Consider the following 56,553-nt stretch of genomic DNA (forward strand, 5'->3'; position numbering starts at 1 on the left):
TTGACCGATGACCCCGGTTCTGGTTTCACGACAGTGTGGAATGCGGTCGTCTCTGAGCTCAACGGCGAGGCCGACTCGGATGGCGCCGCCGGTAATCACACGACGCTTGTCACCCCGCTCACTCCCCAGCAGCGCGCATGGCTGAATCTTGTTCAACCGCTGACCATCGTTGAGGGCTTCGCCCTGTTGTCGGTGCCGAGCAGTTTCGTCCAAAACGAAATCGAACGCCATCTGCGTACCCCGATCACCGATGCGCTCAGCCGCCGGCTCGGTCAGCAGATTCAACTCGGCGTGCGCATCGCGCCGCCTTCCGACGACGCCGACGACCCGCCCTTCCCGCAGGGCGACACCTTCACCGAGGACATCGGCCTAGAAACGTCAAGTGACGCCGACGAGGCCGACGAAAACGGTGACGCGATCGGCGTCGAACAAAACTGGCCCAACTACTTCGCTGAACGTCCACACGGCAACGACGCGGCCGCGGCCGCCGGCGGCACCAGTCTCAACCGGCGCTACACCTTCGAGACTTTCGTCATCGGTGCCTCCAATCGCTTCGCGCATGCCGCGGCCCTGGCCATCGCCGAAGCGCCGGCGCGCGCCTACAACCCGTTGTTCATCTGGGGCGAATCCGGCCTCGGCAAGACTCACTTGTTGCATGCCGCAGGCAATTACGCGCAGCGACTGTTCCCCGGTATGCGCGTCAAGTACGTCTCGACCGAGGAATTCACCAACGACTTCATCAACTCGCTTCGCGACGATCGCAAGGTCGCGTTCAAGCGCAGCTACCGCGACGTCGACGTACTGCTGGTGGACGACATTCAGTTCATCGAGGGCAAAGAAGGTATCCAGGAAGAGTTCTTCCACACCTTCAACACCTTGCACAATGCCAACAAGCAAATCGTCATCTCCTCGGACCGGCCGCCCAAACAACTCGCCACTCTCGAAGACCGCCTGCGAACAAGGTTCGAGTGGGGCCTGATCACCGACGTCCAGCCGCCGGAACTGGAAACCCGCATCGCGATTCTGCGCAAGAAAGCACAGATGGAGCGACTTGCGGTCCCCGACGATGTCCTCGAACTCATCGCCAGCAGCATCGAGCGCAACATTCGCGAACTCGAGGGAGCCCTGATCCGGGTCACCGCGTTCGCCTCGCTGAACAAGACGCCGATCGACAAGTCATTGGCCGAGATCGTGCTGCGCGACCTGATCGCCGATGCGAGCACGATGCAAATCAGTGCGGCGACCATCATGGCCGCCACCGCCGAATACTTCGACACCACCGTCGAGGAGTTACGCGGTCCGGGGAAGACCCGAGCCCTGGCTCAGTCGCGCCAGATCGCAATGTATCTGTGCCGCGAGCTCACCGATCTGTCATTGCCCAAGATCGGCCAAGCGTTCGGCCGCGACCACACCACGGTCATGTACGCACAGCGAAAGATCTTGTCCGAGATGGCCGAGCGGCGTGAAGTGTTCGACCACGTCAAAGAACTCACCACTCGCATCCGTCAGCGTTCCAAGCGCTGATTTCTGCGGTTTCGCCGCCACGTGCCAAACTTTTTTCAAAAAACTTCCCGCACGTCTGTAACTCCAGTCACAGCTGAGCGATGTGCGCAGCATTGTGTACAAACGTCCCATACCACCGTGCAGCAATCGGCGGTGACGTGCACACCGCCGACCCATCCCCAGTGGCCCAACATCGACTGCACAGTTACCAACGCCGTCATCCACAAGCCGATCGACCCGCTAGCTGCGCCGGACCGGACCTGTCCCCATCTTGCACAGGCCTTAATACTGGTACTGAGATCTATCCGTTGTTTCTTCTTTGAAGAACAGCCTTGGGGACGCGTCGCTGCACAGCGCTCACCGACCTCTCGTCGACTCGGCTTGTCGGCCTTAACGATTAGCTTTCAAGATGGGCGCAGAAGCTCTACGGTTGTGATTCGACTCCCGTTGTCGGACGTCTTGGCAGGTAACTTGCCTCGGCGTTCGTTGCGGGCCCCACGCTAGCGGGGAGCAAAGCTAGCCGCCGGATTTCGAACTTTGGGTAGGTGAAGGGACGCTATGGACGTGGCGACGACAAGTGCTGGTCTCACCGATCTGAAGTTTCGCCTGGTCCGAGAATCTTTCGCCGACGCGGTGTCGTGGGTCGCGAAGAATCTACCGAGCCGGCCGGCGGTCCCCGTTCTTTCCGGCGTGCTGCTGACCGGTTCGGATGAGGGCTTGACGATCTCGGGGTTCGATTACGAAGTTTCCGCGGAAGCACAGATCCCTGCTGAAATCGCTTCTCCGGGAAGTGTTTTGGTGTCGGGACGGCTGTTATCCGATATCACCAGGGCGTTGCCGGACAAGCCGATCGACTTCTACGCCGACGGCAATCGTGTCGCGCTGACGTGCGGCAGTGCGAAGTTTTCGTTGCCGACGATGGCGGTCGAGGATTACCCGACGCTGCCGACGCTGCCCGAAGAGACCGGGAGTTTGCCGTCGGATTTGTTCGCCGAGGCGATCAGCCAGGTCGCGATCGCCGCCGGCCGGGATGACACGTTGCCGATGTTGACCGGCATCCGGGTCGAGATCTCGGGTGAGACGGTCGTTTTGGCCGCGACCGACAGGTTCCGTCTGGCGGTTCGTGAGCTGACCTGGTCGGCCTTGTCGTCCGATATCGAGGCGGCCGTCCTGGTACCGGCGAAGACGCTGGCCGAAGCCGCCAAGACCGGAACGGACGGTTCCGACGTCCGGTTGTCATTGGGTGCCGGCAGCGGAGTCGGCAAAGAGGGGCTGCTCGGGATCAGCGGCAACGGCAAGCGCAGCACCACGCGACTGCTGGATGCGGAGTTCCCGAAGTTTCGTCAGCTGCTGCCGGCCGAGCACACCGCGGTCGCGACGATCAACGTCGCCGAGCTGACCGAGGCCATCAAGCTCGTTGCGCTGGTGGCCGACCGGGGCGCACAGGTGCGCATGGAATTCGCCGAAGGCCAGTTGCGGCTTTCGGCCGGCGCCGACGATGTCGGGCGCGCCGAGGAAGAGCTCGCGGTCGATTTCTCCGGCGACCCGCTGACCATCGCATTCAACCCGACCTACCTGACCGATGGACTCAGCTCGGTGAAGGCCGACCGGGTGTCGTTCGGCTTCACCACCCCGGGCAAGCCGGCGTTGCTGCGTCCGGCATTCGACGACGACAGCCATCCGACGGGTACCGGTCCGTTCGCCGCGTTGCCGACGGATTACGTCTACCTGCTGATGCCAGTTCGGTTGCCCGGATAGGTGTACGTCCGGCATTTGGGGCTGCGTAATTTTCGGTCCTGGGCACAAGCCGACCTCGAGCTCGAAGCGGGCCGGACGGTGTTCGTCGGTCCCAACGGTTTTGGGAAGACGAATTTGGTTGAGGCACTGTGGTATTCGACCACTTTGGGATCACACCGAGTCGGAACCGATGCGCCGTTGATCCGGTCGGGCGCCGATCGGGCGGTGGTTTCGACGATTGTGGTCAACGAGGGTCGGGAATGCGCGATCGATTTGGAGATTGCCGCGGGACGCGCGAACAAGGCTCGGTTGAACCGCTCGCCGGTGCGCAGTACCCGCGAGGTGGTCGGGGTGTTGCGCGCCGTGCTCTTTGCTCCTGAGGATTTATCGCTGGTCCGGGGTGATCCCGCGGACCGGCGTCGCTATCTCGATGATCTGGCGACCGTGCGCCGTCCGGCCGTCGCCGCGCTGCGCGCGGATTACGACAAGGTGCTGCGACAGCGCACCGCACTGTTGAAGTCGCTGGCCGGATCCCGCCATCGCGGCGACACCAGCGCGTTGGACACCCTCGACGTGTGGGACAGCCGATTGGCCGGGCACGGAGCCGAATTGATGGCCGCGCGAATCGATCTGGTGAACGAGCTGGCCCCTGAAGTGGAGAAGGCGTACCAACTGCTGGCGCCGGCATCGCGGTCGGCGGGCATCAATTACCGAACGAGTATCGACGGTTTGGGTAACGCCGGCGCGCTAGACAGCGGCGGCACCGATCGCGAATTTCTAGAAGCCGCGCTACTGGCCGCATTGGCGGCGCGCCGCACCGCCGAGCTGGAACGCGGCGTGTGCCTGGTGGGCCCGCATCGTGACGACTTGGAACTTCGTCTCGGCGATCAACCGGCCAAAGGCTTTGCCAGCCACGGTGAATCGTGGTCTTTTGCGATCGCGCTGCGGCTGGCGGCGTATGAGTTACTTCGCGCCGACGGCAGCGAACCGGTGCTCTTACTAGACGATGTCTTCGCCGAACTCGACGCGGCTCGTCGCCGCGCGCTGGCCGCCGTAGCGGAATCGGCCGAGCAAGTACTGGTAACCGCGGCGGTACTGGAAGATATCCCGGCAGGCTGGGACGCTAGGCGGGTGCACATCGACTTGCAAGACGATGACAGCGGCCGGGTTTCGGTGATGCAGCCATGACCGACGACGAATCGGACGCGGCACCGGCACAACCGCCGGGACCGTCAAACGGGCTCAACGGTATCGATTTGGTAAGGCGCACTCTCGAAGAAGCCCGCGCCGCGGCGCGGGCCCAGGGCAAGGACGCCGGGCGCGGGCGCGGAAGCAATCCGGTTCCGCGCCGGGTTGCCGGGCAGCGGCGGAGCTGGTCGGGTCCGGGACCCGATGTTCGAGACCCGCAACCAATGGGAAGGGTTGTCCGCGATATCGCGAAAAAGCGCGGCTGGTCGGGTCGCGTCGCCGAAGGCACGGTGCTCGGTCACTGGACGGCGGTCGTGGGCCATCAAATCGCGGATCACGCGACACCCACCGCGCTCAGCGATGGCGTACTCAGCGTGGCGGCCGAATCCACCGCCTGGGCCACCCAATTGCGGATGATCCAGTCGCAGTTGTTGGCCAAGATCGCCGCGGCGGTGGGCAACGGTGTGGTGACATCGCTGAAAATCACCGGACCCGCCGCTCCGTCCTGGCGTAAGGGACCCCGACACATCTCCGGGCGGGGCCCACGCGACACCTACGGCTGACACAATTGCGGGGGTTCGCCGGTGTTGGCGGCATGCTTCGACAAGGCGTCAACGTTCGCCCCCTCAGATCCGCGAGAACGAAACGGACCCCCATGACGCACGTCCGGACGCGCCGTCAATAAAGAAATTGAGCACACGGCGCGTCCAGATAGGTAGAAACGCGCCCAGAGAATCGGTCCCGACCCCCGATCACGGTAGAGTGGACGCATGCGACTGCTGCGGTGAACCGAACCGCCCGCATGAAACCCCAAGGAGAGCATTCCGACCGTGGCTGCCCAGAAGAAGAAGGCGCAAGACGAATACGGCGCTTCAGCGATCACCGTGCTCGAAGGCCTGGAGGCCGTCCGTAAACGCCCGGGCATGTATATCGGGTCCACCGGTGAGCGCGGTCTGCACCACCTGGTCTGGGAGGTCGTCGACAACTCGGTCGACGAAGCGATGGCCGGCTACGCGACCCAGGTTGACGTGCGGCTCCTCGATGACGGCAGCGTCGAGGTCGCCGACGACGGGCGTGGCATTCCGGTCGCCATGCACTCGACCGGGGCGCCGACCGTCGACGTGGTGATGACGCAGCTGCACGCCGGCGGCAAGTTCGGTGGCGAGAACAGCGGTTACAACGTCAGTGGTGGTTTGCACGGCGTCGGTGTGTCGGTCGTCAACGCACTTTCGACGCGGCTCGAGGTCGAGATCTCCCGCGACGGCTACGAGTGGTCGCAGCACTACGACCGCGCGGTACCCGGAACCCTCAAACAGGGCGAGGCCACCAAGAAGACCGGAACCACGATCAGGTTCTGGGCCGACCCCGACATCTTCGAAACCACTGACTACGACTTCGAGACCGTGGCCCGCCGGCTGCAGGAAATGGCATTCCTCAACAAGGGATTGACGATCAACCTCACCGACGAGCGCGTGACCCGCGACGAGGTCGTCGACGACGTGGTCAGCGACACCGCGGACGCACCCAAATCCGCCGAGGAAAAAGCCGCCGAGTCCAGTGCCCCGCACAAGGTCAAGCACCGGACGTTCCACTATCCGGGCGGCCTCGTCGATTTCGTCAAGCACATCAACCGCACGAAGAGCCCGATCCAGCAGAGCGTCATCGATTTCGACGGCAAGGGTCCCGGCCACGAGGTCGAGATCGCCATGCAATGGAACGGCGGCTACTCCGAGTCGGTGCACACCTTCGCCAACACGATCAACACCCACGAGGGCGGCACCCACGAGGAGGGCTTCCGCAGTGCGCTGACCTCGGTGGTCAACAAGTACGCCAAAGACAAGAAGCTGCTGAAAGAGAAAGACGCCAACCTCACCGGCGACGACATCCGCGAAGGCCTGGCCGCGGTGATCTCGGTGAAAGTCAGCGAGCCGCAGTTCGAGGGTCAGACAAAAACCAAACTCGGCAACACCGAGGTGAAGTCGTTCGTGCAGCGGGTCTGCAACGAACAGCTCACGCATTGGTTCGAAGCGAACCCCTCCGAAGCGAAAACCGTTGTGAATAAGGCGGTGTCATCGGCACAGGCCCGCATCGCGGCGCGCAAGGCGCGGGAGTTGGTGCGCCGCAAGAGCGCCACCGATCTGGGTGGGTTGCCCGGTAAACTGGCCGATTGCCGCTCCACGGATCCGAAGAAATCGGAACTGTATGTGGTGGAGGGCGATTCGGCCGGCGGCTCGGCCAAGAGCGGCCGCGACTCGATGTTCCAGGCCATCCTCCCGTTGCGCGGCAAGATCATCAACGTCGAAAAGGCCCGCATCGACCGGGTGCTGAAGAACACCGAAGTCCAGGCGATCATCACCGCGCTGGGCACCGGTATCCACGACGAGTTTGACATCACCAAGCTGCGCTACCACAAGATCGTGCTGATGGCCGATGCCGACGTTGACGGCCAACACATTTCGACGTTGTTGCTGACGCTGTTGTTCCGCTTCATGCGCCCGCTGATCGAACACGGCCACGTGTTCTTGGCGCAGCCGCCGCTGTACAAGCTGAAGTGGCAGCGCAGCGAACCGGAGTTTGCCTACTCGGACCGCGAGCGCGACGGCCTGCTGGAGGCGGGCCGGGCGGCGGGCCGAAAGATCAACGCCGAGGACGGTATTCAGCGTTACAAAGGTCTCGGCGAAATGGATGCCAAGGAGCTGTGGGAGACCACGATGGACCCCTCGGTCCGGGTTTTGCGTCAGATCACGCTCGACGATGCGGCCGCGGCCGACGAGCTGTTCTCCATCTTGATGGGCGAAGACGTCGAGGCTAGGCGAAGCTTTATTACCCGCAATGCCAAGGACGTTCGCTTCCTGGATGTCTGAGTGATCAGACCCGCCTCAGACCAGCCACCGCTGACCGACCGACGAGGAACAGATGACTGACACCACTTTGCCGCCGAGCGACGCAACCGGCGACCGCATCGAACCGGTGGACATCCAGCACGAGATGCAGCGCAGCTACATCGACTACGCCATGAGCGTGATCGTGGGTCGTGCGCTTCCGGAAGTGCGCGACGGCCTCAAGCCGGTGCATCGCCGGGTGCTCTATGCGATGTTCGACTCCGGCTTCCGGCCGGACCGCGGGCACGCGAAATCCGCACGCTCGGTTGCCGAGACGATGGGCAACTACCATCCGCACGGCGACTCGTCGATCTACGACACCCTGGTGCGGATGGCCCAGCCGTGGTCGCTGCGGTACCCGTTGGTCGACGGTCAGGGCAACTTCGGTTCCCCGGGCAACGACCCGCCAGCGGCGATGCGGTACACCGAGGCCCGGCTGACTCCGCTCGCGATGGAGATGTTGCGCGAAATCGACGAGGAGACAGTCGATTTCATTCCCAACTATGACGGCCGGGTGCAAGAGCCGACGGTTCTGCCCAGCCGCTTCCCCAACCTGCTGGCCAACGGTTCGGGTGGTATCGCGGTCGGCATGGCGACCAACATCCCGCCGCACAACTTGCGTGAACTCGCCGAAGCCGTTTACTGGTGCCTGGATAATCATGAGGCCGACGAAGAAGCCACCCTCGCGGCGGTCTGCGAGCGGGTAAAGGGCCCGGACTTCCCCACCCACGGTCTGATCGTCGGATCACAGGGGATCAACGACGCCTACACGACGGGCCGCGGCTCGATCCGGATGCGTGGAGTCGTTGAGGTAGAGGAAGATTCGCGCGGACGCACCTCGATCGTCATCACCGAGTTGCCCTACCAGGTCAACCACGACAACTTCATCACCTCGATCGCCGAGCAGGTGCGCGACGGCCGGCTCACCGGCATCGCCAACATCGAGGACCAGTCCAGCGACCGGGTCGGCCTGCGCATCGTCGTCGAGATCAAGCGCGACGCGGTAGCCAAGGTGGTGCTGAACAACCTCTACAAGCACACCCAACTGCAGACCAGCTTCGGCGCTAACATGTTGTCGATCGTCGACGGGGTGCCCCGCACGCTGCGCCTCGACCAGATGATCCGCTACTACGTCGAGCATCAGCTCGATGTCATCATCCGGCGCACCACCTACCGGCTGCGCAAGGCCAACGAACGCGCACACATCTTGCGCGGTCTGGTCAAAGCGCTCGACGCACTTGACGAGGTCATCGCCCTGATCCGTGCGTCGGAAACCGTCGACATCGCTCGGACCGGGTTGATCGAGCTGCTGGATATCGACGAAATCCAGGCCCAGGCCATCCTGGACATGCAGCTGCGCCGGCTGGCCGCCCTGGAACGCCAGCGCATCGTTGACGATCTGGCCAAGATCGAAGCCGAGATCGCCGACCTGGAAGACATCCTGGCCAAGCCGGAGCGGCAGCGCGCGATCGTGCACGACGAGCTCGCCGAGATCGTCGAGAAGCACGGCGACGACCGTCGCACCCGGATCATCGCGGCCGATGGCGATGTCAACGACGAGGATCTGATCGCCCGCGAAGACGTCGTCGTCACCATCACCGAGACCGGATACGCCAAGCGCACCAAGACCGACCTGTACCGCAGCCAAAAGCGCGGCGGCAAGGGTGTGCAGGGCGCTGGGCTCAAGCAGGACGACATCGTCGCGCACTTCTTCGTGTCCTCGACACACGACTGGATCCTGTTCTTCACCACCCAGGGCCGGGTGTATCGGGCCAAGGCCTACGAACTGCCGGAGGCAGCGCGGACCGCGCGCGGTCAGCACGTCGCCAACCTGCTGGCATTCCAGCCCGAGGAACGCATCGCCCAGGTGATTCAGATCAAGGGCTACGAGGATGCGCCGTACCTGGTGCTGGCCACCCGTAATGGCCTGGTCAAAAAGACGAAGCTGACCGACTTCGACTCCAACCGGTCGGGCGGGATCGTCGCCGTGAACCTGCGCGACGGCGACGAGCTGGTCGGTGCCGTGCTCTGCTCGGCGCAGGAAGACCTGCTGCTGGTTTCGGCGCTGGGTCAGTCGATCCGCTTCTCGGCCACCGACGAGGCGCTGCGGCCGATGGGCCGAGCCACCTCCGGCGTGCAGGGCATGCGCTTCAACGAGGACGACTATCTGCTGTCGCTCAACGTGATTCGTGAAGACACTTATCTGCTGGTCGCCACGTCCGGCGGCTACGCCAAGCGCACCGCGATCGAGGAATACCCGGTGCAGGGCCGCGGCGGCAAGGGGGTCCTGACGGTCCAGTACGACGTCCGGCGTGGCAGGCTGGTGGGGGCGTTGATCGTCGACGACGACAGCGAGTTGTATGCGATCACCTCGGGCGGCGGCGTCATCCGCACCACGGCGCGCCAGGTCCGCAAGGCCGGACGGCAGACCAAGGGCGTGCGGTTGATGAACCTGGGTCAGGACAACACGCTGTTGGCCATTGCGCGCAACGCCGAGGAAAGCGCGGAGGACGACATTGAGGAAGTCGACGGCGCCGGCGAGTCGCAGAGCTAGTTCGGGTGAGGCAGTCGCCCGCCAAAAGACTGCCACCGGGCACGGGCAATTAGACTCAGCCCGACCAGAGACAATGCGGGGGCCACCGATCGGCGGCCCAGGCAGCAGAGGTAAGGAGTCGGGGTGACCTCACCGAGCGAGCCGGGTGCCCCCAAGAAGGGCGACAGCCAGAACGGGGACGTTTCGGCCGAGCGTGCCGGTGCGCACCCGCGCGGAACGCCTGCCCAGGCGGGCCGGGCCCAGGAGGGCGGGGATTCGCCGCCGTGGCAGCGCGGGGCAGCCCGGGCCGCCAATCCCGGAAATCGTCCGAGCGAACCGTCGGCGGAGTCGCGGCCACCGGGCCCGCCTTCCGGCGTGGCCGCCCGCGTGAACCGCTTCATTTCCGGCGGCAACGCGGCGGGGCCAGCCCCGTCGCGCCGGGACGACTTCGATGCGCCGAGCCGTGGTGACGGGCCGACGCACGAGGCCTATGCCAGCGAATTGCCGGACCTGTCCGGTGGGATTTCCCGCGGATCGCAGCGCAGCACCACACCGGAGCGCGAGTCGTCGCAGCCGGCCGGCTCGGGGCGATCGACGAGTACGGAATCGCGGGAGAACCGGGACAGCCTGGTTCAGGTGTCGCGGCGCCGCGGGGGCCCGGTCCGGGCCAGCATGCAGATCCGCCGGATCGATCCTTGGAGCACCTTGAAGGTGTCTCTGATGCTTTCGGTGGCGCTGTTCTTCGTGTGGATGATCGCCGTGGCGTTCCTCTACCTTGTGCTCGGCGGCATGGGTGTGTGGGCCAAGCTCAACAGCAACGTCGGTGACCTGCTGAACAACACCAGCGGCAGCAGCGGCGAGCTGGTCTCGAGCGGGACGATCTTCGGCGGCGCCGTGCTGATCGGCTTGGTCAACATCGTCTTGCTGACGGCGATGGCCACGATCGGTGCGTTCATCTACAACTTGACGACCGATCTGATCGGTGGCGTCGAAGTGACGTTGGCGGACCGGGATTAGTGCGGGTTTTGGGGTGGGGCGGCGATTGCGGTAATCTCGTCGCTCGGCCGTACGCGTGTACGGGCCTATAGCTCAGGCGGTTAGAGCGCTTCGCTGATAACGAAGAGGTCGGAGGTTCGAGTCCTCCTAGGCCCACAACCATGTGCCCGTCAAGACGTTGTGTGAGACTTGCATTGCCGTTGGCACTGATTGCTCTGGTGGCGGCGGTACTGCGGTCACGGCGCGGGGTCGAGGTCTGGCACGTGGCGGTAGTCGATCCCACACCCGTTGGTGAGGGGCCTTAGCTCAGTTGGTAGAGCACTGCCTTTGCAAGGCAGGTGTCAGGGGTTCGATTCCCCTAGGCTCCACAAATTCAAATTGTGTTCGCCTGGTAGTCGTATTCCGCGGGGTGCCCGAAATTGAAATGGCGTTCGGCTAGCAGCTGAACTACTGTCGTGCGGTTCTGGTGTGGTCGCGGGGTGGATTTCGGAGGACGGAACGCGATATCGAATTGCCGACTCCCCCAAACACGTTGGCCTTTTGTCCGGGTGGGCGTCGGGTTCTCGTGCATTTGCTACGGACAGGTAAACTCACCCGTCCGGGTAAGTCACCGGGCGGTATTGGCTGTATCGTGCGGCTCATGATGAAATCAGCGCGCGTCGCCGGAACCGCGGCGCTGGGAGTGGCACTAACAGTCAGCGGAATTGGAATTGGCATCGCAATGGCTCCGCCCGCGTCGGCGGGTTGTCAGGGCACCCTCATCCCGGGCGAGTCTTACTGCGATAAGCCGGTAGGCCCGAACGGGATCTTCGAGCGGTGCCACCAGGGCCCCAGCTACCCGGTCTACGGCGGTCGGGGCGTGATCGAGGACGTGACGCCGCCGCCCGAATGCTATCCGGTTGACCCCGCGCAGCCGGTCCCGCTTGGGCAGCCGCCGAACCACATCGACGACTAAGTCCGAGGACATCAAAAGGCGGTACCGCATCCGTATCGCGGTACCGCCTTTTGATTGATCCGGCCCGGTCCTACTGCGTCGTAATTTGCGTCGGCGCGGGCGCGTCGGCGCACCCAGTCGCGGTCACCGACATCACGGCGCCGATCAGGATCGCACCCGCGATGGCCTTCATGGTTCGACGAGACATATTGACAGCTCCGTTCATTTCGACCCCCTGCGCGAAACGGTAAATCTGACAACGATGGTTAGCCAGATAGCCTGTCGCAACGGACGGCGAACGCAGACAGTGCAATTGGTGAATATTCGCCCCTACGGCGAAGACACGCTAGGGGCGCGGTTGCACATCCACACTAGGGGGGCGCGGCGACTCCGGGCTGTCGCGATTCACTGAGCGCCGGACGATGCTGAATGCGGCCGCACCGCCGGCCAGCACCACGACGGCGACGCCCGCGATCAGCAAGGGCCGCTTGCCCCGGCGGCGTTGGGATTTGCGCGCGCTCTGCAGTGCCTCCGGCAGGCTCGAAACCACCTCCTGCGCGGCGGCCAGTTCCTGCGCAAGGGTTTCCTGCGCCGCGGCGATGTCGCGAGCCAGCTGGCCCTCGCGGTAGCGGCGGTGCAACTCCGATGCCGTCGACTGCACGGAGTGCGCCCCCAAACCAATGGCACCGCGCGCGACGTCCACCGGCCCTATTGCCGAGTAAGCCAGGCCCCGGGACAGTCGCTGCCTAGGGGTCAGCTGGGATTCCGCCTTCGCGTTCATCTGCCGCCTTTCCATGCCGGGTCGTGGAACCTACAGACTGCCACCAAGAAAACACCGGCGCTCCTATTGCCGCGTGGCGGCGGGATTTTCGGCCCCGAGCTGCCCCAGGCTGCGCCGAGCGATACCCGGTGCGGGCGGGTCTGTGGGGAATGGCAGACTCTGGTGTCGTGACCAACAGCCCGTATCAGACCGCCACTGCCACACTGCACACCAACCGCGGCGACATCAAGATCGCCCTGTTTGGAAACCATGCCCCCAAGACCGTCGCCAACTTCGTTGGCCTGGCGCAGGGCACCAAGGAGTACTCGACCCAAAACGCGTCGGGCAGTCCTTCCGGTCCGTTCTACGATGGCGCGGTCTTTCACAGAGTGATCCAGGGCTTCATGATCCAGGGCGGCGACCCGACCGGTACCGGCCGTGGCGGCCCGGGCTACCAGTTCGCCGACGAGTTCCACCCCGAGCTGCAGTTCGACAAGCCCTACCTGCTGGCGATGGCCAACGCCGGCCCGGGCACCAACGGCTCGCAGTTCTTCATCACCGTCGGACAGACGCCGCACCTGAACCGGCGCCACACCATCTTCGGCGAGGTGACCGAGCCCGAGTCGCAGAAGGTTGTCGACGCGATCGCGGCGACGTCGACCGACGGCAACGACCGTCCGACCGAACCGGTCGTCATCGAGTCGATCACGATCTCTTAGACCGCTTCTCGCTACGCCGGCGGGGCACCGCTGCGACCGGCGTAGCCGGCGTCGGTAAGCGCGTCGAGCACGTCCAACGGCTCGGTACCGAGGTCCCAGCGGGAAAACAGCACCAGGCTGTCGTCCGCCGCTTCCACTTCGAGGAAGCGCACCTTGCGTCCCATCCGGCGGAACTCCGTGATCCGAATGATCTTGATGTCGGAGCGCCGCAATACCTGCGTTCGGAACCATCCCCGAATCACCAAACCGGCGGGGGTAATTGCCAGCTTTGGGCGTGCGCGCCACGTTGCGCCCGCAAACAAGAGCAGACCCGCCCCGGCAATCCCCACCATGACGCGGCCGGGCAGGTCTGTGACCACGGTCACACTCGCGATAGCCATGAGCAGCCCCCCGAGGCCACAACCAGCGACTCCCGCCGTGCGCGGCTCCCATCGTGTTTGCTGCATGCCGTGCTTAACCCCTCCCACCACTGCCGATGCAGTTATCCACATCAGCTATCAACAGTGGGGATAAATCACACGCGTGTGATTGGGTACTCACAAGGTTGCTGGCTGAGCCCCGGACCGAGCCCAAGATGAATTCATTCGGTGTTTGATCTTGGTTAGTGCCAGCGCATCGTGAGCAACAACCCGGTGATCATGAAAGCGAACGCGATCGCGTAGTTCCACGGGCCAAGATGCGCCATCCAGTTGAGGGCGGTCGGCGCCTGGCTTCCGACGGCGGCCAACTGGAACACCATCAGCCAAACCAAACCGATCAGCATCAGACTCACGAACAGCGCGACGAACCACACGCTGGACGGTCCGACCTTCACTTTCACCGGCGTCCGGCTGACCGCGCTGACGGTGAAGTCGTTCTTCTTGCGGACTTTGGACTTGGGCATGATTACCTCGGGATCACGGCGAGCGGGACGGGGTGCAACGATAGCGGTTGTAGCTACACGCAGGACTTGGCTACGAGATTAACCCACCTGGCCCCCCGACCAGGAAATCGGAGACTCGATGATCCAGACCGGCCGGTCACCATGGCGCTTCGGTGTCCCATTGGTTTGCCTGCTGGCCGGACTATTGCTGGCGGCCACCCACGGGGTGTCCGGTGGCGCCGAGATCCGCCGCAGTGATGCACCCCGGCTGGTGGACTTGGTGCGGGAGACCCAGGCCTCGGTGAATCGACTCAAGGCCGAACGCGACGAGCTGGAAGGCAAGATCGACTCGACGCATCTACGGTCTTCCGATGCCGCATTGGCGGCCATGCTGCGCCGTTCGGCGGAGCTGGCGGCTGAGGCGGACATGACCCCGGTGCATGGGCCCGGCCTGGAGGTGACGCTCGATGACGCCCAGCGCGACGCCAACGGCCGCTTCCCGCGCGATGCCTCCCCCGACGACCTGGTGGTGCACCAGCAAGACATCCAGGCCGTCCTCAACGCCCTGTGGAGCGCCGGCGCGGAGGCGATCCAGATGCAGGATCAACGGATCATCGCGTCGTCGGTGCCGCGCTGCGTCGGCAACACGCTGCTGCTCAACGGCCGCACCTACAGCCCGCCCTACACTGTCACCGCGATCGGTAATGCCGCGGCCATGCAGGCGGCCCTGGCCGCCGCTCCCCTGGTGACTCTCTATAAGCAGTACGTCGTCCGGTTCGGGCTCGGCTACCACGAGGACGTCAAGCCCGACGTGCAGATCGTCGGCCACACCGAACCGGTCCGGATGCATTTCGCGCAGCCGGCCGGTCCGGTCGGCTACTGAAGGCCGACTGAGCACTGACCAGTGGTCGGCAGGGCGGTAGCCTGACACGATGCGCATCCTGGTTGTCGACAACTACGACAGCTTCGTGTTCAACCTCGTGCAGTACTTGGGGCAACTCGGAGTCGAGGCTGACGTATGGCGCAACGACGACGCCAGGCTCTCCGACCCACCGGACGGCCACGGCGCCATCGCCGCGCGATTCGACGGTGTGCTGCTCAGCCCCGGGCCGGGCACCCCGGAACGTGCCGGTGCGTCGATCGACCTGGTCCGCGCGTGTGCCGCGGCGGCCACCCCGCTGCTAGGCGTCTGCCTCGGGCACCAAGCCATCGGCGTCGCGTTCGGCGCCATCGTCGACCGTGCGCCCGAATTGCTACACGGCAAAACCAGCAGTGTCCACCACACCAATGTCGGTGTGCTGCAAGGCCTTCCGGATCCCTTCACCGCGACCCGCTACCACTCGCTGACGATCCTGCCCGAATCGTTGCCGCCAGTGCTCGAGGTGACTGCCCAGACTCGCAGCGGGGTCATCATGGCAGTGCGCCATACCGAGCTGCCGATCCACGGTGTGCAGTTCCATCCGGAGTCGATCCTCACCGAGGGCGGTCACCGGATGCTGGCCAACTGGCTGGCCTATTGCGGGTGGTCACGCGACGACACCCTGATCCGCCGGCTGGAGAACGAGGTCCGGTCCGCGGTGCGGCCGTATTTCCCGGCCGAACCGGCGGCTACTGACCGAACTTCAGCGTGATGATGCCGTCCCGGTTGACTCCGGCGCCGGCGGGCGGGTTCTGATACACCACCTTGTGGGACTGAGAGCTGCCGGCGTCGACGTCGGCGCCCTTGTCCAGGACTCCGGTCCAGCCCAGTGCGCGTAGCCGTGGTTCGGCGTCGGTCCAGAACATGCCGGTCAGGTCGGGCATCAGGAACTGATTGCCCTTGGACACCTGCAGCTCGATGATCGAGTCCACCGGAACCGTCTGCCCCTTGGGTGGATTGGTCCCGATCACCTCGCCGGCCGGCCGCGGGCTGTCCACCGATGTCTGGGTGAGCTTGGTGAAGCCGTAGACCGTGAGGTTCTTCTGCGCGATGTCGATGGTCTGACCCGCGACATCGGGAACCTGCTTGGTCTCCGGTCCGGAGCCCACGATCACGGTGATCAAGTTGGTGATCGCCGATGTCTGGTTGGCCGGCGGGTTGGTGCCGATCACCTTGCCCAGTAGGTCCGGGGTCGACGGCGAGTTCGCCTGTTTGAACTTGGTGAACCCGGCGGCCTTCAGCTTGCTCACCGCGTCGGAGTAACTCATCGAGGACACGTCGGGCACTTCGCGCTGCTCGGGCCCGGTCGAGACGTTAATCGTGATCTCGTCGCCGGCCGCTACCGACGCGTTGGCGCCGGGGTCGGTGCTGATGACATGGTCGGGCGGGATCGACGAATCGGGCTTCTGCAGTGTGCGGGTCTTGAAGCCGCGATTCTGCAGGGCCGCAACGGCATCGGCGGACACTTGCCCGCGCATGTCGGGCACTTGCACGTCGCGGGTCGAGCCGCCGAACGTGTTGAACGCGATGACGACGACAATCGTGAGCACCGCCAACACGGCGACCGCCACGACCCAGCGACCGATCGGACCGCCCATCCGATCCGGGTCGATCTCGGCGAGGCGTTGGCGAGGTAGCGGGTCGCTGCGCGGACCCCCGTGGCCGGATCCGGTCGAGGCCATCATCGAGGTCCGCTCGGCGTCGGTGAATACCCTGGGTGCCTCGGGTGTCTCACCGTTGTGCACCCGGACCAGGTCGGCGCGCATCTCCGCCGCGGTCTGATAACGGTTGTCCGGATTCTTGGCCAACGCCTTGAGCACTACGGCGTCGAGGTCGGGGGAAATACCCGCGTGCCGCTTCGACGGCGGCACCGGGTCTTCCCGGACATGTTGGTAGGCAACCGAAACCGGTGAGTCCCCGGTGAAAGGTGGCTCCCCGGTAAGGATTTCGTAAAGCACACAGCCCAGCGAATAGACATCGGAGCGGGCGTCGACGGAATCGCCACGGGCCTGCTCCGGCGAGAGGTACTGCGCGGTGCCGATCACGGCCGCGGTCTGGGTGACGCTGTTGCCGCTGTCGGCGATGGCCCGCGCGATGCCGAAGTCCATCACCTTGACCGCGTTGGTCGTGCTGATCATGATGTTCGCCGGCTTGACGTCGCGGTGAATGATGCCGTTCTGGTGGCTGAAGTTCAGGGCCTGGCAGGCGTCGGCGATGATCTCGATCGCGCGGCGTGGCGGTAGGGGCCCGTCGTTGTGCACGATATCGCGCAGCGTCACGCCGTCGACGTATTCCATCACGATGTAGGGCAACGGACCCGCGGGCGTCTCGGCCTCGCCGGTGTCGTAGACGGCGACGATCGCCGGGTGATTGAGCGCCGCGGCGTTTTGCGCCTCGCGACGGAAGCGTAGGTAGAAGCTCGGATCGCGGGCCAGATCGGCGCGCAGCACCTTCACCGCGACGTCGCGGTGCAAGCGGACGTCGCGGGCTAAGTGAACCTCCGACATACCGCCGAAACCGAGGATGTCGCCCAGTTCGTAACGGTCGGACAGGTGCTGAGGGGTGGTCATTGCGGTGTCTCGTGTCGGGCCGTCGACAGGCTGGGCGTCGAGGGGGTAGCCCAGCTCAGTTCGGGTGGCCTGCGGTGGAATCCAGAATTACTTATCGCGGCGCGATCCGTCCAATCCAGTCGCAAACTGGGGCCGGAACCGCTGGGGGTCTTGCTCGCCGGCGGCGTCCCGGTGTCGGTGACCGTCGGAGGCGGAGGCTGTTGCTGGGTGTCACCGCGGGAATTGATGACGATCAGCACCGCGATGATGATGGCGAGCGCGCCCAGCACCCCGGCCGCCCACAGCAGCGCGCGCTGACCCGACGAAAAGGTGCGACGGGCCGGCGGACGACGACTGTTCGTCACCGGCCGCGCTCGGCTCGGTGCACCGCCCCGCGCGCTGGGCGCGGCGGTCGTGCGGGCCTGCGGGCTGGACGGAATGGCCGCCGGCGAGGCCCGTCCGGGCGGCGGTGACTGGCTGGGCCGCGGGGGACGGCGCCCGGCGCGGACCGCGGCGACGGCGTCGGCGAACGGGCCGCCGCTGCGGTAGCGCATGCCGGGGTTCTTCACCAGCGTGATCTCAATGAGTTCGCGCACGTTGGGCGGAAGCTCGGGCGGCAGCGGCGGCGGCGGTTCCTTGATGTGCTTCATCGCGACCGTCAGGGCGCCGTCACCGGTGAACGGCCGCTTGCCCGAAACCACTTCGTAGCCAACAACTCCCAGGGAGTACACATCGCTGGAGGGGGTGGCGTCATGGCCCAGCGCCTGTTCGGGCGCGATGTATTGAGCGGTGCCCATCACCATGCCGGTTTGGGTGACCGGGGCGGCGTCGACGGCCTTGGCGATACCGAAGTCGGTGATCTTCACCTGGCCGGTCGGGGTAATCAGGATGTTGCCGGGCTTGACGTCGCGGTGTACCAATCCGGCGGCGTGCGCGATCTGCAGCGCGCGGCCCGTTTGCTCGAGCATGTCCAGTGCGTGCCGCAGCGACAGCCGGCCGGTGCGCTTGAGGACCGAGTTCAGCGGCTCGCCGTTGACCAGCTCCATCACCAGATAGGCGGTGCGGCCCTCGCCGTCCATCTGGCTTTCGCCGTAGTCGTGCACGGCGGCGATACCGGGGTGATTGAGCATCGCGGTGGTGCGCGCCTCGGCGCGGAACCGCTCGATGAATTCGGGGTCCTGAGAGAACTCCGCCTTGAGGACCTTGACCGCCACGCGCCGGCCCAGCCGGCTGTCCACCGCCTCCCAGACCTGGCCCATGCCGCCGGTGGCGATGAGGCGCTGCAGCCGGTACCTGCCCGACAGCGTCACTCCAACTCGTGGGCTCATGGGCCCCCCTGCAGTGCGGCCTGGATAACGGCCCGTCCGATCGGCGCCGCGAGCGCCCCGCCGGTCGCAGAGAGGCGGTCGGCACCGTTCTCCACGAGCACGGCCACGGCAACCTTCGGCGCCTGCGCGGGAGCGAACGCGATGTACCACGCGTGCGGCGGAGTGTTGCGCGGGTCGGCGCCATGCTCTGCGGTACCGGTCTTGGATGCGATCTGCACGCCGGGAATGGCCCCTTTCTGCTGTGCAGCCTTCTCGGCACCGACCATGAGCTCTGTCAGCTTAGCGGCGATCTGCGGCGATACCGCGCGACGCTGCTGATAGGGCGCAGTCGTGCTGATGTTGGCCAAGTCCGGTCCCTTGAGGCTCTCGACCAGGTAAGGCTGCATCGTCACGCCGTCGTTCGCGATGGTCGCGGCGATCTCCGCGTTCTCCAGCGGGGTCAGCGCCACGTCCTTCTGCCCGATGCTAGACATCCCGAGAGCGGCGGCATCCGCGATTATCCCAACCGTCGATTCCGCGACCTGAAGCGGAATCACGCTCGGGCTGGTGTCCAGTCCGAACGAATGCGCCATGCTGCGCAGCGCCTCCGACCCGGTAAGGATGCCCAGCTGGACAAATGCGGTGTTGCACGACTTGGCGAAGGCCTCGCTCAGGGACACGGTCGGTTGGTCGCCGCACGGCGTGCCACCGTAGTTCTCCAACGTCGCGGTGCTGTTAGGCAGCGGGATCGTCGGCGCCGCGGTCAGCTGCTCGTCGTCCTTGGCACCGGCCTGCAGCGCCGCCGCGGTAGTGATCACCTTGAACGTCGACCCGGGTGGGTAGGTCTCCGAGATCGCACGGTTGGTGAGCGGGTTGTCCGGATCATCACGCAGGCGCTGCCATGCCTGCGCCTGCACCTCGGGGTCGTGCGAGGCCAGCAAGTTGGGGTCGTACGACGGCGAGGACACCATGGCCAGAATTTTGCCGGTGGACGGCTCCAGGGCCACCACGGCTCCCTTGCACGGCGGCCCGCCGCAACCCTGCTGCATCCCGTCCCATGCCGCCTGCTGCATCCGGGGGTTGATCGTGGTGTCGACATTGCCGCCGCGGGGATCGCGGCCGGTGAAGAAGTCGGCCAGCCGCCGCCCGAACAGTCGCTCGTCGGAACCGTTGAGCAGCGAGTCCTCGGCGCGCTCCAGGCCGGAGCTGGAATAGCGCAGCGAATAGAAGCCGGTGATCGGCGCATACACCGCGGGGTTGGGGTACACCCGCAGGAAACGGAACCGGCTGTCGGTGGCCACCGAGTAGGCCAGCAGCTGGCCGCCGGCAATGATCTGGCCGCGCTGACGCGAGTACTCGTCGAGCAGGACGCGCTGATTGCGCGGGTCGGCCCGCAGCCCGTCAGCGGCGAACACCTGCGTCATGGTGGCGTTGAGAAGGAGGAGCACGATCAACGCCATCACGGTCATTGAGATCCGGCGGAGAGAGGTGTTCATACCTTCTGGATCACCTCGGTGCCGGCCGCCGCAATCGGCGACGTGTCATGAGTGCGGGATCGCAACGGGCGTCGGGCGCTGTGCGAGATCCGCGCCAGGATGGCCAACAGCACATAGTTGGCCAGCAGTGAGGATCCGCCGTAAGACATCCACGGCGTTGTCAGTCCGGTCAGCGGAATGAGCTGCGTGACACCACCGACGACGATAAACAGCTGAATCGCCAGCGTTGACGCCAGGCCCGCCGCCAGCAGCTTGCCGAAGCTGTCGCGGGTCGCGATCGCCGTGCGCATGCCCCGGACGATCACAATGGTGTACAGCATGAGAAGGGCCGCCAGACCCACTAATCCAAGCTCCTCACCGAAGGCGGCGATGATGAAATCGGTGGACGCGGCCGGAACCGTGTCGGGCTGGCCGTTGCCCAGACCGGTGCCGAAGATGCCCCCGGTAGCAAAGCTGAAAAGCGACTGCACGATCTGGTAGCCGCTGCCGTCGGGGTCGGAGAACGGGTCCCACCACATCTGCACGCGAGTCCGTACGTGCGCGAAAATGAAGTACGCGACAATGCTTCCCGCGGCGAACAGCACCAGCCCGATGATCACCCAGCTGAAGCGCTGGGTGGCCAGGTAGACGACCACCAGAAACGACGCATACAGCAGTAGCGAAGTGCCGAGGTCTTTTTCGAAGACCATCACACCGATCGAGGTCACCCACGCCGCCAACAGTGGGGCGAGGTCTCGGGGGCGAGGCAGGGTCATTCCCATCAGGTGCTTGCCGACGCTGGTGAACAGGCCGCGCTTGGCGACCAGCACCGCCGAGAAGAAGATCAGCAGCAGAATCTTGGAGAACTCGGCGGGCTGAATTGAGAAGCCCGGCAAGCGAATCCAGATCTTGGCGCCGTTCTGCTCGGACAGCGAGGCCGGCAGGAGGGCGGGGATCGCCAAGAAGACCAGACCGGTGAGCCCAAAGATGTAGCCGTACCGGGCAAGCTGACGGTGGTCTTTGAGGAACGTGACGACGAGCGCGAACGCGGCAACGCTGACCAGAGTCCACAGCATCTGCTGGGTTGCGCTCGGGTGATGACGACCGCTGAGCTCGCTACCGACAAGGTCGAGCCGGTGGATCATGACCAAGCCAAGTCCGTTGAGCAGCGCCACAATTGGTAACAGGAGCGGATCGGTGTAGGGAGCGAACCGCCGGATGGCCAGGTGCGCGCCGCCGAACAAGGCCAGGAAGGCCAGTCCGTAGCTGGCCACACCCCAGCGCAAGCCGCGTTCCTGGTTGGCGTCGACGATCAGCAAGGCGGCGACGGTGATGACCGCGGCGAAGCACAACAGCAAGAACTCGGAGTTGCGCCGAGTCCGCAGCGGCGGCGTCACCGTGACCGGCGGCTGGACCTGTGTGGTCATGCAGCCGCCCGGCAGTCGATGCCCGGCTGAGGTGGGGGTGGCGGGAGCGTAGTCACCGTCGGGGAAGGGGTCGTGGGCGACGGGGTCGCGGGTGGTGCTGCAGGGGTGCTGACGGGGGCGGTACTCGGAGCTGTGCTGCTGGGTGGGGGGCCGCTGGAAGGGGTGGTGGGCGCGGGGGCGCTCGGCGGGGTCGTGCCGCTGGTCGCCGGGCTCGGTGACCCGGGTGGCGATGTCGCGCGAGGCGGCGGGCAGGGCGGCAGGAGGTTGTTGGCCGACAATTCCTTCAACTGCGATTCGGCCTCATCGAGCGACCCGGCCGGAAGCCCGGCCAACACTTGCGCGCGCGCGGCGGGGCGCAGATCCTGCAATTGCATGAGCCGGCAGTCGAGGTGGCCACCGGACTGGCTGAAGCTGATGATCGATAAGTCGTTGCGTGCGTTGAGACAGCCCACCAAATAGGGTTCTTGCAGGGACATGCCCAGCAGTGACCCTTGAATCCCCTTCATGATCGAGACCATGCCGTTGTATTCGGCGACGTAGTAGTTGCTCCGGATGATGGCTCGCCCGATGGCCAGGCCGGTGAGTGCCAGCAATACCACCAGCGTGACGACGATAAACATCCGCCGCCACGCAAATCGTGGCCGGGGCGCTGGCTCCTCTTGCGGCACAACGCGTTTGGCAGCCTCTTTGCGGGGACCGATCGCGGAAGCCCGGCCCGCCGAGGTGTTGGGCAGCGTCAGCTGGTCCTCCTCGCCGGATACCGCACCGGCAAGAATCGGCTGGGTCTGACCGTAGTCGTAGTCGACGACATCGGCGACCACCACCGTCACGTTGTCGGGACCGCCGCCCCGTAGCGCCAATTCGATGAGGCGGTAAGCACTTTCGGCGACGTCGGGAATCTGCAGCGCCTCGTGGATGGTCTCGTCGCTGACCGGATCGGACAGCCCGTCGGAGCAGAGCAGGTAGCGGTCACCGGCGCGGGCTTCGCGCATCGTCAAAGTGGGCTCGACCTCGTGGCCGGTCAGCGCTCGCATGATCAGCGATCGCTGCGGATGGCTGTGCGCCTCTTCCTTGGTGATTCGCCCTTCGTCGACCAGGGTTTGGACGAAGGTGTCGTCCTTGGTGATCTGGGCCAGCTCGCCGTCGCGAAGCAGATACCCGCGCGAGTCTCCGATGTGCACCAATCCAAGACGGTTGCCCGCGAACAGGATTGCGGTCAGCGTGGTGCCCATCCCTTCGAGGTCGGGCTCCATCTCTACTTGTGCGGCGATGGCCGAATTGCCCGCGCGCACCGCCGCATCGAGCTTGGCGAGCAGGTCGCCACCGGGTTCGTCATCGTCGAGGTGAGCCAACGCGGCGATCACCAACTGGGACGCGACCTCGCCGGCGGCGTGGCCGCCCATGCCGTCGGCCAGGGCCAGAAGGCGAGCGCCGGCGTAGACCGAGTCTTCGTTATTGGCGCGTACCAGGCCGCGATCGCTGCGCGCGGCATATCGCAGGACCAAGCTCACCGGCGAAACTCTCCCCCGCTAGCGGGAGGTGCGCCCACGCTCCCGGCTGCACCGTCATCATCGTCGTAGGCGCGGGTCACGGGCGCAGCTCGATTGCCGTCTTGCCGATCCGGATCGGCGTTCCGATGGGAACTCGTACCGCAGTGGTCACCTTCGCCCTGTCAAGGTAAGTGCCGTTGGTCGATCCTAGATCCTCGACGTACCATTCGGAGCCGCGCTGCGACAGCCGGGCGTGCCGCGTCGAGGCGTAGTCGTCGGTCAGCACCAGCGTCGAGTCGTCCGCACGTCCGATCAACACCGGCTGCCCGCTGAGCGTGATGCGTGCACCTGCCAACGCCCCTTCGGTCACCACCAGATAGCGGGCGGCATGGCGGCGCTGGCGAGACGGCAGCAACGTGCCGCGCAATACCAAACCGCGGCGAACCATGACCGCACCGGTTGGTGCGTAGATGTCAGTCTTCAAGATCCGGAGAACGGACCAGATGAATACCCATAACAGCATCAAAAATCCGGCGCGCGTCAGCTGCAGTACCAGTCCCTGCATCTGGCGTCCTTTCCGTCCTGGCGCCGCACCTCATGAAACCAAGCAACGTCACGATACTTGGAGGGCGGTCGACGCGGGGCGAAGCACGGCAGCTTATGCCCGGTGCGTTCAGTGGATCCGAACGATGATCTCCGAGTGGCCCAAACGGATCACGTCGCCATCGGCCAACTGCCACTCCTGTACCGGCGCGTTGTTCACCGTCGTGCCGTTGGTGGAGTTGAGGTCGGACAACAGCGCGACCTGTCCGTCCCAGCGGATTTCCAAGTGGCGCCGTGACACACCGGTGTCTGGCAACCGGAACTGGGCGTCTTGTCCGCGACCGACGATGTTGGAGCCTTCGCGCAGCTGGTAGGTGCGGCCGCTGCCGTCGTCGAGCTGCAGCGTGACCGCCGCCCCCGCGGACCCGTAACCGCCCTGGCCGTAAGCGCCGTAGCCGCCGGCGGCCGATTGGCCGTAGTCGGCCGGCTGCCCGTAGTCGGCCGGTGGGGCGTACTCGCCTTGCTGGCCGTACTCGTAATCGCGGTGGGCGGTCTCGGGGTAGCCGCCGCCGGCCTGTTGGCCGTAGCCACCGGCCGGAACGTTCTCCGCGTATTGCGTGTAGTCCCCGGCGCCGTACTCCTGCTGGCCGCCGTAGGCCTGAACGCCCGGCTGGTAACCACCCTGGTCGTATCCGGCACCCTGCTCGGGGTAGGCCGCCCTCGGCGGTTCGGGCGCGCTCGGAGGCGCGTAGCCGGACTCCTCGGGACGAGCCGGTCCGCGACCGTAATCGCCGTAGCCGGCATAACCTTGCTGGCCGCCGCCCGGCTGACCGTAGCCGCCGCCACCCTGGCGGTAGCCCTGGTCGTAACCTTGGCCGCCTTGGTCGTAGCCCGGCTGCCCGGGTTGGTCGTAGCCCTGCGCGCCGTAACCACCACCGGCAGGCGGACGCTGCTCATACGACGACGGCGGCGGGTAGCCGCCCTGCCCCTGGTCGGGGTAGCCGCCGCGACCCTGGTCGGGGTAGCCGCCCGCGCCCGGGTACCCGCCCGGCGGGGGATAGCTGCCTTGCTCGGGGTATCCGCCCTGCGGGGGATAACCGCCCTGCTCGGGATACCCACCGCGCTGGTCGGGGTAGCCGCCCTGCTCGGGGGGGCGAGGCGGCGGGTAGCCGCCCTGGGGTGGGTAGCCACCTTGCTCCGGCGGAAGTCCCGCCCGAGGGTCGGGTCCGCCCTGCGGGTCCGGGCCGCCGCGCTGGTCGTCTTGCGGACGCCCGTAACGCTCGTCGTAATACTCGTCGCCGGGACGCCCCTGCCCCTGACCGCGGTAGCTCGAGTTGTCAGTCATTGGTGCTACTCCTGGTTCTGCGCTGAACGCCTGACTCGATTGTGGCCGGGCGGGGTCATTGAACTTCGGGCGGGGCTCGACATCGGGGTTGACAGCACCGCGGGCGCGAAACTGTCCGGTATGCAGGTTCGGTGACTGCTCGAACCGAACGACGACATCACCATACGTTTCCCACCCCTGTTCATCGATATAGTCGGCCAGGTATCTGCCGAATGCGCTCGACGTGAGATCCGGATCGGCGCCCACCTTCTCGAAGTCGTGCACACCGAGGGTAATGACGTATTCGTTAGGCGCCAAAAAGTGATTCCCGCGAAGAGGTTGCAGGCCGTCCTCGGCTTCACGGCGCAATAGCGCCTCAACCTCCGGAGGGACAATCGAACCCCCGAACATGCGGGCAAATGCGTCGCCGACCGTCGACTCCAGCTTGCGCTCGATCCGGGCAGCGAGCCCCCGTTGGCTACCCATGCTTCAGCGCTCGCCCGCACTTGTCGCGGTATATCGCCGGCGCAAGGCAAACCACTCGCCCGCGTGTCGCATCACCCATGCATGTTATCGGCACACGGCGAGGCTCCGTCACCGTGAGAATTCTGAGAATCGCATCCGTGCAGGTCGAACCCGTTTCGCGGCGTTACCACCGGGCGCCGAACAGGCTTGAGCGGTCACCGGAGCGGTTAGGGCGAATGGCCACTACAGTGATATGGTCCATCGGTTGTTTTCCCCGGGCGAGTGGCGGAATGGCAGACGCGCTGGCTTCAGGTGCCAGTGTCCTTCGGGACGTGGGGGTTCAAGTCCCCCTTCGCCCACCATTGTGATGAGTCGAGTCATCGGTGACAGATGAGTCGGGTCATGGGTTACAGATTCCCCGGCCATCGGCCGGGGTTTTTGTTTTGGTTGCGCCAGTAGTTTGCGGCGGGGTCGATGTGGTGGCTGCTGAGGACTCGGTGCTGGCTTTTGCTGATGACCGTGACGGTGTTGGTGGTCACCAAGATGAGCACGGCGATGCCGGCGTGGGTGCGGCCGATGCCCAGGTGGTGCAGGTGGCTGCCGTGGCGCAGGGTGAGTTTGCCGAATTGGTCGACGGTGTCGTGGCGGATGCGGAAGTGTCCGGTGGGACTGTGCGGTGGGCTGGCTTTGGGGCGAGCGGTGTAGGCCTGGGCGGGAGTGGTGGCCGCGGGTAAGGCGCGGTGCGTGCGTTGGGTGTTGTAGATGACGGTGAAGTCGTCGAGCAGGGTTTGCATGGCGGCTACGGTGGCTGGCCGGGGTCGAGGGGCTAGCCAGCGTTTGAGGGTTTGGTGGAAGCGTTCGATTTTGCCTTGGGTTTGGGGATGTCCGGGGTGACCGTTTTTCTGGGTGATGCCCAGGCTGGCCAGGAGGCGTTCGAAGTCGTTGTAGCCGTGGGTGAATCGTGAGGTGTAAACCGATCCGTTGTCGGTCAAGGTGGAGGCCGGCAGACCATAGTGTGTGGCGGTGGTGGTGAAGCTGGCCACGACGTCGGAGCCACCCACGCGCCGATAAGCGGTGGTCGCCAGCAGAAATCGGGAGTGATCATCGAGCCAGTTGAGGATTTCCACACCACTGCCATCGGCCAGGCTCCAATGGGTGAAATCCGATTGCCAGCATTCGTTGGGCTGCTCAGCGGCAAAGCGGTGATAGGAGCTTTTGGGGCGTTTACGCGGCGCCGGGACGATCAGGCCATGGTGATGCAGGATGCGTCGGATGGTCGAGGTCGACGGCGATGCAAAGCCCTGTTGCGTCAGATGCCACTGCAGAGTCAGCGGGCCGGCGTCGAGGCCTTCGATGGTGAGCTTTTCTCGCAGTAACACGATCGCCGCGATCACTTCATCAGACACGGCGCGAGGGTTGCTGGCCGGGCGTCGAGACCGCGGATCCACCGCTTCCAAACCGCCCCGCTGGTAGCGACCGACCAGCCGATAAATATGTTGCCGCGACATGCCATAGACCCGGGCTGCCGCGCTCACCGACAGATGACCACTAACGACTTCAAGGACGACCACACGCGCTTTGGACATCCACCATGACTGTCACCTATGACGCGACTCATCAGGTATCGACACAGGTGTAACCCATGACGCGACCCATCTGTCACCTATGTCGTGAACTCACACACCCCTTCGCCCACCACGAGCGGTTCTACGAACTGTGACCTTTGTGTTTGTGTAGATCACCGTTCAGAGGGTGCCGGATCGGCGGCCGCGGGACGTGGTCGTGCAAGTCCCTAAAAAGCAACGTCATTGGTGGGTCCGGTGTGCCGCGTAACCGCTTGGGAGACTCCCGCGAGCGTCGCCGAGAGCCTCAGTGGTGATCTGTGCCGCTGCCGTACGCAGTCACAGGCGACCTGCTTAAGCGGGTCGCGCTTTTCGCAGAGGGGTTGGTCGTCTTGCCCCGCGGCATCCAGCCTCGCTAGGAGTCGATCCAGAAGCGTCTCCGGCGGGCGAAGAGCGCTACCCCGGAGACTGGAATTGCCTGGCCTATCGGTTTGCCGAACGCACAGGATGTCGTGCAGGCCTTGTAGAAGAACGGCTCAGTACTGAACGCGGGAAGGGCGCCTGCTTAGGCATATAAGGCAAGGCGCGAGCTGTGCTGGGGCGCCCGCGATCGCTTTCGCGTTCGAAAACCTCGATACCAGCTTCGGGAACCGGGAGGTCACGGCTAAGCCATGCATCGCGCATACTTTCAGTAGTTCCGAGGCTACCGACACAAAGCGGTTGACCGTGAAGCCGCTCTATATGCCGTGGACAGCTCTGCCGGGCAGATAGTGTCCTTCACCGCCATTAAGGATGCCGGGCGGGTCACCCGCGTGAGAAAGGGGGATCGGTGCTTACTCAACTAAGACTGAAGAACTTCAAGGCATGGGAGGACACCGGCGATGTCGCACTCGCGCCGCTGACCATCCTGTTCGGCGCGAACTCGTCGGGTAAGTCGAGCCTGCATCAGTTCCTCCTGATGCTTCAACAGACCATCGAATCCCCGGATCGCCGTCGCGTCCTGCATACCGGCGATGACCGGACTCCCGTTGACCTTGGCAGCTATGTAAGTTTGCTGCGCAACGCAAATGTCGACTCGCCCCTGGAGTTTGAGCTGAATTGGCGCCGATCAAGCCCGCTCCAGACTGTATATGGGCGCGAAAAATCTCGATTGACCGTCCGCGAAATGGGATTCAAGGCTGCGATCGGCGCAACGGCGGAGGCGCCGTCACGGATACGAGTAGACAACTACTCGTATCGACTTAGCGCCGGTGAATCTGGCGTCCTGGAGTTAGGCAGTGAGCGCGGAGGCGACGGCCGATATGTGGTCCGCGCCAAAGGTATCGAACTAGTGCGCACGTTGGGCCGAAAATGGCCTGTTTCACCGCCTTCGCAGTTTCACGCCTTTCCTGACGACCTGCCAACCCGTTATCGATACCTCGATTTCGCCGCGGACCTGACGCTGGCTCTGGAAGACCAGCTGCGTGCAATTAACTATTTAGGACCGCTGCGCGACAAGCCCAACCGCTTATACCGTTGGTCCGGTGAAGAGGTCAGCCATGTCGGCTGGCGTGGCGAGCATTCCATCGAGGCACTTCTCGCCGGCCGCGCGCGTAAGTTCAACTTTGCCGAGAAGCAGCGAACGAAATCCCTGCAGGTTCTGGTGGCGCAGTGGCTGCATGACCTCGGGGTCATCGACAGATTCTCGGTTGCGCAGATCGGGGAAGGTCGCGATGAGTACGAAGTCCGCGTGACGACACCGGGCAGCGATCGGGAAGTCCTACTGACGGATGTCGGATTCGGTGTTTCCCAGGTGCTGCCGGTGATCGTGGAGGCGTTCTACTCTGCTCCTGGCGCGACGGTCGTTATGGAACAACCAGAGATCCACCTGCATCCCGCTGTGCAGGCCGGTCTCGCTGACTTGTTCATCGCCGCCATCTCGGCGCGGGAAGAAAGCTCCCCACGCAACACCCAGTTCATCGTCGAATCCCATTCTGAGCATCTGCTCCGGCGTTTACTTCGAAGGATTGCCGAGAATCAAGTTAATCCCGCGGATGTGCAGTGCTACGTGGTGAGCTCCGGAAGACGCGGGTCGAAGATCCGGGCACTGGAGGTCGACGAATATGGCAACGTACACAACTGGCCCAAAGATTTTTTCGGAGACCCCGCGGCGGATGTCATCGCGCAATCACGAAGCGCCCGTGCTCGCCGAAACGCCGAATCACGATGACCCGCGTTATCGACACGAATGTCCTGCTGGTGGTGAAGCTGCCAGAGGGCCATCCCCCCGTCCTCCGTGACGCGTGCGAAGAAATGCTTGAAAACATCATTGATAATCGGGTGCCGGTCGTCACCGACGACGGAGGCGAAATTTTTGAGGAGTATCTACATCAGCTTGATTTGAGTGGGCAACCAAGTTTGGGAGACGCAATTTTCCGATACATCCACGACAACCGCTACCAGTGGGATGCAGCCATGCGTCCCGACATCCAGCCAGGCGAACCGGGGGCCAACACTTACGCAGTGCTTGATGGGGATGATCGCGAGATCGACCCGAGCGACCGAAAGTTCGTCGCCGCGGCGAAAGTCGCCGACGTGCCGGTGGTCCAAGCTACCGACACCAAGTGGCTCAACTGGGGAACCGTGCTTAGTCGCCACGGCGTGAACGTCGAATATGCCCACGAGCCCTCAATCCGTGCCGCCTACCTCAAGAAATTTGGCCACGACGCGCCATGACCGCCTTCATCAAATTCCCTTCGACGCCTTACCTAGTCCGCCCGCCGGGCACCGAAATCCGCGGCGACAAGGTGCTCACAAATGCCGAGCGCGACGAGTTCCTGGCTACGCCGCTGCACATCGAAGAGAAGATTGACGGCCAGAACCTGGGTATTTCAAATGGCGAGGACGGCCTTCGATTTCAGGCACGCGGCAGCTATGTGGAACCTGGTGGGCGCCATTTCCGGGGCCTCGAAACGTGGATCGCGGCACGCCGGCAGCGGCTCGCGGAGGGGCTCAGTGACGATCTGATCCTTTTCGGTGAGTGGTGCGCTGTCAAGCACACCGTGCGTTACGACAGCCTTCCCGACTGGCTGCTCGTATTCGACGTCTACGAGCGGGCAGCCGGACAGTTCTGGGAGCCTGAAAAGCGTGACGCGCTAGCCGAAGACCTCGGCTTGTACACCGTCCCTTTTTTAGGCGCCGGACATTACGACCTCAACGATCTGACAGCACTGATGAGTGAGAGTCGATTGGGGCACGAACTGATGGAGGGCATCGTCGCCCGATCGACTACAGCCGACGGTCCGCGGCGCCGTGCGAAGCTCATCCGTCCAGGATTCGTGCAGCAGATCGATCAGCACTGGATGTCTGGGCAGAAAACAATGAATCGTCTAGCACTGGCTGCGTCCGATTGATGACGTGTAAACCTATGAGGGACATCCTCTCGCCGGTGCTGCCAGGAGCGCATCGCCGAAGTCACCAAAACTAGCGCCGATCTCGATGAGCGCCGAATCTGTTGCACACCATACGCAATGGTGTCGATACCAATACGCCGACCGTCAGCACAGTGGCCGCCATCATAGTCAGCGTGGCCGAACGCGAGGTCGGAAAAGAAAGTCGAGCCGCGGCGCATCGGACGGTTAGGTAGGCAGGATGCGGACCTGGTTAACGCATTTGAGCTGGTAGTTGCTGATGCCCGGCTATGCCGGGGGGACCGCAAAACAACCACCTGACAAAGCGGCCAACCGGGGAAGTCCAGGCGTCCTCCTCGCGGTGCCTCCTCAATCTGTCCGTGAAGTCCTGAAATGCATTGGGGTTGCAGGTGTGGAGGTAATCGATGACCGCGATCTGGTCATCGACGGGGATGTCGACGCGATTAGCTGGCGGCGGAAGGCGAAACCACAAGCGTCTTCCTTGTGTGTACGGCCACCGCGCATCGGCGTAGTAATTAACCCAAAGGTCCTGGTAATAACCCAGCTTCTGGACGTATAAGCCGCCCTCCCGCAGTCCGTGGAGATTTTGGTATCCGCCTAGCACTTTCGGATAAGGACAAGCAGTCGCTATTTCGAGTTGGCCCGTCTGGTGAAGATTGCGTATGGCGCGGTGCAGGCTGACGCGTTCGGGTCTCGGAGCGTCAATCTCGATCAGGTCGAGTAAATCCACGGTGTACCACCGCCAGCGGGCACGAATAAGAGGCGTGTCGTCTGGGTCTACCAATTCGGTGACGTCTGCGGCAGCGTAGGAGTCGTTATCCCGGCGGTCCACCAGTGCATCGAGAACTCTCCGTTGGTTTGATCCAAAGCCGCGAGACATGGATTGAAGCTTACTGCGGATATCGTTTAAGTGTTGCCAAAACGTGTCGGTGCCCTCCGCTATAACTAGAACAGCCCCGCACCGTTGCAGCAGTGCGAGGCGGCCAGTTGTCCCCACCGTCTCGCGAACCTAGGAACCAAGTGAGCATAGAACCGAACGTCAACGGTCAAAACCCAGAGCCAGCAAGCTCGGCTCTGAAACCCACTGTCGTCCTCGTCATTGCCGCCGTGTGCGGCGTTGCGACTGGCTATCACACGGACTGGGAAACCGCCGTGTCAGTGTTCATCGCCGTCATCAGCTTGTTTACGCACAGGTACAGCCGCTAGATCGCCGGCGGTCTTCCCCGGTACCTCGGCTCCGGCAATGGGATGCGCTGCGAGCGCTGCGCACGCTTAACGCCGCCGGAACAATGACCGAAGTACCTAGTTCGGGTCTGTCGGCCCCGAGGAACCATCCGCCAGCAGGGGTTGGCGGGAAGGGCGTCAGTCGGCGACGTTGCTAGCGAAGCTGGGATTCGGCGTCTATCGCAAAGGACCGATTGCTATAGACCCGGCCGTCAATACCTCGACGAACGGCATCGTTGCAGGTCGATCCCTTTCGAAACTTGTATCGAAATCAACGTGTCAGAACACGGACTCGGAGATGGCAATTGATAGTGTCCTCGCGATGGCGAACATAGGGTACGCGCGGGTGTCGACGGCGGATCAGAACCCACAGCTGCAGCTAGACGCCCTGGCCTGCGCGGGTTGTTTGAAGGTGTACACCGATTACGCAAGCGGAACGAAGGCCGACCGCCCGCAGTGGAGTGCGTGCCTGAACGATCTGCGGGCCGGGGACACCCTGGTGATCTGGCGCATCGACCGGCTGGGACGCAACCTGCGCGATCTGGTCGACATCGTCACCGGTCTGCGGGACCGAGGCGTTGGAGTGCAGTCGCTGTGCGACGGGCTGGTGGACACCACCACCGCCCACGGGAATCTGGTGTTCGGGATGTTCGCGGTGATGGCCGAATACGAAGCAGCCCTGATACGGGAACGCACTCACGCCGGTCTGACGGCGGCGCGGGCGCGCGGCCGGCGCGGCGGCCGGAAACCGAAGATGACCCCGGCGCTGGTGGAGCGAGCTCAACGCATGTACGACTCCAGGCAGTTCACCATGGCCGACATCGCCGCATCTTGTTCCGTCACCCCGGTGACGATCTATCGCCATATCTCCACGTCCCCAAGAGCAGTGCGGGTCGGTCAGTGAGACAGTGTGAGCCGCACCGGATTAAGGGATGGTTCCACCTACCGGAGGATCCAGAACACCGTGTGCCCGGCATCTTGACGTGGGAGCCGTCTGACGGCGCAACGTTGGAACTGATTGGCGGCTTCTCGCCCGAACCGACGTACACCGAAACCGACGGTGGCGGATGGCGGACTGCAGAGATCGTCGGGGACGTACGAACTGGAACAATTTTCGGTGAGACTGATTCCGGTAAGCCTTTGAGCCTGTGGGAGGCGCAGCGGGGCACATACACGGCCGGTTTCACCGGTACCGTCCAAACCGAATATTGGCATTCGTCACTGGTGTGCGTTGGCGCTCACATCGCGAGTCCCCAGGAGCCGTTGATTACCCGGCTCTCGATCACCCTAGATGATCTCTACTACCTGACCGACGACGGTCGTCTATGCGCTCCGCGGTGGGCGCGCATCGAAGGAGTGGAACACCCAGGGGAGATGCAACGCGACGGTACGCGGTTGATTCCCTACATCTTTCCCGTCATCGGCGGCTACCGCGCCAACTATGCGCAAGGGGCGACACCCCAGGCTCACTACTCGGTTGGGACCTTCGCCACGCGGCCCTGGCTGAGCGACGCCACAGAAGCAATGCCCGACCTCAAACTCGATTTCATGACCAGCAAGAAGCGTCGTGGTCCGGTTGTCGCGTTACGCGTCGACGCCCACGTCTCCATCCGGCAGCCCGACCATGCTCCAGGGCCGGCGGCGACCTTCATCGACAACCTCGCCCCCATCACCGATCTGATGCGCTTGGCGACGTTCGGCCCCAGCGGCGTCGAGGAGATCAAGGTCCACGCAGGCGAAAGCGACCATAGTGCATACCTTCTCACCCGGATCGGCGACGTCGCCCGGCCTGACGACATTCATGATCAATCCTCGGTGGTCTTCACGCTGGCCGACGTTACCCTAGACGCCTTCTTGGAGAAATGGGGGCAGCTGACAGCCGGAAACCAGGCAAGTTACGCCTGGAACGTCGTCGTGGGATTGTGCGGTTATTCACCGCGTTACGTCGAGGAGTACACCAGTCAAGCCCTCGCAGCGGCAGAGGGCTTCCACACCTGGTGTTTGGCCGGCGGAGACGTGTCGCTGAAGGAAAGGTTGCGAAACCTCTATGAGCGTCTCTCACCAGCAGTCCATGCCAAACTGAACATCGATGTGGAGAAGTGGCTGAGCTGGGCCGTCTGGGCGCGAAATCACGTCGCGCACGGAGGAGTCCGACGCTGGCGGGCACTGGAAAACGGTTTCCAGCTCCACGTCATCGCACAGTCCGTCAACTTGGTCACTTATCTGGTTGTCCTACAACAATTTTCGGTGCCCGAAGACAAGGTGCTGGATTCGCTCCTGAACCATCCTCGATTGCAGGTCATGGCCCAGCACTGTCACGAACTCGATCGACTCCCTGCCCATCAGGGCTAGTTCGAGCTCGACGCTGCACAACGTGGGCCGAACGTTCGACCTGGCGTCGGGCGACTCGTACCCGGAGCTACCCGGGACCGTCGCCTGTCGAAGACAGCGCTGCCTTGACCCGCGCGTCGAGCGACCGCCGCGACTTCAAAGGATCCGCTGTCGGCCCCGCCGTTGCTGCCTCGAGAGTCACTTGCGGGCCTGTGTATCTCGCGCTGCCATCACAACCTTCGAGTGAATCGGACTGGAAAAGCCGGAGAGCCTCCGGTAGAACTAGGGCGATTCATTCAGCTTCACCCGCCGGGCTGCGCCGAGCAGAGAACACCCCGGATCAGGACGACGGGTTGATAGGGACACGGTAGTGCTGTGCCCACTCGGCGATGGCCTGTCGGTGCTCGTTGGGCATGTAGAGCGTGCGCAGGCTGCCGTCTTCGTCGAGCCAGTCCAAACGGGGAGCCCCGAACGCCTGCACCAGAGGCGTGGCCAAACGGAAGGCCAACCTCAAGCGCTGCTGCATCGTGACCGTGTCCGCGAGATCCACCACGGTGACGGTGCGCGGCCACCGGCCTTCCAGGCGACGGTAGATCTTGCGCGTGAAATCGTGGCTGCCGAAGTTAGAGGCTTCCAGCGCCGCGGGTTCGGGTCCGTTGACAACGATTCCAGCGGTGACGGTGGTCGCGCCCCACATACCAGTGCGCGTGCTAGTCCAGGCCATCACGTTCGCCGCAACCGTTGCCACGCTATCCACCAACGCATCAACCGATAAGCTGAACGGAGACAGCGCATCCGGTGCAGTGAGAGGGAGCGCGGCGAACGCCGACCCATCGGCGTGGATCTCCCGGTAGAAGTTGCGCACCTCGGATACGAAAGCGCGCTCGCCAGCATCGCCTTGCATGATCTCGGTCAGGCACACGCGGCCGGGCGCTGCACAGGGTATCCGCCGACGCCGACAAATCTCTTCTGGATAAGCCACGGGAATGGTTCTCGATCGTCCCATTCGTCGATTGCTCGCCGCACCTCTTCGGTGAGCACGTCGTCCTGTGGCAGATCGGGCGTCGAAGCGACAGCCAACCAGACCCGTGGCGCTCGTGGAACATCAAGTGCCGCAACCCCTTCACCCCACACTGTTTCGGCGCGGCGGCGGCGATCGTCACCAACACGCGCGCGGCGCTCGTAGAGCTCAGCAACTTGGTACTCGCGCATGCAGACCACCTGACTCTCTCCCGCTGCACGCTTGGGGTACACCAACCCTTCACGACCGTCACCTGGCATGGTGGCGGCGTGCGGCGCCAAGACACTTGGCGGAATGACGCACACCATGTAGAACGAGTCGCCGTCGTAAACCGGCAACATTTCGAACCCCGGGACCGGCGCGGTGACTTCCCGCACTGCCCTGCGGAAGACCTCCTCCAGCTCATCCGGATCAGCTTCCCCGGCGGCAAACGGGGCCGGTCGCTCGCTCCCTGCCGCGACAGCCTTCGCGTCGCGCACCCCGTAGATCAACAGACCGCCGCGGCCATTCGCGAACGCCGACACATCCTTGCCGCACTCGAAACGCCACTCCTTGCGGACAGCTCTTTCGGGCATCAGCGCACCCTTGGCCTTGAAGTCGATGAACTCGTGTTCGGAACTGAATTCGTCGACAAGCCGCTGCAGCTGGTCAACAGTCATCGAACTGTCGATCACCCCGCCAAGCGCATTTTCCATCTCCCGATGCCGCCAGACAGCCATGCCTCAACCCTCCGTTGTCACCCAGCCCGAGGCTCGCCACCTGCCGCACGTTACCGACCGCGGGTGCAACACCGCTGCAGGTCGGCTGCGGTCCTGAACCGGCTGGATGAAACAGCGGCTGGTAGGATTGTGGCCCTTCCGGATGGTCAAACCGGTCCGGCCGAGCGGCGCCGGCAGGTAGCCCAACAAAGGTGGTACGAGTCGAGTGATCGACGCGCTCGTGTCGAAGCGGTCTATCGTAAAGGCTATGGCGACAATGCCTCCCCAACAGCCGCGACGGGCGGCGTCGCAACACGAGGTGCGCGACGAGGATGTGCTCGACACTGGGTATACACAGCTGGCCCCCGAGTTCAACAGCAAAGAGGCCAACGTCGAAAGGCGGAGCTCACGGGTCGTGCGGGACACCTGGCTGAGCGAGAGCGCTCTGCGGGATGAGCTCGCCATCGCGGAGGCAGACTACGCTGCCGGAAACACAGTTAGCGGCGAGGAGTTACGTCGCCGTTACGGACTGACCTAGTTCTAGCGCAAGGAATTCGGGACTACGCCGACATTCGAGGGAAAGGTCGGCGTTTCCGACAACAATGGCGCCAATCCTGAATGCCTAACGTGACTACTAGCCACTCGCAAAAGGATCCCCCTCTCTTCGTAAAGCTATGCTAGGGAGTATATTTCGTCCGCCAGTGGGACCCGGTCCGTGTCGGGACGATGTCGTGCACGGTTGTCCGGATGACATCGCCCAAGATCCAATGACTGAACACTCGCCGCGATCAATGCGCCGCCGGCAGCTGCGGCCAGGTTGTGGCATCGTTGTTCGCGTCCGCGACTACCGCACAGATCAGCCAGCTCCTGGTGGGTGATGGACCCATGGAACTTTAAATTTGGATGTCCGGAGAATCGTGCTCTGAATCGGCCACGTCGGTGCTGTCGAATCGATCGAAATCGAACCGCCAGCCCCGACACGCTCGCCGGAGCAGTGACGAGGCCTGCCGGCATCCAATAGGTGAAGGTGCCAGGCCCTGGTGGGGGGCGACAATGTTCGCCGCCCCCCGCCGGGGGTCCGGTTGGCTAGCGGCGCGGTAACGCCAGCAGGTTGTCGGTCCAGACGCCGTCTGAGCGGGTCCGCAGGTACTTCGGACCTGAGGCAGGCGTCACCACGAGCACATCGGCTCGATGACCGCCCTGATCGACGTAGGCCTTGCCGTTCTCGTTCTCGATCCAGGAGACGATTTCGGCGCGGGTGTTCTCGCCCGTTGTGCCGTTGGCGGGGTTGGTCCACCACAACTTGGTGATGTGTTGGTGGGTGTTGCCGCCGGTCAGCCGGATCGCGGTAATGCGGATGGACATGAAAGCTCCTCGCTTGTTGATTGCCGTAGAGATACGGATCGGTTCTGCGGGGGCCTACACTCATGTCTGCAGGACGGGTCGCATAGGCCCTCGCGGGTTGGGCGGGCATTCCAGTGCTCGCCCAACTCACTGTTTACGGCTGCTAGCAGCCAGTGATCTGTGGTTCTGCCCTCCTTAACGGTTCTCCCGGCGATCAAAACCATGTCGCGCTTTGAAGCCTTACGGTGCGCCGCCACCTTGTTGTGCTCCGCGCCGAAGCGGGCGCTCCGGGCCTCCTCATCATCTCCCCCGCACAAATCGCGCGAATTAACTACTGCTTAGACGGCGAGTCATCCTCGTTGTCGACCTACCCCAGGGCGCGTGTCTACCACCGTTCATCTGCGGAGATAGCTAGACTTCGAAGATCGAGATAACGCGCAAATAAACTCGCCCACTCGAGGAGACACTGGATGTCCGGCGATATCGTTGGTCTCGCCCAACGCCGAGGGGACGCGGACAACCTCGTTCTGCAAGGAACCTGCGCCAACCCGCGCTGCGACCAAGAATTCGACAGAGAGCTCGGGCCGGGTCGGCCGAGAGACTTTCACAGCGAAGAATGCCGACGCCGTGCCGAGGCCGACCGCCGGAAACTGACCAGCCGCTTAGAGCACTACGAGCGACAAGCCGAAACGATGCGGTCACGCCTGAATGGCTACCTCCGCACCAGCGGAGACGGCGACTCGCGATCTGACCGCTCGGGGCCCTCACCGGAACAGCTCCAACAGGCTCGCGACGCGATTATGAAAGTCAAGGGAATGACCCGCTTTCTGCGCGGCCATCAAGACGAGTTCGCGCAGGACTTGCTCGAACTGTTCGATGCGGTCGAGCCTCTCATCGATACAACCGCCCGCTAGTCCCGCGTCCCGCTGGGAGTCGCCGCAAGCCTGTCGCGCCCCAATGAATCGATTGAAATCGAAGGGCATAGGCGCACTGTTGTGTTCGCACTCAACACGCGCTGCGTTTGACGCCTGCACTTACGTTCTGCGGGCGCCGCCCCTGTCATCCGTCGGCCCCTTTGTATCAGGGAGGACAGACTTAAAAGTTGCGAATGGTCAAGCACTACCGGATTTCCTGACTCCGGACGGTAAGGCGGGAAAACCCGGTTGGACCGTGAAGATTCCCGGTCTGAACCAGGAAAATCCTGGTTCGAACCGGGAAAAGCACGCAGCAACAACGTTGTTGACAACGGAGCCGTCGCGACACGCCGATAAATGGCTGTCGCTGTGCGTATTTCAGAAATACGCGAGGGCGGCTGCGAAGCGGCACATATACGGAGGAGTCGAAAGTCACCGCCTCGTAAGGTCGCACCCTTTGTGGTAATAGCTTTGTCTCACAACGTATTAGAGGTCGGCAGCTAGATCCGTCCATCGCATGAGCTCTGCGGGCCGGGTGTGGTCCCAGGGGACGGTCGCAAGAGCAAGCGGGTTGTTTTGGGAGACGTTCTCCCGAGTTTCGAGTTAACGAGGCTAATGAAAGCGATTCGTTGACGCTGGTGCGTTATGTTACCGGGACATGCCGGGTAGTGCTGAGACAACGGTGGGCGGTGCAGTGTGGCGAGACCAGTCCTAGGACGTCGCAACAAGGTTCGGGTCGAATTAAGCCTTCCCACTGAACTCGCCGAGACTTTCTACGAACTCGCCCGGGATCGGAAACTAACGCTGTCCCAGACCGGGGAACTACTCCTAGCCGACGCGCTTGCACGAAGTGCTGCTCGCGGCGACCTCGGGCAGCAGCCGTAGAAAGTCCTATCACTTACCAAAACACAGCACAGGAGGCTCTATACGGGGGCATTGAAAACACCAGCGCACACCCCCTCAAACCCGATCGATGGACACTGATGTCGTCGGCCTGCCCGTCGCCGAGCCAACCTGGCCGGCTGAGACCAAGAGCTGCTGCAGTCAATCCAGTGTGACCGTCTACCTCACGCCGCAGCAGCTCAAAATGGCCCAGTGGGGGCTCATCCCCGGGTTCTGGGAACACACCCTGTACTACGAAGCAGCCCGCGCCTTGACGGAGCAACGCTTCAGCCAGCTGAAAAGTCCTCACGTAGCCAGGCTGGACTCGCTGACGTCCGGACCGCGCCGAACACCGATGATCAAGATCGGCGTCGCACTTGCCGCTGCAGCTGTCAACATACGGGCTCAGCAGAACCACGACCTAAACAAGAAACGCAAAGAAGCCATCGACATCCGGCTACGCCAAGTGGCGATTGAGCTGGGGCACCCACCGACGCAAATGCCGCCGCGCACCTGAGCTAGGCACACCCAACAGAGCGGGCTGAACTGATTGGTTCAGCCCGCTCTTCGCTGCCGGCAGGACAATAAAGTGCGTGGAAACTGGCGGCTGCGCCATCGGGCGACCGCCGGGCGCAGGCTGGATGTCCGTCAGATCAAATGTCAACACCTCGGCGCATCCACGTCAATTAGAGACACCACGCAGCCGTCAGACGCCCGGAATCCGGGGACGGAACCGCTTAAAGACGGTGGCATAAGGCTGTGGAGAAAGGCCGAAATGTCGGTGGAACGCGTCTCAGAAACCACCGATGACTAGCCAGGATGAACCGCTCACCACAGCGGTTGGTTGAAACCGCAGGCGCAAAGGCCACGAACTCTGCGAGGGTCGTGGCCCTCGTGTTTGGTGCCGAGAAGAACACCTACGGGTCAAACCTAGTCGGAATGTTTACGCGAACCGCTCCTCGACCTGGGGGTCATAGAGCCGTAGCCCGAGGCGATTCATGGCGTCGATGATCATGTTCGCGTGTTCGGGTTCCCACCCGTAGCCGACAAACTCGACCAACTGCTTACCGATGGATACATCGAACGCGGGCGCTCCGTCAGGGTCTGCTCCCGGCGGCTGCAAAATCTGCCCGTCCCAGCGCCATTCGGCCAAATACTCCCCGATCGCCGCCAAGACGAGTTTCGTGTCCACCAGATCGATTCCGGCAATATTTTGGCCGTCGTTCAGCTGCCGGTATACCTGTCCGGGATCGAGATCGTTCGCTCCAGACCAAAACGCAAAGTTGTAGCTCACGCCGAACAGTTTGCCCGGTTTTGCCGGCCATCCAACAGCGCCGCCGCGGTCGTGGGCAGGGATGATCACCACCACAGCGGTTGGTTGAAACCGCAGGCGCAAAGGCCACGAACTCTGCGAGTGGTCGTGGCCTTTCCCATTGCCACCCATCGACCCCGATCAGCCGTCGGGTGACTACCCCGTTGGCGCCGCGATCGGTAGAACTTGAGCCATGGCCGAGACCGTCAGGGTCACGATCGATCGCAGCTCGGTGGCGATGGGAGACGATGTCGAATCACATCGAGAATTTTGGATATTCCCCGCCGAAGCGACCATCGACGACCTGCTGGTTGAGATCTCGGCCCGTTACGTGCCAGGGGTGGCCGGGCCCGCGGGGTGGCGCGTCGACGTCAACACCGACGAGTTGAACCGGCGCCTCGACGTGGGCCTGATTTACACGCGCGACGACCTGCGTGAGGAAGATCGAATCTGCCGATTGGTGCCCGGGACAACGACATTGGGAGACTTGGTCAGACGTGCCCATTCCGTGGAGCTCGATGTTCGTGCCAGGTACATGACCTGGGACATGGGGCGCCCGCTTGCCTTGAGCGAGGTGACGGCTGGTAGTACCTACACCGGTTGTCAACCGGCGAAGCTGGAATCCGAAGCAGCTGCCGACGCCAAGCGGGACTGGGTTCTGCTCCGTGAACTGGATCGGCGAGCCGCCGCCATCACAGCAGCGCGGCGGAGTTGGATTCGCAACAACATCGTCTGGGCGGCACCGCCGCCGCCCGGGTCCGAAGTCTTCGTCGCCCGCAGTTTTCACTTCCTCGCCAGGCTGCACTGCCCCGCCAGCATGAACGTCGCCGCTGCGCTGCTGGGAACCGACGACGCCGTGTACGAGGACTTGGAGACGCTGGTCGATATCGACAGTCGGCCCGCCGCGGTGATCATGGCGATGGTGCTTGCCGCTTTCGAGTGGCATACGGCGAGCCGCAGCTGGCAAGGCGGCGAACGCGATTACTGCAAGGTGTATTTCGAATTTCTGACAAGATGCGGCTATCAGCTGTCCCCGGTTGAAGAAGTGCTGGCGGGTCGAATCACCTTGCAGGAGCTCACATTCTCCGGCGCCGACACCGCCAGGCTCGAACGCATCAGGGAACTGCGCGCCCAGCAGTATCAGCTGCGCAATGATCGCTACTACGCGAAGACCCTCAGCGACGAGCAGTACAAATCCGCGATCGGCCAAGTACACGCCGAACCGTCGGCGCTGGGCGAGCTTCCCGGCCCCATGTAGGGACCGGGCTCGGTCGCGTTCGGCGGCGGTGCTTCACTGCAAGCATGCGCAGAAAACCAGAGCTGGCGCGACGATTCTTCGATCGATTCGAGCCGGTGCACGCGGTCACGTACTTCGCGCCGGAAGCGCGGGCAGCACTCGATGAGCTGGGATACCGGGGCTTCTGGATGGGCTACTTCGCGGCCCGGTCCGCCCCGCTGGGCGCGGCTGCGCCGGAGCTGGTGACCGCGATCTTCTACAACTTCGCCCCCCAGCGGGTGGCCAAGGCCTTGCCGGCGGCATGGCAGATCGCCGGCCCGGATGCTGCGTTGCGCGCGCGGCGGGATTCATCGGTTGCGGCGCTGCGCCGCTATGGATTGCAAGAAGACGAAAACGTCAGTGTCGCAGCCGAGTTGGCGGGAAAGGCGGCGCGTCAGGCGGGCGTCGACGGGCGACCGCTGTTCGCCGCGAATCGCGCGCTGCCGTGGCCGGACAATCCGCTTGACGCGCTGTGGCATGCCACCACGCTGTTGCGTGAGCACCGCGGCGACGGCCATGTGGCGGTATTGACCGCGGCGGGCATCTCGGGCCGGGAATGCAATGTGCTGCATGCGGCGGCCGACCGTGTCCCGCGCGACTACATCGCGCGCACTCGCGATTACGACGAGACCGAATGGCGTCACCACGAGCAGCGGCTGGCCGAGCGTGGGCTGCTGAACGAGGACGGCTCGCTCACCGCGGCGGGCGCCGACCTCAAAGAGCACGTCGAATCGAGCACCGATGCGCTCGGACTGTCGGCACTCGACGCACTGAGCGACGACGAGGTGGAGGCGCTGTTCGGAGCCCTCACGCCGATCACCCGAACGGTGGTCGAAGGCGGCGACGTCCTCGCCGTAACGCCAATGGCACTGCGCCGCAATGAGTTACACGACGCTAGTGCGCATTTGAACTCTGCCTAGCGTTAGGGATCACGCGGCAGCAGGCGCTGCTTCTGCTCGACGAATTCGTCTTGAGTGAGAATTCCGGCATCGCGCAGAGAGGCCAGCTCGCGAAGCTCGGCGGCGATGCTCGTGATCGGGCCGCCGGCTGGAATCTGGGCGGCTTCGATCGGTTCGGCAGGCTTGGAATCCTTTGGTTTGCGCCCGGGTATTCCGACGCGCTCCTGGGTTCGAGCGCCTCCTCCGCCGGTGGTGCCGGCCATAGCGCGCCCGGCCATGCTTGCCAGGGCCATCTGGCTGAACAGGCTTCCCGCGCTGGAGCCGGTGGCCTGGGCCGCGGCGCCGACGGTCGCGGCCGGCAGTGCCGTGGTCATCGCGCGCAATTCGGGGGCCGCGGCCACCCATGCCGGCGGCACCGAGAGCCGTCCGACCGAGGGCGCATGGCGGAACTGCCCGGACACCGTCGATGCCGGTTCGTTGAGCACCGGAAAGGACGTCGCCGGTGCGGGTGCATTGCCCGGCCATGGTTGTACACCCGCCCAGCCGCTGACGATGTCGTCGGTGTGGACACCGGTCCAATATCCGCCCACGTCGTAGGGCAGAGCCGTCGTCCCCAGCGAGGTGTCGGCCGCGAGCCCCGCCGCCCCGATTTCCGGATCGAGAAAAACAGCGCTCAGGTCCGCGAGCAGGCCCAGTAGGTCCCGCCCTCCGAATCCAAAGGCGTCGGCCGGACTGGCCAGGTTAATCAGTGCGTTGGGGACGGCGGAGATGGCCTGCTGGACGTTCTGTTGCGCGTTGCCGGCGGAGGTACCAGCGGCTTGGGCGACCGCGTCCGCTTGGTAGGCGGTCCCGTCGGTGCTGGTGCTCGCTGACGGCGACTCGAACGGCGTCAGTGACGTAGCCGACGCCGAGGAGGTCGCGTAGGCCTGCATGGCGCTGGTGTCCTGAGCCCACATCTCGCTGTACTGCGCTTCGGTGGTCGCGATCGCGCTCGTGTTCTGCCCGAAGAAGTTCGTGGCGACGAGCGCTGCCAGCAGAGCGCGATTCGCGGCGACCACCGGCGGGGGCACCGTCTCCGCGAACGCGGCCTCGTAGGCGGCGGCCGCCGCGATGGCCTGGTTGCCCGTCTGCTCAGCCTGCTCGCCGGCGGTTCTCAACCAGGCCACATAGGGAGCGGCGGCGGCGGCCATGGTTGCTGCCGCGGGACCCAGCCAGGGTCCAGCGGTCAGCTCAGCAATTGCCGACTGGTAGGAGGTAGCTGTCGAGTAGAGCTCTGCCGCGAGCGTCTCCCATGCCGACGCCGCGGCAAGCATCGGCCCGGAGCCCGGTCCGGCGTAGATGCGCGCAGAGTTGATCTCTGGCGGCAGTACCCCGAAGTCCACTTTTCCCTCCGATCGAGCAGGCCCGGCGCGCGCCGCTTCGGTAAACGGCAAACGAACACGACGCCATGGCCTGGCCTGGCCGCCTGAGCCAATCATTTTGCTCACGGAGACTGTGAGTTAGCTGGGAGGCCCGGCTACTACCGCCGCCGCTTGGATGCCTTGCTACGGGAGTACCCGATTTACCCAGCTGCCCTGCGATAACACGTTAGGTCACGTGGCATTGTCCGTCGAAATCGCGTAAGCCGCCAACAGCACCGAGGGGAATTTAGCTGCCAGTTGGCCGCGGCCGCGCCGGAGGTTCGTTTTCAGTAAAGCCGTCGTTGGGTGGCGGCGGCTAGCTGCTCGGCTGGGTTTGCGCCCAGCCTCGGACCTCGGCGGTGACGGGGTCGGTGACCTCGTCGAATTCGGGGTGCTTCTGGAGCACGCTCTGGACCATCGAGCACACCGGGACGATTCGTTTGCCGGCGTCGCGTGCCCCGTTCAGGGCCTCCTCGACGAGAATGGTCGCCAGGCCGCGTCCGCCGAATTCGGGGTCGACGACGGTGTGGTAGAAAACTCGCTGCTCGCCGCGGTCGGCGTAATCGGCGTGGCCGACCGTCTTGCCCTCGACGGCGATGGCGTACGTCTGATGCCCCTCGGTGACGGTGGTCTGGGCGCCGGTCTTATCCGTGGTCGTCGTCATGTCGTTTCCTTTCTATTCGGGTCTATTCGGTCGTGCCGTATTGGTCGTGGCCCCAGCCGGGTGGTCGGCAACGGTGGGGCCGGCAGTCGTGTCAGCGGGCCCCGGTAGCCGTCAACGACGCCGAAGCGTGCGTCGGCCTCCTCCCATAGCTGGCGATACCCGACGATCTCGTCGTGGGTGCGCCCGACGAAGTTCCACAACATCAGCAGCTCTCCGGTGAAAGGGGCGCCCCCAACAGCACTACCCGCGCCGGCTGATCCCCAACATTGCGCAGGTGGACCGCGGCGCTGCCCGGGCCTTGATAGCCGAGCGCGGCGACTGCCAGGGTCGTTCCGCTCATCGCCACGGTTCCTCGGTCCCCGCAAGCTGCGCAGCGCTGCAGGCGACTTCGGCAGGTGCGGTCTCGAGATTGCTCACTTGCACCCTTCGTAGCGGGCGTGATGCGGCGACCTACCCGCGCTCGCCGGCCTACCTGCCCGGCGGCCGCAGCATCTGCATGGCCACCCGCATGATCGGCTCGGGGATCTGATCCTTCACCGACAGCGCGGCGTCGGCGGCGCGGGACCGCAGCGGGGCGCCGCGGCCGAACATCCGGTTCAACGGGCCGCCGGACGGTTCCAGCACGACATGCAGCGGTGGGGTGCCCACGGCGGCGCCCAACGCATTCGAGATGACCATCCGCTGAATCTCGCTGGTGCCCTCAAAAATGGTGTACAGCTTGGCATCTCGATACCACTTCTCGACGGGGTGGTCGGTGATGTAACCCCAGCCTCCCATGGTCTGGATCGCACGCTCGGTGGCCTTGATCGCGATCTCGCTGGCGGCCAGCTTGGCCATCGAGCCCTCACCCCGCTCGAAGGGGACTTCGTTCGCAGCCATCCAGGAAGCCCGCCAGGTCAACAGCCGGGCCGCGTCGATCTGTGTGGCCAGGTCGGCCAACGGAAACGCGATGCCCTGGTTGTCGATGATCGGTCCGCCGAACGCCTCGCGCTCCGTGGCGTATGCCGTCGCGTACTCCAATGCCGCACGAGCGATGCCGATCGCCTGGGCGGCGACCATCGGACGGGTCTGTTCGAACGTGCCTAGCGTCGCCGAGCCCGAGCGCCGTCCGCCCGCGACGACCTCGCGCGCCTTGGCGAGTTTGTGCTCCAACTTCTCCTGTCCGCCCAGCAAATTGGCGGACGGAACGCGAACGCCGTTGAACCGCAACTCCGCGGTGTGGGATGCGCGGCAGCCCAGTTTGTCGAGCTTGCGCACCAGTTCCAGTCCCGGCGTACCGCCTGGGACCACGAAGAGGGCCTGGCCGCGGTGGCCGAGTTCTTCGTCGACGACGGCATTGACCACGTGGACGTTGGCGATGCCGCCGTTGCCGATCCACATCTTGTGCCCGTCGATGATCCAGTCGTCACCTTCGCGGTGTGCCCGGGTGCGCAGATTGCGCACATCGCTGCCGCCCTCGGGCTCGGAGATCGCCAGGGCAGCCAGCTTGAGATCGCCTGGGGTGCCGAAACATTCGGGCGCCCACTGCAGCATCTGCTCGGGAGAAGCGGCCTGACCGATCGCCGAAAGAGCCAGCGCCGGCATCACGATCGCCAAACCGATTCCGGCGCAGCCCCAGAACAACTCCTCCATGAACATCGGCAGGGACAGGCCGGTGCGATCACCGATCAGGTCGCGGTAGAACAGCGGACTGTACAAGCCTCGTTCGGCCGCTTCCTCGAGGACCGGCCAGGGAAACTCCTGACGTTGGTCGTACTCGAGCGCGACCGGACGGATCACGGATTCGGCGAATTCGTGTGCCCGCCGGGCAAGGTCGTGCTGCGCGGCCGTCGGTGTCAGGTCGAACGTCATGGTGCGCCTCCGGGTCGACGGACTTGATGTTCCGTCGCGGTCGATTACCCGGTCGACTCGGTGAACAAACGTTCACGGGCCTGGGGGGCGGGTGCACCGGTCAGGCGGCTGAACGCGGGCCGACCTGGGCGATCGGCAGGTGCAGCACCACCGCGGGCACCGGGATGGTTTCATGCTGGCTGCGCGCCAGCAATGCCGCGTTCTCGGGCAACTGCCGCGAGTTGATCTCGCCGGCCGCGATGCGCCGCAAGATGTCGTGGGCGCGCGCGAGCTGGTCACGCTTGCGGTACTGGCCCCCGGGAAGCTTGACGCCCGCCCACACGCCGTACTCCTCGCGATGTGCGATGGCGTACTGCGCACACCGGCGCTGCTGTGCCAGCGGGCAGCGACGCAGGCATTGGATCCGCGCCTCGGTGGCGGATCGCTCGTAGGCACGCGCCTTGGCAGCGCCGTCACCGCCGTCGTCATCGGGGTAGCCGAACCACAGTTCCGGGTCGGTTGCGCAGGGGTGGCCCATGTCAGTCTCCTCGGCTAAGGGGCGAAACATATAAGAAAGCGTATACACAACGGCGGCCCCCGCGCAAGAGAAACGTGACAAAAGCGTATATACATAGCGAGAGCGGCCGGGCTGTGTAATATCCGGCCTATGGCCGGAGCCAGCGGGTGAGCCGTGAATCGGCAGGTGCGGCCATCCGGGCATTGCGTGAATCGCGTGACTGGTCCCTAGCGGAGCTTGCTGCCGCGACCGGCGTCAGCATCATGGGATTGAGCTATCTGGAACGCGGTGCGCGCAAGGCCCATAAAAGCACTGTTCAGAAGGTCGAAAACGGCCTGGGTCTGCCGCCCGGCACCTACTCGCGGCTGTTGGTGGCCGCCGATCCGGATGCCGAGCTGGCCCGGTTGATCGCCGCGCAGCCCCCCGAAACGATGTCGCCGCCGCGGACCGGGGCGGTGGTGGTCGACCGCCACAGCGACACCGACGTGCTGGAAGGGTATGCGGAAGCCCAGCTCGATGCGCTCAAATCTGTCATCGATCGGCTGCCGGCGACGACATCAAACGAATATGAGACGTATATTCTGTCTGTGATCGCGCAGTGCGTGAAGGCCGAGATGCTCGCCGCCAGCTCATGGCGGGTTGCCGTGAACGCCGGCGCCGACTCGACCGACCGGCTGATGGACCATCTGCGGGCGCTCGAGGAAACGCGCAGCGCGCTGCTCAAGCGGATGCCAAACAGTTTGAGCGCGCGGTTCGACCAGGCCTGTGCGCAGTCGTCACTGCCGGACGCGATCATCGCGGCGCTGCTCGGGGTGAGCAGTGACGAGATGTGGGATATCCGCAACCGGGGGGTGATCCCGGCGGGGGTACTCCCCCGGGTCCGTGCGTTCGCCGACGCGGTGTCGACCAGTCAGGACAGCGTTGAACAGGGCAGCGGCGAGGAGGACCGATGACCGAAAGTGAAATCGAGGCGTTGAACCGAGCTCACCAGTTGTTCGCGGGCGGCACCCGGCGACCCCCGCTGGTGGCGCCGCTCCACATGGTGCCAACATCGCCGGTGAATACCATTGTGGGACAAATCAATTACCAATTTCAGGCAAACCGGGGACACCAAGTGCTGCTCTCGGCGGCGCGCACGGACGCGGCGGCCGCGGGCGTCATCGCCGACGCCCACCGTGACCGGGCGCAAGCCCGTCAGCTGACCAAGAACGTCCTCGACGAGGCCCGTGCCGATGCCGCCGCCGTTACCCCGATAGCGCCGATGGCCCAGCGTGACGCGATGCGCCGTCGGGCCGCACGCCTTCGTGCCCAGCGGGCACACGTGTTGACCGCCCGGCTGCGCGCCCGGCGGCATTCGGCGGCGCTGCGGGCACTGCACTACCGGATGGTGCACCACCGCGGCCTGCTGCTGCCTTCGCCGAGTAGTCGTGCCGGAATTGCGGTGCGCGCGGCGCTATCTCGACTGGGCCGCCCGTATGTGTGGGGCGCGACCGGCCCCGATCAGTTCGACTGTTCCGGGCTCGTGCAGTGGGCATACGCGCGGGCGGGAATTCATTTGGACCGCACCACGTATCAGCAGATCAACGACGGAATCCCAGTACCCCGTTCGCAAGTCAGGCCCGGTGATCTCGTCTTCCCGCACAGCGGACACGTGCAGATGGCGATCGGCAACAATCTCGTCGTCGAAGCCCCGTACTCGGGCGCCGCTGTGCGGATCAGCCGGTTGGGAAACTACGTCGCGATTCGTCGGCCGATATGAGATTAGGTTGAGCGTATGTCGGAACAGACTGGCCCCTCGCTAGCCGCCATTCAGGCGCGGCAGTCGGCGATGGCGACCCGGCACGACTCGGTTGCCGAGGCGGACCGTGCACTAATGGACGTGCTTGCCAGCGCGCACGCCGCGATGCAGGAGAGCATCAGGCGTCTGGACGCGATCGGCGACGAGATCGAGCGCGCCGTTCCGCAGCAGCGCAGCCTGTGCGTCGACACGCCCATGGGGGCGAGGGAGTTTCAGAAATTTCTGGTTGCCAAGCAACGTGAGATCGCGGCGGTCGTGGCGGATGCGCGCGAGCTTGATCGGGCGAAAACTGCTGTGCTGGAACGGCTGCGGGGAGAATACCGCGTATCCGCTGGATAGCGCTGGATAGTGCCCCGAAATTCATCCACAGCCGCGTCGCGGTGAATTGTCCACAGCTCGGGGCCTCAGTACTGTCACCCGGCATGGAGGGGTCGCGACACCGCCCGCGTTGGGCCGCAGCGCCGGTTGGCTAGCCGATGTCGACGTATGACGAACTGCTTGCCACGGTCAGGGTCGTGCGGGACCGCACCGGTGATCCGAACGCATGGCAGGTAGGGCTGACCCCAACGGAGCTGGCCGCGGTGATCACCCCCACGACACGTCCGGAGCAGCTCGACACGCTTCTGGCCAAGATCCGCCGCCAGCATCCGGGCCTGTTCGGCTCCTGGGAGCAACCGCCCGCTGCACCGCCACAGCGGTCCGAGGGGGCCGCCGCCGAAGCCATAGCAGGTGCCGAAGCCGCTCTGGCGCATCAGAATTCGGCTAGCTCCCAACTGGACCTGCAAGTGATCTCGGCCATCATGAACGCCCACCTGAAGACGGTCGAAGGCGCTGAAGCGCTGAGCGCCTTGCAACGCGAAACCGAGGCCGCGGTGCAAACCCGATCCGACTTGGACACCCCGGCGGGCGCACGCGACTTTCAGCGATTCCTGATCGGCAAGCTCAGGGACATCCGCGCGGTGGTGATGACCGCGAGCCTCGACGACACGTCGAAGTCAGCATTGATGGCCGCGTGGACCTCGCTCTACGACGCCTCGAAGAGCGTGCCGAGCGGTGCCGGCGAGACCCGGCCGGCCTCGGTGACCTCGTCGGCATGCGCAGCCGACCCGGCCGCCGCCGGGGACGATCCGCTACTGGATTCGCTGCTGGCCGACGACCCTGGCCTGTTGACCGGGGATTCGGGTGCAGGGCCGGCCGAGAGCGCGCCGGCACCCCCGATGCCGTCGGCGATGCCGGGCATTCCCAATCTTGGGCTGGGTTCGGCACCGGGACCAGGTTCGATGGGTGGTTGGGGGGCGCCGGGCGCGATGCCGGTGCCCGGGCGTCAGGAGGGCAGCGAATCCGATCCGGCCCTGGCGGGCATGGACGACGAAGACCCCGACGTGAACCCGGCCGATCACGAATTGGATGACCAGGACGAACACGAAGACGACGAGCAGGGTAAGGATGTGTCAACGGCGGAATCGCCGCCCGGGGGCCCGACGACGGTGACCCTGCCCGATGGGGACACGGTGACGGCGGCCAGCCCCCAGCTGGCGGCGGCCATCGAGGCCGCAGTGGGCGGTGCGCCGATCCCGGATGCGTTCCACCAGCAGGGAATCACCATTCCCGCACCCGGAACCGCGGTCCCCAATCCGATTGATCCGGTACAAGTCTTGCCGGGAGATGTCGGAATTTTCACCGATCGCCATGCGCTGGCGCTCGGCCACACCAAGGCCCTCCTCGATGGCCAGATTCAGCACATCGCCTCCGTAAGCGGCCCGAGCTTTCTAGGCTGGGAGCACCCACCGGCCGCGGCGACCGCGACCGCGCCGGCCAGGACCGACGCACCGACACCGACCCGGCCGGCGGCCACGCCGACCACTGGACAATAGTGAACTCGCCGGACCGGCCGGCGGCGCAGGAAACAGGAGAAAGCGGATGGCAGATCGAATCCATGTGGTGCCCGCGCACTTACGTGAAGCGGCTGCGCATCACCAGGAGACCTCCGACTACTTGCGCACTGTTCCGTCGTCGCATGCCGCCATCCAGGAGAGCCTGGACTCGCTGGGGCCCATCTTCGGTGAACTTCGCGACGCCGGACGTGAACTGCTCGAACTGAGACGCCAGTGCTACGAGCAACAGGCCGACGACCACGCTGACATGGCGCACAACCTGACCGTGGCGGCCACGACATGGGATCAGCATGAACAAGATGCGGCCGGCGAACTCGGTCGCGTCGTCGACGGCGGTCGATGACCGACGCCAATCCCGCGTTCGACACCGTTCACCCGAGTGGGCACATCCTGGTCCGCTCGTGCCGCGGCGGGTACATGCACAGCGTTGCGCTGAGCGAAGAGGCGATGGATACCGAGGCTGCGACCCTGGCGCAGGGCATCCTGTTGACCGCGGATGTGTCCTGGCTCAAGGCGTTGCTGGAGGTTCGCCACGAGATCGTCGCGGCCGGACACACCCCGTCGGCGGAGGTCCCGACCCCCAACGACCTCGATACGGCGATCGAGAAGCTGCTGGCGCACAAGCTGCGCCGCCGGGACGGCGCCGACTAACCGTCCGCGTTTAGATCAGCCAGGTTTTGACGGCGTCAGGATCGGGCGCTATATCGGTTGGTGGCTCGATGGGGTTGGCGCCGAACAACTCTCGTGCGCGGCCGAGCAAGGTGCGCACCTCGTCGAGTTGCTGCTGCAGCGCAGAATCAACCATGGCCATACGCTACCGAGCGCCTCACACCTGCACAATTCACCTTTGTAAAGAGCGTTCGGAATATATCGGTAGTCTGACCCGGTGGCGATCTTCGGTCGGAAGACGGCGCGCCAGCGCCTCCGGAGAGCTACCCGGGAATCATTGTCGATGCCGGCCTTCAGCTCTCCTGTCGATTGCACCCCGTGGGTGATCGGTGGGCTTTGGCCTGCCGAACTGTCGACGGCGACAGACGAAACCGTAACTCTCGCAAAGTATCTCGAGAAGGATCTGCAGCAAATCACCGCCAGCGCCAACAAGCAGTTGGGGATGGTCAAGCGGGCGGGACTCACCGATCTGGGCCGTCGGGCGGCAGAGGCCCGCGTCATCGAAGAAGCGCGTGCCCGCGCCGTCCGGCGCGTCGAATCGACGATTCGCCAGCTGGACTTGATGAAGGCGCAGGCGCGCGCGCGACATCAAACCGCGCAGGTCGCGCGACGTTTCAGCACGACCGACATGGAAAAGACGCAAGTCATCCCGGCGGTCCCGGCGGCCGGACCTGATGTCGCCGCGTTGGCGGCCGACGAAACCCAGGTCATCCCGGTGGTCCCGGCGACGGAGCCCGAAATCAGGCCTCAGCCGCTCGATCAGACGCAGGTCATACCGGTGATTCCCGCAGTACCTGTGGAGGAGCCGGTGACCGAGGTCGCCGCCGATGACGACGACGCTTCGAGTGGCCGACATCGAGCTCCGTCCGAGGAGACCACCGTGGACGTCGCGGTCCCGCTGCAGCAGGAAATCTCGGCGGCCGCAGCGGACGCGGAATCCCAGACCGCGCGATTGGAGAAGTTGGTCCCGTCCGCAGAACCTGCCGCCAGCGAGCCCGAGCCGGAACCGGAGCCCGAGCCCGAGGTTGTGGCAGAAGCTGAGCCGGAACCCGAGCCGGAGGCCGTCAGCGAACCTGAGCCTGAGCCCGAGCCCGAGCCCGAGCCCGAGCCTGAGCCCGAGCCCGAGCCTGAGCCCGAGCCTGAGCCTGAGCCCGAGCCCGAGCCGGAACCCGAGCCCGAGCTGGCGGCAGAGCCCGAGCCCGAGCCGGAACCGCTGGACGCACCCGCGGCTCCCGCTGCCGTCGAATCCGACGCGGAACGCTTGCATCGGCTGCTGGCATACGTGGTCCGCCAAGAACCCGGGCTGAACTGGGCCGTCGGCGATCTGTCGGACGGCACCACGCTACTGGTCACCGACCTCGCGCACGGCTGGATTCCGCCGGGCATCGCGCTCCCGGTGGGCGTGCGGTTGCTTGCACCCGGCCGGCGCAGGGGCAAATCCTCCGCACTGCTCGGCGAGGCGACCCGGATCGCGACCTACACCCCCGGCGATCGAGTAGGCCGGGCGACAGACTTCCCGCCGACAGAGTCGTCGGTGCAGGCCCGCGAACTGCCGCCCGTCGAAGATTTCGGATGGGAGCTGGGTCGAGTCACGCACTGGCGCGACGGACTTCCGCGGTTGGTGCACACCTTGGCGAAAGCCGCTACGTCGGGAACCGGTGTCGTGGAAGAGGAAGCCGATCTGCTGCGTGTGCATCTCGACACCGCCCGCTATCAGTTGCTGAGCCAGTACCCGGACGTCGTGCCCGCACTGTTGCTCAACTGTCTGTTGCTGGCCGCCACCGAAAGCAGTGTCGCCGGCGACGCGACGTCGGCGAACTATCACCTGGCGTGGTTCCGGAAGCTCGACGAACCTCCGGCCAGCCAGTGGACCGCCGAGTCCTGACCCCAGCTGCAGCGGGGTTCGTCGCGGCAAAACAGGTAGTCGACTACGCATGCCTTCCACGCCGGTGAATCCATAGATTTTGATTGACGGCCGGACCCACCGGGCGCAAACCCCTCTCAGGTGATCGAAATGCTAGCCATCCCGAAAACAGCGGTGCGGCATCGTGATACCGCAGCACCCTCGCAAGCGCAGCACAGTATGGCCCCGGAGCGTGTCCTCATCACCGAGCGCCAGGTCAAGTTCGCCACGGCCGCTGCCGTCGCCAGCCCGCGGCCCCGCACCGCATCGCGTCGCTGGGTCAGCACGCTCTGGCAACGCCTGGTCCTGAGTGTCAGCGTCGAGCATGAGCCGCGCCGCCATTACCCGCCGCGGCGGACGAGCTACTTCGAGCGGGCGGCGACGGCCCGAGAGATGGACCGACTGTGAACGAACTTTTGATGGCCGCTGAAGGCGTCGCGCTGATCGTGGTCAGCGTCGGAATTCACCGCCTCTCCGGCTGGCTGGAGCGCTGGGATTACGAACGTCACTGCGAGGATTGACGGACACTCCCCCGTTCGCGTCAGCCCAGCAGCTCGTCAAATTGTGAATTGACGCTGGTTGGAGGGGTCGATGATACTGGCATGGTGGCGGGGTGGGGCAGTCGCAGCGAACAGAGCGACCTAAAGGACAGAGATCTCGTCGAAGCGGTTCTGCGTGAGCTGAGCGAGGCAGCCGACAAGTGGGAAGCCCTTGTCGCGCAAGCCGAGAAGGTCACGTACAGCGTGGACTTGGGGGATATTCGCGCCGTGACAAACTCCGACGGCAGGTTGGTTGAGCTGTCTCTGCATCCTGGCGTGATGACGGGCTACGGCCACGCAGAATTGGCGGACAGGCTGAACCTCGCGATCGCGGCGATGCGCGAGGAGGCAGAAGCCGAGAATCGGGCCAGGTACGGCGGCGAACTGCATTGATGTCGGTGTCGATGCAGCAATCCTGCGTCGACCGCCTGAAGGAGAATGACCGTGCCACTCAATCTGTCCAACCGGGATCAGAATTCGGGGCACCTGTTCTACAACCGGCGGCTGCGCGCTGCGATCACCCGGTTCTCGGTCCGGATGAAGCACGACGACCGCAAACAACAAGCGGCCGTGGCCCTGTCGATCGTGCTCGTTCTGATCGGCGTCGGGTGGATGGCGCTGCTTCATGTCATGAAGCCTTCGGGTCTGGTCGGCCAGGCTTCGATCATCGGCGACCGCGATACCGGTGCCGTCTACGCCAAAATCAACGGCAGGCTCTACCCGGCACTCAACTTGACATCGGCCCGGTTGGCGGTCGGCAGTGCCGGCGCCCCGACATGGGTCAGAGCCAGTGAGATCGCGAAGTACCCGACGGGCCCGATCATCGGCATTCCCGGTGCGCCCGATAGCTTGCCGATCACGTCGAGCGCCGAATCGGCATGGTCGGTCTGCGACGCCGCAGCCGCCCGGGGCAGTGGAACCGCGCCAGTGGTGACCGCCATCGCCGGGCAGCTTTCCCCCATCGGCCGGTCGGAACCGATGCGCCCGAAGCAGGCCATCCTGGCTACCCACAAGGGCGCAACGTATGTGATCTGGCACGGGCAGCGGTCCCGCATTGATCCAGCGGACCGGTCGGTGACGTTCAACCTTGGTCTCGATCCCGGTGTGACATATCCGATCGAAATCTCCAACGCGCTGTTCGACGCGATGCCGTCAACGGAACCTATTGTGCTGCCAGTCATTCCGGGCCGTAGCACACCGTCGCGGTGGCTGCCCGGTTCCATTGTGGGTAGGGTCCTGGAAACCCGTGACGCGAGCGGCAGCGTCAACGGCTTCTACGTGCTACTGCCCGACGGCGTCCAGAAGATCACCAGCTTCGTTGCCGACCTCTTACGGACCGCGGATTCGGAGGGCTCGACGACACCCACCCTGGTAGCCCCCGACAAACTGATTCAGATCCCGGCGGTCGACGTGCTCGATGTCGACTACTACCCGTCGGAGAAGCTGGAATTCGTTGATACGTCGGCAAATCCGGCAACGTGCGTCGGCTGGGAGAAGCAATCGGGTGACCCGCAGGCTCGGATCACCATCTTCAGCGGCCGCGGCCTGCCGGTTTCGATCGGCATGGACTCCCGGGTAGTTAGCCTGGTTCGCGACGATCGTGACCCCAATTCTGCTGAGGCACAACAGACTTTGATGCTACCGGGTGCGGCGAACTTCGTGGCGACAACCAGCGGGGTCGCGACGGCCGACAGCCGCGAGAGCTTGTATTGGATTTCGCCGCAAGGGGTTCGGTACGGGATCCAATCCGACCACGCCACCTTGCAGGCGTTGGGGTTGGATCCAAAGCTTGCGGTCCAAGCGCCCTGGCCGATCCTGCGCACCTTTGCGCCCGGACCCGCGATCGGTCGTGACGCAGCGCTGGTGGCCCGCGACGCCGTCTCGGGAGGCGGTGCGGTAGCTCCGATTCCCGATCTCAACGAGCTGGCAGGCGGGGGTTAACTAGCCATGTCCAAACGAGGTTTCGTCCGCGGCAGCCGTAAGCCGGCACCGAATGTTCCGCCGGTGCGCATCGCCGTCGCCGCACCGCTGGCATTGCCCGAGCGTGAGCCCCGCAACATCCTGCTGATGATCGCGATTCCCGCGTTGCTCGTCGGAATCATCGGCACGCTGGTGGTGATGTACGCGTCCGGGATTCGATCCCTGCAGTCGGGCTTCTTCCCGATGATCGGCCTGGTCGGGTTCGGCACGCTGATGTTCAGCGGGCGTTTGGGGCGCGGACGCCGGATCAGTTGGGGCGAACAAGAAAAGCAACGCCGGGCCTACCTGCGCCAGCTCGACGAGGATCGCGACGAAGTGCAGCGCGCCGCCCAGGACCAGCGACGCAGCCAGCTGTACGTGCACGGTGATCCGCAGAAGCTGGACACCGTGATCGGGGGGCCGCGGATGTGGGAACGGCGCCCCGCCGACCCAGACTTCCTCGACGTCCGGCTGGGAATCGGAATTCAGCAAGCCAGCGAATCCGCGGTCTCACTGCAGTGGCCCGACGTTCCGATCGGCGAAGAGCTCGAACCCGTAACCGGCGGTGCGCTAAGGGATTTCATTCTCGAGCAGAGCAAGATCCGCGGAATCGGCAAGGTACTGAGCCTGCGGTCGAAACCCGGCTTCAGCTTCGTCGGCGACGATCCGGGCGAACTACACAGCCTGGCCCGTTCGATCCTGTGTTCGCTGGCCGTCTACCACAGTTCCAGCGATCTCAAAGTCATGGTGGTCACCCGCCACCCCGAGCTGTGGTCGTGGCTGGTGTGGTTGCCGCACAACCAGCACGACGAGATGTTCGACGCGTGCGGACTGCGCCGGTTGATCTTCACCTCTCCCACCGAATTGGAAGAGGCGCTCGACGCCGAGCTGCA

The 56,553-nt window shown here is 64.5% G+C and carries 53 protein-coding genes, 3 tRNA genes and 1 pseudogene (1 of these 57 only partly in view); 35 read left to right on the forward strand and 22 right to left on the reverse strand.

Going from position 1 to position 56,553, the window contains the following annotated elements:
• The 10 genes from dnaA (at position 1) to MJO58_RS00050 (ending at position 11,794) form a co-directional block, all read left to right on the forward strand.
• Complete coding sequence (dnaA, locus tag MJO58_RS00005) at positions 1-1,524, forward strand: chromosomal replication initiator protein DnaA (RefSeq protein WP_090597979.1); 1,524 nt, start codon at positions 1-3, stop codon at positions 1,522-1,524.
• A gap of 537 nt (positions 1,525-2,061) precedes the next feature.
• Positions 2,062-3,261 carry a DNA polymerase III subunit beta gene (gene dnaN / locus MJO58_RS00010; protein WP_090597981.1) on the forward strand — a complete coding sequence of 400 codons (1,200 nt, stop codon included), beginning with the start codon at positions 2,062-2,064 and terminating at the stop codon, positions 3,259-3,261.
• Positions 3,262-4,428, forward strand: coding sequence for a DNA replication/repair protein RecF (recF, locus tag MJO58_RS00015; RefSeq protein WP_239721585.1), 1,167 nt, complete (start codon positions 3,262-3,264; stop codon positions 4,426-4,428).
• Positions 4,425-4,991 (forward strand): DUF721 family protein, encoded by a 567-nt coding sequence (locus MJO58_RS00020; RefSeq protein ID WP_090597985.1) that lies wholly within the window; start codon positions 4,425-4,427, stop codon positions 4,989-4,991. Before recF ends, MJO58_RS00020 begins: the two co-directional genes overlap by 4 nt.
• 267 nt (positions 4,992-5,258) lie before the next feature.
• Entirely contained in the window at positions 5,259-7,292 is a 2,034-nt protein-coding gene (gene gyrB, locus MJO58_RS00025; protein WP_090597987.1) for a DNA topoisomerase (ATP-hydrolyzing) subunit B, read from the forward strand.
• Between the two features lie 52 nt (positions 7,293-7,344).
• On the forward strand, positions 7,345-9,864 hold the full coding sequence (gene gyrA, locus MJO58_RS00030; protein ID WP_239721586.1) for a DNA gyrase subunit A: 2,520 nt from the start codon (positions 7,345-7,347) through the stop codon (positions 9,862-9,864).
• A gap of 123 nt (positions 9,865-9,987) precedes the next feature.
• The gene (locus MJO58_RS00035; RefSeq protein ID WP_090597992.1) at positions 9,988-10,860 is read left to right on the forward strand and encodes a DUF3566 domain-containing protein; all 873 of its coding nucleotides are present in this window, start codon (positions 9,988-9,990) and stop codon (positions 10,858-10,860) included.
• Between the two features lie 61 nt (positions 10,861-10,921).
• Positions 10,922-10,995, forward strand: a tRNA-Ile gene (locus MJO58_RS00040).
• Between the two features lie 139 nt (positions 10,996-11,134).
• Positions 11,135-11,207, forward strand: a tRNA-Ala gene (locus tag MJO58_RS00045).
• Positions 11,208-11,479: 272 nt separating this feature from the next.
• Entirely contained in the window at positions 11,480-11,794 is a 315-nt protein-coding gene (locus tag MJO58_RS00050) for a CDGP domain-containing protein (protein WP_090597994.1), read from the forward strand.
• A 325-nt stretch (positions 11,795-12,119) separates the two neighbouring features.
• Here MJO58_RS00050 and cwsA read toward each other — a convergent pair whose 3' ends face one another.
• Positions 12,120-12,554: a cell wall synthesis protein CwsA gene (cwsA, locus tag MJO58_RS00055; protein ID WP_239721587.1), complete on the reverse strand. Its 435-nt coding sequence runs from the start codon at positions 12,552-12,554 to the stop codon at positions 12,120-12,122.
• Between the two features lie 149 nt (positions 12,555-12,703).
• On the opposite strand from cwsA, the gene MJO58_RS00060 reads away from it, so the two are divergent.
• Positions 12,704-13,252, forward strand: coding sequence for a peptidylprolyl isomerase (locus tag MJO58_RS00060; RefSeq protein ID WP_090597998.1), 549 nt, complete (start codon positions 12,704-12,706; stop codon positions 13,250-13,252).
• Positions 13,253-13,263: 11 nt separating this feature from the next.
• On the opposite strand, the gene MJO58_RS00065 is transcribed toward MJO58_RS00060, so the two are convergent.
• Positions 13,264-13,698 (reverse strand): PH domain-containing protein, encoded by a 435-nt coding sequence (locus tag MJO58_RS00065; RefSeq protein ID WP_090598000.1) that lies wholly within the window; start codon positions 13,696-13,698, stop codon positions 13,264-13,266.
• Between the two features lie 155 nt (positions 13,699-13,853).
• Positions 13,854-14,135 carry a cell division protein CrgA gene (crgA, locus tag MJO58_RS00070; protein ID WP_090598002.1) on the reverse strand — a complete coding sequence of 94 codons (282 nt, stop codon included), beginning with the start codon at positions 14,133-14,135 and terminating at the stop codon, positions 13,854-13,856.
• 118 nt (positions 14,136-14,253) lie between these two features.
• On the opposite strand from crgA, the gene MJO58_RS00075 reads away from it, so the two are divergent.
• Entirely contained in the window at positions 14,254-14,997 is a 744-nt protein-coding gene (locus tag MJO58_RS00075) for a DUF881 domain-containing protein (protein WP_239721589.1), read from the forward strand.
• Positions 14,998-15,046: 49 nt separating this feature from the next.
• Positions 15,047-15,745 (forward strand): aminodeoxychorismate/anthranilate synthase component II, encoded by a 699-nt coding sequence (locus MJO58_RS00080; protein ID WP_090598007.1) that lies wholly within the window; start codon positions 15,047-15,049, stop codon positions 15,743-15,745.
• Here the strand turns inward: MJO58_RS00080 and pknB are convergent.
• From pknB to MJO58_RS00115, 7 genes are all read right to left on the reverse strand, one after another.
• Positions 15,723-17,603, reverse strand: coding sequence for a Stk1 family PASTA domain-containing Ser/Thr kinase (gene pknB, locus MJO58_RS00085; RefSeq protein ID WP_090598009.1), 1,881 nt, complete (start codon positions 17,601-17,603; stop codon positions 15,723-15,725). The two genes, MJO58_RS00080 and pknB, sit on opposite strands and share 23 nt — an antisense overlap.
• Positions 17,600-18,910 carry a serine/threonine-protein kinase gene (locus tag MJO58_RS00090; RefSeq protein WP_239721590.1) on the reverse strand — a complete coding sequence of 437 codons (1,311 nt, stop codon included), beginning with the start codon at positions 18,908-18,910 and terminating at the stop codon, positions 17,600-17,602. Before MJO58_RS00090 ends, pknB begins: the two co-directional genes overlap by 4 nt.
• Positions 18,907-20,385 (reverse strand): D,D-transpeptidase PbpA, encoded by a 1,479-nt coding sequence (pbpA, locus tag MJO58_RS00095; protein ID WP_239721591.1) that lies wholly within the window; start codon positions 20,383-20,385, stop codon positions 18,907-18,909. Before pbpA ends, MJO58_RS00090 begins: the two co-directional genes overlap by 4 nt.
• Positions 20,382-21,791 carry an FtsW/RodA/SpoVE family cell cycle protein gene (locus MJO58_RS00100; RefSeq protein ID WP_139043360.1) on the reverse strand — a complete coding sequence of 470 codons (1,410 nt, stop codon included), beginning with the start codon at positions 21,789-21,791 and terminating at the stop codon, positions 20,382-20,384. The genes pbpA and MJO58_RS00100 overlap by 4 nt, the downstream gene beginning before the upstream one ends.
• Complete coding sequence (locus MJO58_RS00105) at positions 21,788-23,302, reverse strand: PP2C family protein-serine/threonine phosphatase (RefSeq protein WP_239721593.1); 1,515 nt, start codon at positions 23,300-23,302, stop codon at positions 21,788-21,790. Before MJO58_RS00105 ends, MJO58_RS00100 begins: the two co-directional genes overlap by 4 nt.
• A gap of 76 nt (positions 23,303-23,378) precedes the next feature.
• On the reverse strand, positions 23,379-23,846 hold the full coding sequence (locus MJO58_RS00110; protein ID WP_025738168.1) for an FHA domain-containing protein FhaB/FipA: 468 nt from the start codon (positions 23,844-23,846) through the stop codon (positions 23,379-23,381).
• Between the two features lie 108 nt (positions 23,847-23,954).
• Positions 23,955-25,634 carry an FHA domain-containing protein gene (locus tag MJO58_RS00115; RefSeq protein ID WP_239721595.1) on the reverse strand — a complete coding sequence of 560 codons (1,680 nt, stop codon included), beginning with the start codon at positions 25,632-25,634 and terminating at the stop codon, positions 23,955-23,957.
• Between the two features lie 255 nt (positions 25,635-25,889).
• Here MJO58_RS00115 and MJO58_RS00120 point away from each other — a divergent pair.
• Positions 25,890-25,975: transfer RNA gene (locus tag MJO58_RS00120), tRNA-Leu, on the forward strand.
• Between the two features lie 45 nt (positions 25,976-26,020).
• Here MJO58_RS00120 and MJO58_RS00125 read toward each other — a convergent pair.
• Positions 26,021-27,199: an IS481 family transposase gene (locus tag MJO58_RS00125; protein WP_090600974.1), complete on the reverse strand. Its 1,179-nt coding sequence runs from the start codon at positions 27,197-27,199 to the stop codon at positions 26,021-26,023.
• An 805-nt stretch (positions 27,200-28,004) separates the two neighbouring features.
• On the opposite strand from MJO58_RS00125, the gene MJO58_RS00130 reads away from it, so the two are divergent.
• From MJO58_RS00130 to MJO58_RS00140, 3 genes are read left to right on the forward strand one after another with little or no spacing between them, the layout of a single operon-like run.
• Positions 28,005-29,384: an AAA family ATPase gene (locus MJO58_RS00130; protein ID WP_239721597.1), complete on the forward strand. Its 1,380-nt coding sequence runs from the start codon at positions 28,005-28,007 to the stop codon at positions 29,382-29,384.
• Positions 29,381-29,890, forward strand: a complete 510-nt coding sequence (locus tag MJO58_RS00135) for a hypothetical protein (RefSeq protein WP_239721598.1) — start codon at positions 29,381-29,383, stop codon at positions 29,888-29,890. Before MJO58_RS00130 ends, MJO58_RS00135 begins: the two co-directional genes overlap by 4 nt.
• Complete coding sequence (locus MJO58_RS00140) at positions 29,887-30,567, forward strand: RNA ligase family protein (RefSeq protein WP_239721599.1); 681 nt, start codon at positions 29,887-29,889, stop codon at positions 30,565-30,567. Before MJO58_RS00135 ends, MJO58_RS00140 begins: the two co-directional genes overlap by 4 nt.
• Positions 30,568-30,817: 250 nt before the next feature.
• Here MJO58_RS00140 and MJO58_RS00145 read toward each other — a convergent pair whose 3' ends face one another.
• Complete coding sequence (locus MJO58_RS00145) at positions 30,818-31,465, reverse strand: hypothetical protein (RefSeq protein WP_239721600.1); 648 nt, start codon at positions 31,463-31,465, stop codon at positions 30,818-30,820.
• Between the two features lie 666 nt (positions 31,466-32,131).
• Here MJO58_RS00145 and MJO58_RS00150 point away from each other — a divergent pair.
• Together MJO58_RS00150 and MJO58_RS00155 are read left to right on the forward strand one after the other, a co-directional pair.
• Positions 32,132-32,713 (forward strand): recombinase family protein, encoded by a 582-nt coding sequence (locus MJO58_RS00150; RefSeq protein ID WP_239721602.1) that lies wholly within the window; start codon positions 32,132-32,134, stop codon positions 32,711-32,713.
• Complete coding sequence (locus tag MJO58_RS00155; RefSeq protein WP_259608736.1) at positions 32,710-34,161, forward strand: ApeA N-terminal domain 1-containing protein; 1,452 nt, start codon at positions 32,710-32,712, stop codon at positions 34,159-34,161. The genes MJO58_RS00150 and MJO58_RS00155 overlap by 4 nt, the downstream gene beginning before the upstream one ends.
• A gap of 319 nt (positions 34,162-34,480) precedes the next feature.
• Here MJO58_RS00155 and MJO58_RS00160 read toward each other — a convergent pair whose 3' ends face one another.
• Together MJO58_RS00160 and MJO58_RS00165 are read right to left on the reverse strand one after the other, a co-directional pair.
• On the reverse strand, positions 34,481-35,062 hold the full coding sequence (locus tag MJO58_RS00160) for a hypothetical protein (RefSeq protein WP_239721605.1): 582 nt from the start codon (positions 35,060-35,062) through the stop codon (positions 34,481-34,483).
• Positions 35,053-35,880, reverse strand: a complete 828-nt coding sequence (locus tag MJO58_RS00165) for an AlbA family DNA-binding domain-containing protein (protein ID WP_239721606.1) — start codon at positions 35,878-35,880, stop codon at positions 35,053-35,055. The genes MJO58_RS00160 and MJO58_RS00165 overlap by 10 nt, the downstream gene beginning before the upstream one ends.
• Before the next feature lie 247 nt (positions 35,881-36,127).
• Between MJO58_RS00165 and MJO58_RS00170 the strand changes: the two genes are divergently transcribed.
• Positions 36,128-36,397, forward strand: coding sequence for a hypothetical protein (locus MJO58_RS00170; RefSeq protein ID WP_239721608.1), 270 nt, complete (start codon positions 36,128-36,130; stop codon positions 36,395-36,397).
• A 548-nt stretch (positions 36,398-36,945) separates the two neighbouring features.
• Here MJO58_RS00170 and MJO58_RS00175 read toward each other — a convergent pair.
• Positions 36,946-37,224 (reverse strand): DUF3892 domain-containing protein, encoded by a 279-nt coding sequence (locus tag MJO58_RS00175; protein ID WP_239721609.1) that lies wholly within the window; start codon positions 37,222-37,224, stop codon positions 36,946-36,948.
• Positions 37,225-37,673: 449 nt separating this feature from the next.
• Between MJO58_RS00175 and MJO58_RS00180 the strand changes: the two genes are divergently transcribed.
• Together MJO58_RS00180 and MJO58_RS00185 are read left to right on the forward strand one after the other, a co-directional pair.
• A complete protein-coding gene (locus tag MJO58_RS00180) occupies positions 37,674-38,117 on the forward strand; it encodes a hypothetical protein (RefSeq protein ID WP_239721611.1) in 444 nt (147 codons plus the stop codon).
• A 973-nt stretch (positions 38,118-39,090) separates the two neighbouring features.
• Positions 39,091-39,516 (forward strand): hypothetical protein, encoded by a 426-nt coding sequence (locus MJO58_RS00185; protein ID WP_239721612.1) that lies wholly within the window; start codon positions 39,091-39,093, stop codon positions 39,514-39,516.
• A gap of 426 nt (positions 39,517-39,942) precedes the next feature.
• On the opposite strand, the gene MJO58_RS00190 is transcribed toward MJO58_RS00185, so the two are convergent.
• On the reverse strand, positions 39,943-40,293 hold the full coding sequence (locus MJO58_RS00190) for a hypothetical protein (protein ID WP_239721613.1): 351 nt from the start codon (positions 40,291-40,293) through the stop codon (positions 39,943-39,945).
• 211 nt (positions 40,294-40,504) lie between these two features.
• On the opposite strand from MJO58_RS00190, the gene MJO58_RS00195 reads away from it, so the two are divergent.
• Both MJO58_RS00195 and MJO58_RS00200 read left to right on the forward strand, forming a co-directional pair.
• Positions 40,505-41,569: a hypothetical protein gene (locus tag MJO58_RS00195; RefSeq protein WP_239721614.1), complete on the forward strand. Its 1,065-nt coding sequence runs from the start codon at positions 40,505-40,507 to the stop codon at positions 41,567-41,569.
• A 44-nt stretch (positions 41,570-41,613) separates the two neighbouring features.
• Positions 41,614-42,507, forward strand: a complete 894-nt coding sequence (locus MJO58_RS00200) for an SCO6745 family protein (RefSeq protein WP_239721615.1) — start codon at positions 41,614-41,616, stop codon at positions 42,505-42,507.
• A 2-nt stretch (positions 42,508-42,509) separates the two neighbouring features.
• On the opposite strand, the gene MJO58_RS00205 is transcribed toward MJO58_RS00200, so the two are convergent.
• From MJO58_RS00205 to MJO58_RS00225, 5 genes and pseudogenes are all read right to left on the reverse strand, one after another.
• Positions 42,510-43,868, reverse strand: a complete 1,359-nt coding sequence (locus tag MJO58_RS00205; RefSeq protein ID WP_090598022.1) for a PPE family protein, SVP subgroup — start codon at positions 43,866-43,868, stop codon at positions 42,510-42,512.
• 334 nt (positions 43,869-44,202) lie between these two features.
• A complete protein-coding gene (locus MJO58_RS00210) occupies positions 44,203-44,550 on the reverse strand; it encodes a GNAT family N-acetyltransferase (RefSeq protein WP_090598024.1) in 348 nt (115 codons plus the stop codon).
• Positions 44,547-44,908 (reverse strand): annotated as a pseudogene (locus MJO58_RS00215) (pirin-like C-terminal cupin domain-containing protein); the annotation flags it as partial. The gene MJO58_RS00210 and the pseudogene MJO58_RS00215, both read right to left, overlap by 4 nt.
• 110 nt (positions 44,909-45,018) lie before the next feature.
• The gene (locus tag MJO58_RS00220; protein WP_239721616.1) at positions 45,019-46,401 is read right to left on the reverse strand and encodes an acyl-CoA dehydrogenase family protein; all 1,383 of its coding nucleotides are present in this window, start codon (positions 46,399-46,401) and stop codon (positions 45,019-45,021) included.
• A 100-nt stretch (positions 46,402-46,501) separates the two neighbouring features.
• Positions 46,502-46,918 (reverse strand): WhiB family transcriptional regulator, encoded by a 417-nt coding sequence (locus tag MJO58_RS00225; RefSeq protein WP_239723472.1) that lies wholly within the window; start codon positions 46,916-46,918, stop codon positions 46,502-46,504.
• Between the two features lie 146 nt (positions 46,919-47,064).
• Between MJO58_RS00225 and MJO58_RS00230 the strand changes: the two genes are divergently transcribed.
• The 6 genes from MJO58_RS00230 to MJO58_RS00255 all read left to right on the forward strand — a co-directional run bounded on the left by MJO58_RS00230 (position 47,065) and on the right by MJO58_RS00255 (position 51,241).
• Positions 47,065-47,850 (forward strand): helix-turn-helix domain-containing protein, encoded by a 786-nt coding sequence (locus MJO58_RS00230; protein WP_090598029.1) that lies wholly within the window; start codon positions 47,065-47,067, stop codon positions 47,848-47,850.
• Entirely contained in the window at positions 47,847-48,656 is an 810-nt protein-coding gene (locus MJO58_RS00235; protein WP_090598032.1) for a C40 family peptidase, read from the forward strand. The genes MJO58_RS00230 and MJO58_RS00235 overlap by 4 nt, the downstream gene beginning before the upstream one ends.
• A 15-nt stretch (positions 48,657-48,671) precedes the next feature.
• Complete coding sequence (locus MJO58_RS00240; RefSeq protein ID WP_090598034.1) at positions 48,672-49,034, forward strand: DUF4226 domain-containing protein; 363 nt, start codon at positions 48,672-48,674, stop codon at positions 49,032-49,034.
• Positions 49,035-49,171: 137 nt separating this feature from the next.
• Complete coding sequence (locus tag MJO58_RS00245; protein ID WP_239721617.1) at positions 49,172-50,569, forward strand: DUF4226 domain-containing protein; 1,398 nt, start codon at positions 49,172-49,174, stop codon at positions 50,567-50,569.
• Positions 50,570-50,615: 46 nt separating this feature from the next.
• On the forward strand, positions 50,616-50,933 hold the full coding sequence (locus MJO58_RS00250) for an ESX-1 secretion-associated protein (protein ID WP_239721619.1): 318 nt from the start codon (positions 50,616-50,618) through the stop codon (positions 50,931-50,933).
• Positions 50,930-51,241, forward strand: a complete 312-nt coding sequence (locus MJO58_RS00255) for a DUF2694 family protein (protein ID WP_239721621.1) — start codon at positions 50,930-50,932, stop codon at positions 51,239-51,241. The genes MJO58_RS00250 and MJO58_RS00255 overlap by 4 nt, the downstream gene beginning before the upstream one ends.
• Before the next feature lie 10 nt (positions 51,242-51,251).
• Here MJO58_RS00255 and MJO58_RS00260 read toward each other — a convergent pair whose 3' ends face one another.
• Entirely contained in the window at positions 51,252-51,395 is a 144-nt protein-coding gene (locus tag MJO58_RS00260) for a hypothetical protein (protein ID WP_175364318.1), read from the reverse strand.
• A 147-nt stretch (positions 51,396-51,542) separates the two neighbouring features.
• Here MJO58_RS00260 and MJO58_RS00265 point away from each other — a divergent pair, with 147 nt between their 5' ends.
• The 5 genes from MJO58_RS00265 to eccCa form a co-directional block, all read left to right on the forward strand.
• Positions 51,543-53,144: a DUF5631 domain-containing protein gene (locus MJO58_RS00265; RefSeq protein ID WP_350355907.1), complete on the forward strand. Its 1,602-nt coding sequence runs from the start codon at positions 51,543-51,545 to the stop codon at positions 53,142-53,144.
• A 198-nt stretch (positions 53,145-53,342) separates the two neighbouring features.
• Positions 53,343-53,570 carry a hypothetical protein gene (locus MJO58_RS00270; protein WP_139043208.1) on the forward strand — a complete coding sequence of 76 codons (228 nt, stop codon included), beginning with the start codon at positions 53,343-53,345 and terminating at the stop codon, positions 53,568-53,570.
• Between the two features lie 194 nt (positions 53,571-53,764).
• Positions 53,765-54,094 (forward strand): DUF2710 family protein, encoded by a 330-nt coding sequence (locus MJO58_RS00275; RefSeq protein WP_239723473.1) that lies wholly within the window; start codon positions 53,765-53,767, stop codon positions 54,092-54,094.
• A 51-nt stretch (positions 54,095-54,145) separates the two neighbouring features.
• Positions 54,146-55,642 (forward strand): type VII secretion protein EccB, encoded by a 1,497-nt coding sequence (eccB, locus tag MJO58_RS00280; protein ID WP_239721623.1) that lies wholly within the window; start codon positions 54,146-54,148, stop codon positions 55,640-55,642.
• A 6-nt stretch (positions 55,643-55,648) separates the two neighbouring features.
• A protein-coding gene (gene eccCa / locus MJO58_RS00285; protein WP_239721624.1) for a type VII secretion protein EccCa crosses the window boundary here: on the forward strand, positions 55,649-56,553 show its 5' portion. The gene runs 3,175 nt beyond the window's last position; 905 of the gene's 4,080 nt are visible here — the first part of the coding sequence; the start codon lies at positions 55,649-55,651; its stop codon lies beyond the right edge, outside the window.

Source organism: Mycobacterium lentiflavum (assembly GCF_022374895.2).
Taxonomy (GTDB): domain Bacteria; phylum Actinomycetota; class Actinomycetes; order Mycobacteriales; family Mycobacteriaceae; genus Mycobacterium; species Mycobacterium lentiflavum.

Excerpts from the sequence above, each read along its gene's own strand:
- MJO58_RS00150 (WP_239721602.1), top strand. The coding sequence starts at position 32,132 with ATGGCGAACATAGGGTACGCGCGGGTGTCGACGGCGGATCAGAACCCA.
- MJO58_RS00145 (WP_239721600.1), bottom strand. The coding sequence starts at position 31,465 with ATGTCTCGCGGCTTTGGATCAAACCAACGGAGAGTTCTCGATGCACTG.
- MJO58_RS00170 (WP_239721608.1), top strand. The coding sequence starts at position 36,128 with ATGGCGACAATGCCTCCCCAACAGCCGCGACGGGCGGCGTCGCAACAC.
- MJO58_RS00200 (WP_239721615.1), top strand. The coding sequence starts at position 41,614 with ATGCGCAGAAAACCAGAGCTGGCGCGACGATTCTTCGATCGATTCGAG.
- MJO58_RS00020 (WP_090597985.1), top strand. The coding sequence starts at position 4,425 with ATGACCGACGACGAATCGGACGCGGCACCGGCACAACCGCCGGGACCG.
- MJO58_RS00270 (WP_139043208.1), top strand. The coding sequence starts at position 53,343 with ATGGCCCCGGAGCGTGTCCTCATCACCGAGCGCCAGGTCAAGTTCGCC.
- dnaN (WP_090597981.1), top strand. The coding sequence starts at position 2,062 with ATGGACGTGGCGACGACAAGTGCTGGTCTCACCGATCTGAAGTTTCGC.
- MJO58_RS00265 (WP_350355907.1), top strand. The coding sequence starts at position 51,543 with ATGCCGGCCTTCAGCTCTCCTGTCGATTGCACCCCGTGGGTGATCGGT.
- MJO58_RS00180 (WP_239721611.1), top strand. The coding sequence starts at position 37,674 with ATGTCCGGCGATATCGTTGGTCTCGCCCAACGCCGAGGGGACGCGGAC.
- gyrA (WP_239721586.1), top strand. The coding sequence starts at position 7,345 with ATGACTGACACCACTTTGCCGCCGAGCGACGCAACCGGCGACCGCATC.
- cwsA (WP_239721587.1), bottom strand. The coding sequence starts at position 12,554 with ATGAACGCGAAGGCGGAATCCCAGCTGACCCCTAGGCAGCGACTGTCC.
- MJO58_RS00250 (WP_239721619.1), top strand. The coding sequence starts at position 50,616 with ATGGCAGATCGAATCCATGTGGTGCCCGCGCACTTACGTGAAGCGGCT.
- MJO58_RS00090 (WP_239721590.1), bottom strand. The coding sequence starts at position 18,910 with ATGAGCCCACGAGTTGGAGTGACGCTGTCGGGCAGGTACCGGCTGCAG.
- MJO58_RS00080 (WP_090598007.1), top strand. The coding sequence starts at position 15,047 with ATGCGCATCCTGGTTGTCGACAACTACGACAGCTTCGTGTTCAACCTC.
- MJO58_RS00125 (WP_090600974.1), bottom strand. The coding sequence starts at position 27,199 with ATGTCCAAAGCGCGTGTGGTCGTCCTTGAAGTCGTTAGTGGTCATCTG.
- MJO58_RS00275 (WP_239723473.1), top strand. The coding sequence starts at position 53,765 with ATGGTGGCGGGGTGGGGCAGTCGCAGCGAACAGAGCGACCTAAAGGAC.
- MJO58_RS00225 (WP_239723472.1), bottom strand. The coding sequence starts at position 46,918 with ATGGGCCACCCCTGCGCAACCGACCCGGAACTGTGGTTCGGCTACCCC.
- MJO58_RS00235 (WP_090598032.1), top strand. The coding sequence starts at position 47,847 with ATGACCGAAAGTGAAATCGAGGCGTTGAACCGAGCTCACCAGTTGTTC.
- MJO58_RS00050 (WP_090597994.1), top strand. The coding sequence starts at position 11,480 with ATGATGAAATCAGCGCGCGTCGCCGGAACCGCGGCGCTGGGAGTGGCA.
- MJO58_RS00165 (WP_239721606.1), bottom strand. The coding sequence starts at position 35,880 with ATGGCTGTCTGGCGGCATCGGGAGATGGAAAATGCGCTTGGCGGGGTG.
- MJO58_RS00185 (WP_239721612.1), top strand. The coding sequence starts at position 39,091 with ATGGACACTGATGTCGTCGGCCTGCCCGTCGCCGAGCCAACCTGGCCG.
- MJO58_RS00210 (WP_090598024.1), bottom strand. The coding sequence starts at position 44,550 with ATGACGACGACCACGGATAAGACCGGCGCCCAGACCACCGTCACCGAG.
- MJO58_RS00060 (WP_090597998.1), top strand. The coding sequence starts at position 12,704 with ATGGCAGACTCTGGTGTCGTGACCAACAGCCCGTATCAGACCGCCACT.
- MJO58_RS00075 (WP_239721589.1), top strand. The coding sequence starts at position 14,254 with ATGATCCAGACCGGCCGGTCACCATGGCGCTTCGGTGTCCCATTGGTT.
- MJO58_RS00110 (WP_025738168.1), bottom strand. The coding sequence starts at position 23,846 with ATGCAGGGACTGGTACTGCAGCTGACGCGCGCCGGATTTTTGATGCTG.
- MJO58_RS00140 (WP_239721599.1), top strand. The coding sequence starts at position 29,887 with ATGACCGCCTTCATCAAATTCCCTTCGACGCCTTACCTAGTCCGCCCG.
- MJO58_RS00100 (WP_139043360.1), bottom strand. The coding sequence starts at position 21,791 with ATGACCACACAGGTCCAGCCGCCGGTCACGGTGACGCCGCCGCTGCGG.
- MJO58_RS00175 (WP_239721609.1), bottom strand. The coding sequence starts at position 37,224 with ATGTCCATCCGCATTACCGCGATCCGGCTGACCGGCGGCAACACCCAC.
- crgA (WP_090598002.1), bottom strand. The coding sequence starts at position 14,135 with ATGCCCAAGTCCAAAGTCCGCAAGAAGAACGACTTCACCGTCAGCGCG.
- MJO58_RS00220 (WP_239721616.1), bottom strand. The coding sequence starts at position 46,401 with ATGACGTTCGACCTGACACCGACGGCCGCGCAGCACGACCTTGCCCGG.
- pknB (WP_090598009.1), bottom strand. The coding sequence starts at position 17,603 with ATGACCACCCCTCAGCACCTGTCCGACCGTTACGAACTGGGCGACATC.
- MJO58_RS00255 (WP_239721621.1), top strand. The coding sequence starts at position 50,930 with ATGACCGACGCCAATCCCGCGTTCGACACCGTTCACCCGAGTGGGCAC.
- MJO58_RS00240 (WP_090598034.1), top strand. The coding sequence starts at position 48,672 with ATGTCGGAACAGACTGGCCCCTCGCTAGCCGCCATTCAGGCGCGGCAG.
- MJO58_RS00115 (WP_239721595.1), bottom strand. The coding sequence starts at position 25,634 with ATGGGTAGCCAACGGGGGCTCGCTGCCCGGATCGAGCGCAAGCTGGAG.
- MJO58_RS00195 (WP_239721614.1), top strand. The coding sequence starts at position 40,505 with ATGGCCGAGACCGTCAGGGTCACGATCGATCGCAGCTCGGTGGCGATG.
- pbpA (WP_239721591.1), bottom strand. The coding sequence starts at position 20,385 with ATGAACACCTCTCTCCGCCGGATCTCAATGACCGTGATGGCGTTGATC.
- MJO58_RS00245 (WP_239721617.1), top strand. The coding sequence starts at position 49,172 with ATGTCGACGTATGACGAACTGCTTGCCACGGTCAGGGTCGTGCGGGAC.
- MJO58_RS00065 (WP_090598000.1), bottom strand. The coding sequence starts at position 13,698 with ATGCAGCAAACACGATGGGAGCCGCGCACGGCGGGAGTCGCTGGTTGT.
- MJO58_RS00135 (WP_239721598.1), top strand. The coding sequence starts at position 29,381 with ATGACCCGCGTTATCGACACGAATGTCCTGCTGGTGGTGAAGCTGCCA.
- MJO58_RS00260 (WP_175364318.1), bottom strand. The coding sequence starts at position 51,395 with ATGGTTGATTCTGCGCTGCAGCAGCAACTCGACGAGGTGCGCACCTTG.